The sequence below is a fragment of the Enterobacter cloacae complex sp. P27C genome, from assembly GCF_014895705.1.
Taxonomy (GTDB): domain Bacteria; phylum Pseudomonadota; class Gammaproteobacteria; order Enterobacterales; family Enterobacteriaceae; genus Enterobacter; species Enterobacter bugandensis.
In genome coordinates, this window is sequence record NZ_JADBQB010000009.1 from 57672 (window position 1) to 114516 (window position 56845).

Genomic DNA, 56845 nt, shown 5'->3' on the forward strand with positions numbered 1-56845 from the left:
ACTTTTTCCAGTAAGGCCCACTGTTCCAGCGTCGTCTTGTGCATAATTTATCTAAAATTTGGATGAATTTGATTAAAACATAGCGTTATTCATTCATTTTTTGAAGGCTTAAGATCGTCTCATCAAAACGAAGGAGACATCTTATGAACACATTCGACAAACACGACTTAAGCGGCTTCGTTGGCAAACATCTGGTTTATACCTATGACAACGGCTGGAATTACGAAATTTACGTCAAAAACGAGACTACTCTCGACTACCGTATTCACAGCGGTCTGGTGGCGAACCGTTGGGTTAAAGATCAGCAGGCTTACATCGTGCGGGTAGGGGAGAGCATCTATAAAATCTCCTGGACCGAGCCAACCGGTACGGACGTTAGCCTGATTGTGAACCTGGGCGACAAACTGTTCCACGGCACCATCTTCTTCCCGCGTTGGGTCATGAACAACCCGGAAAAAACCGTCTGCTTCCAGAACGACCATATTCCGCTGATGAACAGCTATCGCGATGCGGGGCCGGCATATCCAACAGAAGTGATTGACGAATTTGCCACCATCACCTTTGTACGCGACTGCGGTGCGAACAACGAAAGCGTGATTACCTGCGCGGCCAGTGAGTTACCAGAAAACTTTCCCGATAACTTAAAATAAGCGCGACAATTAACTAAAAAGAAAAGTTCCCGGTTATTTCTGCTTTTACAGAAATAACCGGGATTTTTTTTGTTTGTTTATGTTTGGTTTAAAATAACATTTTGTAAAAATTGAGTTCGATCACGAAATAAATAATTCATAATTACATAAGTTATTGTTTATAAATGGATTAATATTGATTTTGTTACATCTGAATTACGCATCTTAATTTTTCCCTAAGAAATGAACGATACCTTGATATGAGTTTATGGTTCGTTGAAATAAACGAAAAAGTAATTGGTTAATATCAAGTGCGTGCCATTCTTATTGCAAGGAAATTAATGATGAGTGATTTTTTGCCTTTTTCCCGCCCGTCGATGGGTAGTGAGGAATTAGCGGCGTTGCAGGAGGTTATAACCTCCGGCTGGATCACCACAGGGCCTAAAAATCAGGAACTTGAAGCGGCATTTTGTCAGCTGACGGGGAACCAGCACGCGATTGCCGTCTGCTCGGCGACGGCGGGCATGCACGTCACGCTGATGGCGCTGGATATTGGTCCGGGCGATGAGGTCATTACCCCCTCCCAAACCTGGGTCTCCACGCTGAATATGATCGTGCTGCTGGGCGCCACGCCGGTCATGATCGATGTGGACAACGAGACATTGATGGTGACGCCGGAAGCGGTTGAAGCCGCCATTACCCCGCGTACCAAAGCGATTATTCCCGTGCATTACGCCGGCGCGCCGTGTGATATCGACGCCATTCATGCCGTCGGTGAGCGTCACGGTATTACGGTGATTGAAGACGCGGCCCATGCCGCCGGAACGTACTACAAGAACCGTCACGTGGGCTGGAAAGGCACGGCGATTTTTTCCTTCCACGCCATCAAAAACATGACCTGCGCGGAAGGTGGTTTAGTCGTCACGGATAACGCCCGGCTTGCCGCGCGGATCCGCAGCCTTAAATTCCACGGCCTGGGCGTGGATGCCTATGACCGCCAGACGCACGGCCGCGCGCCGCAGGCCGAAGTGATCTCCCCGGGCTTTAAGTACAACCTCGCAGATATCAACGCCGCGCTGGCGCTGGTACAGCTGGGTAAGCTGAAAGAGGCCAACCTACGCCGCGAGGCAATCGCGCAACGCTACCTGCGCGAGCTTGCCGATACGCCGTTCCAGCCGCTGAGCATTCCGTCATGGCCGCACGTTCACGCCTGGCACCTGTTTATTATTCGCGTTGATGAAGCGCGCTGCGGGATCTCACGCGACAACCTGATGGCGGCGCTGAAGGAGCAAGGCATCGGCACCGGCCTTCATTTCCGCGCGGCGCACACCCAAAAATACTACCGCGAGCGTTTTCCTGATGTATCGCTTCCGAATTCGGAATGGAACAGCGCGCGTATTTGTTCTCTCCCTCTTTTCCCGGACATGACTCATGACGACACAACCCGCGTCATTACCGCGCTCCATCAGTTTGCAGGACATTGATATGTTCAGCGCACCGCCTGTTCAAAAAGTTTCTGTGGTCATCCCTGTTTATAACGAGCAGGAGAGCCTGCCCGAGCTGATCCGCCGCACCACGGCAGCCTGCGATACGCTGGGCAAAGCCTATGAAATTCTGCTGGTGGACGACGGCAGCAGTGATGATTCCGCGCTGATGCTGACCGAAGCCGCCCAGGCCGAAGGCAGCCATATTGTCGCCGTGCTGCTCAACCGTAACTATGGCCAGCACTCCGCCATTATGGCCGGGTTCAGCCACGTTACGGGCGATCTGATTATCACCCTGGACGCGGATCTGCAAAACCCGCCGGAGGAGATCCCGCGCCTGGTGGCGAAAGCCGATGAAGGCTATGACGTGGTGGGCACGGTGCGTCAGAACCGCCAGGACAGCCTGTTCCGCAAGCTGGCCTCGCGCACCATAAACCGCCTTATTCAGCGCACCACCGGTAAAGCAATGGGCGATTACGGCTGCATGCTGCGCGCCTACCGCCGCCATATAGTCGACGCCATGCTGCACTGCCATGAGCGCAGCACCTTTATTCCGATCCTCGCCAACACCTTTGCCCGCAAGGCAACGGAAATTCCGGTCCTGCACGCCGAGCGCGAGCACGGGGAATCGAAGTACAGCTTTATGCGTCTCATCAACCTGATGTACGACCTCGTCACCTGCCTGACCACCACGCCGCTGCGCCTGCTGAGCGTGTTCGGCAGCATCATCGCCCTGGCCGGCTTTACGCTGTCCGTCCTGCTGGTGGTGCTGCGGCTGGTCTTTGGCCCGCAGTGGGCGGCGGAAGGGGTCTTCATGCTTTTTGCCGTGCTGTTTATGTTCATCGGCGCCCAGTTCGTCGGAATGGGCCTGCTCGGTGAATACATAGGCCGTATCTATAACGATGTTCGCGCACGTCCGCGCTACTTTATTCAACGTGTTGTCCGTCAGGAACACAAAGCATCTCAAGAGGAAAACCACCCATGAAAGCCGTTGTATTTGCCTATCACGATATGGGGTGCGCGGGCACGCTGGCCCTGCTGGAAGCGGGCTATGACATTGCTGCAATCTTTACCCATCCGGACGTGGCGGGAGAGAATCACTTCTTCGGCTCCGTGGCGCGTATCGCCGCCGAGCGCGGTATTCCGGTGTATGCTCCGGACGACGTCAACCACCCGCTGTGGGTGGATCGCATCCGCGCGCTCGCACCTGATGTCATCTTCTCGTTCTACTATCGCAACCTGATCTGCGACGAGATCTTAGGCCTGGCCGCAAAAGGGGCGTTTAACCTTCACGGCTCTCTGCTGCCCGCCTACCGTGGCCGCGCGCCGCTGAACTGGGTGCTGGTCAACGGCGAAACGGAAACGGGCGTGACGCTGCACCGCATGGTACGCCGCGCAGATGCCGGGGCCATCGTCGCCCAGCAGCGCGTGGCAATCGACGCGGATGAAACCGCGCTTGAGCTGCATCATAAACTCTGCACCGCGGCGCAAAGCCTGCTGCGTGACGCGCTGCCAGCCATCCTCAACGGCACCTTCAGCGAGACCGAGCAGGACGAAAGCAAGGCCTGCTGCTTTGGCCGCCGCGCGCCGGAAGATGGTCGCCTGGACTGGAATAAACCCGCCCGCCAGCTGCACAACCTGGTGCGCGCCGTGACCGACCCGTGGCCGGGCGCGTACAGCTTTGCGGGCGTAAGCAAATTTATCGTCTGGAAATCCCGCGTGCGTGACGATATCCCGGCCGCTAAGCCGGGCACCGTCGTCTCCGTCTCCCCGCTGATTGTGAGCTGCGGCGAGCAGGCGCTGGAGATCGTCACCGGGCAGACCGACAACGGCCTGTACGTTCAGGGCACGCAGCTGGCGCAGTCTCTGGGGCTGGTGGCTGGGGCGCTGATCACCAGCGCGCCGGTGGTTGCCATCAAGCGCCGCACGCGCGTGCTGATCCTCGGCGTGAACGGCTTTATCGGGAACCACCTGACCGAACGTCTGCTCAAAGACGATAACTACGAGATTTACGGTCTGGATATCGGCTCTGACGCCATCAGCCGTTTCCTCAACAACCCGCGCTTCCACTTTGTGGAAGGGGATATCAGCATTCACTCCGAGTGGATCGAATATCACATTAAAAAATGCGACGTGGTGCTGCCGCTGGTCGCCATCGCCACGCCAATCGAGTACACCCGTAACCCGCTGCGCGTGTTCGAGCTGGATTTCGAAGAGAACCTGAAGATCATCCGCGACTGCGTGAAATACGACAAACGCATCATCTTCCCGTCCACCTCTGAAGTGTACGGCATGTGTACCGACAAAAACTTCGATGAGGATGCCTCCAGCCTGGTGGTCGGGCCGATCAACAAGCAGCGCTGGATCTACTCTGTCTCCAAGCAGCTGCTGGACCGCGTAATTTGGGCCTACGGCGAGAAAGAGGGTCTGCGCTTTACCCTGTTCCGTCCGTTTAACTGGATGGGTCCGCGTCTGGATAACCTGAACGCGGCGCGAATCGGCAGCTCCCGCGCGATCACTCAGCTGATCCTGAACCTGGTCGAAGGCTCGCCTATCAAGCTGATTGAAGGTGGGAGCCAGAAACGCTGCTTTACGGACATCAGCGACGGTATCGAAGCCCTGTTCCGCATCATTGAGAACAAAGATAACCGCTGCAACGGTGAGATCATTAACATCGGTAACCCGGAAAACGAGGCGAGCATTCGCGAGCTGGCAGAGATGCTGCTGGCCAGCTTTGAGCGCCACCCGCTGCGCGATCGCTTCCCGCCGTTTGCCGGTTTCCGCGAAGTGGAAAGCAGCAGCTACTACGGTAAGGGCTACCAGGACGTCGAGCACCGTAAGCCAAGCATCCGCAACGCGAAGCGCTGCCTGAACTGGACGCCGACGGTGAAGATGGAGCAGACCATTGATGAAACGCTCGACTTCTTCCTGCGCACCGTGGAGCTATCGGAACAGGCCTCATGAAAAAAGTCGGTTTACGCATTGATGTCGACACCTTCAGGGGAACGCGTGACGGCGTGCCCAGACTGCTGGAACTGCTGAGCAGGCACGGCGTGCGTGCCAGCATTTTCTTCAGCGTGGGGCCTGACAACATGGGACGCCATTTATGGCGTCTGGTTAAACCGGCATTTCTGTTCAAAATGCTGCGCTCGCGCGCGGCATCCCTCTACGGCTGGGATATTTTGCTGGCCGGCACCGCCTGGCCCGGCAGACGCATCGGCGCGGGTAATGAAGCGGTTATCCGCGCGGCGGCGCAGCAACACGAGGTCGGCCTGCATGCCTGGGATCATCACGCCTGGCAGGCGTGGGCGGGCGTCTGGGATATCCCGCGCCTGTCCCGTGAGGTCGAGCGTGGAATGCTGGAGCTTGAGGCCATCATCGGTCAGCCCGTGCGCTGCTCCGCCGTGGCGGGATGGCGTGCCGACCAGCGGGTGGTCAAAGCCAAAGAGCATTTCGCGTTTCGCTACAATAGCGACTGTCGTGGAACCGGGCCGTTTTTGCCGCTGTTGGGCGAAAATCGCTACGGTACGGTGCAGATTCCGGTCACGCTTCCTACGTGGGATGAAGTGGTGGGGCGCGAGGTGAAGGCGGAAGCATTTAATCGCTACATTCTGGACCGCATCCATCGTGACGCCGGAACGCCGGTCTATACCATCCATGCCGAAGTGGAAGGGATTGCCTGGCAGCATGATTTCGATGAACTGCTGACGATGGCCGCTCAGGAAGGCATTGCGTTCTGTCCGATGAGCGAGCTGCTGCCGGACAACCTCAGCACCCTGCCCGTGGGTAAAGTCGTCCGTAATGAACTGGCTGGCCGGGAAGGCTGGCTTGGCTATCAACAAACTGTGAGTCCGGTCCCATGAAAACAGCCCGTTATGGCGTAGCGCTTTTCGCACTGTTTATCGTTTATTACTTCATTCCGGTCGATATTCGCCTGCTGTGGCAGCCTGATGAAACGCGCTATGCGGAAATCAGCCGCGAAATGCTGGCATCGGGTGACTGGGTTGTCCCGCATTTCCTGGGGCTGCGCTACTTTGAAAAGCCGATTGCCGGCTACTGGATCAACACTATCGGACAATGGTTGTTCGGGCACACGAACTTTGCCGTACGCGCCGGGTCGATCTTCTCCACCGGGCTCGCGGCGCTGCTGGTGATCTGGATGGCCTGGCGTCTCTGGCGGGATAAGCGTACGGCCATTTTCTCCGGCCTGATCTTCCTGACCCTGTTCCTGGTGTATGGCATCGGCACCTATGCGGTGCTGGACCCCATCGTCACCCTGTGGCTGGTGGCGGCGATGTGCAGCTTCTGGCTCGCCTCACAGGCGCGCACCGTGGTCGGAAAAGCGGGCGGCTATGTGCTGCTTGGGCTGGCCTGCGGCATGGGGGTGATGACCAAAGGCTTCCTGGCGCTGGCGGTACCGGTGATCGGCGTGCTGCCGTGGGTGATTGCCCAAAAGCGCTGGAAAGAGGTGCTGATTTTTGGCTGGCTCGCGGTCCTGAGCTGCGTGCTGATTGTTCTGCCGTGGGGGCTGGCCATTGCGCACCGCGAGCCTGATTTCTGGCGCTACTTCTTCTGGGTTGAGCATATTCAGCGTTTTGCCCAGAGCGACGCGCAGCATAAAGCTCCGTTCTGGTATTACCTGCCGTTCCTGCTCGCGGGCAGCCTGCCGTGGCTGGCGCTGCTGCCAGGCGCGCTGCGTCTTGGCTGGAATGACAGACAAAACGCGGGCGGCGGGTTCTACCTGCTGGGGTGGGTGGTGATGCCGCTGCTGTTTTTCAGCATCGCTAAAGGCAAGCTGCCGACCTATATCCTGCCCTGTTTTGCCCCGCTGGCTATCCTGATGGCGCGCTATGCCTGCCTCGCGGCGGAAAAAGGGGCCAGAGCGTTGCGCATTAACGGCGGCATTAACCTGGCTTTTGGCGCTATCGGCGTGGTGGCGGCGCTGGCGGTCTCGCCGTGGGGGCTGGCTAAGCATCCGGTCTGGACGTCGGTCGAACTGTATAAAGTCTTCTGCGCGGTGGTGGCGTTCCTCATCTGGGGCGCGGTAGGCTGGTTTACGCTGCGGCAGAGCCAGCGGCGCTGGTGGCTGGCGGCGCTGTGTCCTGCGGGTCTGGCGTTGTTGATTGGTTTTGCCATTCCGAACCTGGTGGTGGATTCCAAACAGCCGCAGTCGCTGGTGGATACCGTGCGCGAGCCGCTACAGGGCAGCCGCTTTGTGCTGACCAATAACGTTGGCGTGGCCGCGGGCCTGGCGTGGGAGCTGAAGCGCAGTGACATCACGCTGTTTGCTCAGAGCGGCGAGCTGCGCTACGGGCTGGATTATCCCGATGCGAAAGATCGCTTTGTCAGTGAAGACGACTTCGCGCAGTGGCTGGCAACGCATCGTAAGCAGGGAAGCGTGTCGCTGGTGATGCTGCTGTCTAAACGTGACGATATTGCAGAGGCGAATTTACCGCAGCCGGACAATCTCTATATCCAGGGGCGTCTGGCCCTGCTGGAGTATCTGCCGAAGTGATGACCTGGACCTGGCTCATACTGGCAAGCCTGCTGAGCTGCGCGGGACAGCTGTGCCAGAAACAGGCTACCCGTCCGGCGAAAGGCGGACGGCGTGGCGCGCACATCATGCTGTGGCTTGGCCTGGCGATGCTGGCACTGGGCTGCGGAATGCTGGTCTGGCTGGTGGTGCTGCAGAGCCTGCCCGTCGGCGTAGCTTACCCTATGCTGAGCCTCAATTTTGTCTGGGTGACGCTGGCGGCGAAGGTCTTCTGGCGCGAGCCCGTTGCTGTGCACCACTGGCTGGGGGTCGGGTTCATTATCATGGGGATTATCGTGCTGGGAGGAAGCCTGTGAAAGGCGCGTTCTGGGCGTTATGCAGCGTGCTGTTAGTCAGCGCCGCACAGCTGTTGCTGCGCGATGCCATGCAGGCTCTGCCGCCGGTCAGCGATTTTCTGACGTTTATCTCCGCGCTGTGGCACGTTTCGTCCGGCACGGGCGCGCTGCTGCTGGGGTTAACGGGATACGTTGCCTCCATGGGCTGCTGGTATCTGGCGCTGCATCGCATGGCGCTCAGCAAAGCGTATGCCTTGCTGAGCCTCAGCTATATCCTGGTGTGGGGCGCGGCAATCCTGCTGCCCGGCTGGGGGGAGCACTTCTCCTGGCATGGGCTGCTGGGCGTCGCGTTGATTATGCTGGGTGTACTGGTGATTTTCCTGCCCCGACGTGAATAATCGACTCGGTGGTCAGGGTGTAAGGGGTCGAGGTACAGACGGCAAGGCTCAGAGAACCGAGCTGCAGCTGGCTGACCGAGTGCGACTGCGCCGTGCTGTCGATGCTGACAATCTGCCAGGCGCTGCCGCCGCGCTGTTTCACAATCGCTTCTTTGCGCGTCCAGATACGCCAGAAGGCAGAAAGCTGTTCCTCGGGCGCTTCACGCTCCAGCTCGTCATGCTCTGTCAGGCTGAAAACGGCGTTGGCCAGCGCCTGCCAGTTCTTGCGGGGGCGAATCACTTCGATATCGCAGCCCACTTCGCCTTCATCGCTCATCAGCAGGGCGATATCATCACCGCTATGGCTCAGGTTGAACCACAGCGGATCCCCCTTCGCAAAAGCCGGCTTCCCCTGCTCGCCGTAAATGATGTCGGGGAGCGGGTGAGGGGATAATGTTCTGGCGAGCAGCGTCCGGCCAGCCAGCCAGGAGGCCTGTCGTGCACCCTGAGGTGCCTTATCTGCAAGCGTTGACGCCAGCGGGTCCGCGCACAGGGTGGAAATTTTTCCCAGTACAAACCGGTACATAGTTACGCCCAGCGTTTAATGATAATCGAGGTATTGATGCCGCCAAACGCGAAGTTATTGCTCTGCAGATACTCGCAGTCAATCTGACGGGCTTCTCCCATAATATAATCTAAAGCCCCGCATTGCTCATCCGGCTGCGTTAAATTGAGCGTCGGGGCAAACCAGCCTTCGCGCATCATCTGCAGGCTCATCCACGCTTCCAGCGCGCCGCAGGCCCCCAGCGTGTGGCCAAAATAGCTCTTCAGCGAAGAAACCGGCACGCTGTCACCGTAGATGGCGGCCGTGGCCTGGCTTTCGGCGATATCGCCGCGGTCGGTGGCGGTACCGTGCGCGGAGATATACCCCATATCCCGGGCGCTTAACCCCGCCATCGCCAGCGACTGCTCCATGCATATCTGCATGGTGTCACGCTGCGGCTGGGTGATATGGGCCGCGTCACAGTTGGTGGCAAAGCCCACGATCTCACCGTAGATGGTGGCCCCGCGCGCTCTGGCGTGCTCCAGCTCCTCCAGAATCAGGGTGCCTGCGCCTTCCCCAATCACCAGACCATCGCGCTGCGTATCGAACGGCGAGGGGGTGGTTTTGGGTTCGTCGTTGCGCTGGCTGGTGGCAAACAGCGTGTCAAACACCGCCGCTTCAGACGGACAAAGCTCTTCCGCGCCCCCCGCGACCATCACGGTTTGATACCCGTGGCGAATTGCCTCCCAGGCGTAGCCAATCGCCTGGCTGCCGGAGGTACAGGCACTCGACGTTGGGATCACGCGGCCACGTAGTCCAAAGAACAGGCCGGTATTCACCGCGGTGGTGTGCGGCATCATCTGGACGTAGGTTGTCCCGGTGATGTTATTGGTGTGCTTTTCGGTAAGCATGGTCGCGAATTCGCTGACCGGGCCGGTGCTGCCTGTCGAAGAACCGTAGGCGATGCCGGTTTGCCCGTTGGTAAGCACCGCTTCGCCAATCAGCCCCGCCTGCTCCAGCGCCAGCTCTGTGGCGCGGGTAGACATCAGCGACACGCGGCCCATGGCGCGAATACGCTTGCGGGTATAGTGTTCCGGCAGCGCGAAATCGTCGATCGGCGCGCCCAGCAGGGTGTGCAGGCCATCATAAACCTGCCATTCCGGCATTTTACGCACGGCGTTTTCATACGCCAGCAGTCGGCTGGAAACGGACTGCCAGTTCTCGCCAAAGGCGGTGACGCCGCCCATGCCCGTAATCACCACGCGACGCGTCATAGCATTCCTCCGTTAATCGAAATGACCTGGCGGGTGACGTAGCCCGCGATATCCGACATCAGATAGCTTGCCAGCCCGGCGACCTCCTCAGCCTGGCCCATACGTTTCATTGGGATGATGGACATCGCTTCCTTCAGCGCGGCCTCCTCCATCTCAATCATGCCGGTATCAATCAGCCCTGGCGCAATGCAGTTCACGGTGATTTTGCGTTTTGCCAGCTCGATCGCCAGCGCTTTGGTGGCGCCGATAATGCCCGCTTTGGCCGCGCTGTAGTTCACCTGGCCGCGGTTGCCCATCACACCGGAGACGGAGGATAAGGTAATAATGCGCCCGCCCTGACGGGTGCCGATCATGGGCATAATGCAGGGGTGTATGACGTTATAAAAACTGTCGAGATTGGTGTGGATCACGCTGTCCCAGTCGTCTTCACTCAGTGCCGGAAAAGCGCCATCGCGGGTAATTCCGGCGTTGCTGACCACGCCATACCATGCGCCATGGGCATCAATTTCCTGCTCAAGCACTTCACGGCACTGCTCGCGGTTGCCTACGTCAAACGAGAGTAAACGGCCGCTGCCGCCCGCCTGCGTGATGGCGTCCAGCGTCTCCTGCGCGCCTGCGGCATCACGATGGTAATGCACGCCGACGGTAAACCCGTCAGCGGCAAGCTGGCGGGCGATGGCGCGACCAATGCCTTTGCTGGCCCCTGTGACCAGTACGGAACGACTCATGCGTGGGATCCCTGATTAAAAAGCGATGTTAATTCTTCTGCACTCGGCTGGAAGGTATTGACCCGGCCCGTGGCCAGCGTCTCTTCACCTGCGCAAATCGTGCATTCAAAACTGCCGAAGCGTTCGTCCTGCATCAGCAGCTTAACGGTAATGTCCAGCGTTAAGCCTTTGGCGAAACGCCCGCTGGCGCAGACCAGCTCGCGCGCGCCGAGCACCATGCCCAGCGCGATATGTTCCTGCCCCTGCTGCTGACGATGCCAGCCCGACCAGACGCCAACGGTCTGCGCCATTAGCTCGAGCGCGTACCAGCCCGGCAGGTCGCCATCGGCATTGAGAAACGGCGCCAGCACGCTTTGCCTGTCAACCGCCACGCGGCAGACCGCCATGTCATCCGTCACATTTTCAACGGACCCCAGCAGCATCATGGGCGCATCGTGCGGCAAATAGGCTTCGGGTGATAGATAGCTCATGACGCTCTCCCCAGCAGAATGCTGGCGTTATTGCCGCCAAACGCGAACGAGTTAGACAAAATCACCGGCTTTTTCAGGGCGGTGCTCTGGTGCAGCAGGCCGCACGGCGCCAGCGTCTCGTCCGGAGCGTAGCGGGAAAAATCCTGCGGCGGCAAGGGCAGATCGCGCGTCAGGATAAGCCAGCTCAAAGCCGCTTCGGTAATGCCGGCAGCGCCCAGCGTGTGGCCGGTAAGGTGTTTGGTTGAACTGCACGGCACGCTTTCTCCGAAGAGATCGTGAACCACCTGTGATTCAATCTGATCGTTGAGCGGCGTGGCCGTGCCGTGCAGGTTGATGTAGCCGATGTCGTCCGGCTGCATGCCCGCTTCGCTGAGCGCCTGAGTGATAGCCCTTATCGCCCCGTCGCCCTGCGGATGCGGGGCGGAAATATGGTACGCATCGCTGGATTCGCCCGTGCCGAGCAGCGCCACGTCCGCGGGCTCCCGGCTTAATACCATCAGCGCCGCCGCTTCACCGATGGTGATCCCCCGGCGGTCCCGGCCAAACGGCTCGCAGAGCGTGGGGGAGAAGGATTCAAGACTGTTAAAGCCGTTCACGGGCATCCGGCTCAGGGTGTCTGCTCCGCCGACAATGGCGATATCCACCAGCCCGGCTTCGATCAGGCGTTTGCCGCCGATCATCGCCCGCGCGCTGGAGGAGCAGGCGGTGGAGATCGTATAGGCCGGGCCTTCAAGCTGCAGCCAGTTGGCGAGAAAGCGGGAAGGATCGCCCAGCTCCTGCTGCGGATACTGCCAGCGCGTGCTGGTCTCGCCGTCGGTCATGAGACGCACGTGCTCATCGCCTTCATCCAGCCCGGAGGTGCTGGTTCCCAGCACCACGGCCACGCGGTCGCGACCAACGCGGGCGATGGCCTCGTCAACGGCGGGCTGAATCTGCGCCAGCGCGGCCAGCAGCAGCTGGTTGTTGCGGGTGCGGTGTGCAGAGAAGGTGTCCGGGATGAGCGGCAGTTCGCCTTCCACCCCGCCCAGTACCGCTTCGGGCATTCCCTGCAGCCAGCCGGTCCGGGCGTGCATGCCCGGCGCCACGCCCGCAGCCAGGTTGGCGGCAATTTCATCAGGCGAGTTGCCCAGCGCGTTGACCATGCCAACAGCGGATATATAAATCATCTCAGTCACCCAGATATTGAATGGTGATGTGGTATTTGAATACGTGTTGCTCGATGCTGATCGGCTCGCGCTTGCCTTTGCGCTGGAGGTAGACAATCTCCGTCACCAGCTTGCCGCTGGCGTTGCGCAGCTCGCGCCGATCGCCATTGTCCGTTAACGTCCAGCCCTTCGGCAACTGCGGCTGCCAGGCGCTAATCGGCCAGTGGCTGAGCATTACGTCGGCCAGCACCTGGCTGGCGGGCGGCAGCTGCGGCACGACGATAGACTGCTCGGTATGAATACCGCTCTCGTCGTACGTTGCCAGGAACAGGCGAATGCCCACGGAAGAGAGGCCGGCCAGCGTGACCTTATGCGCATCCGCGTTGAGCATCACCAGCAGGGACTGCGTTTGCCCGTTAAAGCTGCCGGTCAGCAGCTGCTGGGAGCTTACTGCCGGGCTGATGCCGGGCGGCGGCAGAGTGACTTTGGTGCCAGGCTGAAGCCAGGCCTGAGGCCGCGTCTCTTTGGTATCGGTCGAATGGCTGCAGCCTGCCAGCAGCAGCGCCGCGGCCAGCGCGACGGCGCGATAAACAGCGTTCATTTACGTTTTCTCTCTTTCTTATCCGGCATCGCCAGCGGTGCCAGCAGGAAGGCGGTGAAAATACCGCTCACCAGCACAATACCAAAGCTGCTGATAGCCTGGGTGGCGCTGAAGACGAGCATGCCCAGCGTCAGCAGGGTGGCCATCATGGCCAGGGTAATCGCCAGCATCGAAGTCAGCGGCGTACCGCGCGGGTTGCTGAAGAACAGCGTGTAGTTAATGCCAATGCCGAGCACCAGTACCAGCGCCAGCAGTGAAAACAGATTTACCGGGTGGCCCGTTGCGGCCAGCGCGGCCAGCCCGCAGCTTAGCGACAGTGCGGACGGCACCAGGCTTATCAGCCCTTTGCGCCAGCCGAGGCGCAGTATCGCCCCGCAGGCTATCACCGCCAGCGCCGCAAACAGTAGCCCCGTCAGCAGCGTGCGGTAGAGGGCAAACAGGCTGTCAAAGCTGGCCTTGCGGTCCACCCAGACGACGCCGTCATAGCGCGCGGCCAGCTCACCGAGAGCCGCGCTGTTTTTTGCGCCGTCCACCGGCACGAGCACGCCGCTTTCCCCGCCCGGCAGTGTCAGCCAGAGCAGACGCCAGCCCTCGCTGGCCGGACTTTCAAGCCACGCGTCCACGCTGACCGGCATGGCGTCCAGATTGGGGGAAACGGCGTTGAGCCCTGCGCTTTTCAGCACGTTCGTCACCGCAGGCGCGGCGTCCCGCAGCAGCGCAAGGTCGCTTTTCTGGCGGGCCAGCGAGTTCAGCGGCAGGGTGCGCCAACGGGTGAGATCCCCCGCCTTTTGCGCCTCGGCCAGCGCGGGAGTAAAGGCTTCCAGCCGCTCCAGCGTTTGCTGGGGCGAAGCGCCATGCACCACAAACCATTTCTGATCGACGCTTTGGCCGGTCAGGGCGGTAATGGTTTTCTCCTGCGCCAGAATATCTTTCGGCAGCGCCTGCAGCTGGGCGATGTCGTCGTCCACCTTCAGGGTGCTCATTCCCACGGCGGAGAGCAGCGCCAGCGCGACGGGCAGACCAACGGACAGTTTTTTACTGCGTCGCCAGGCGGCCAGCCAGCGCAACATCAGGACCATAAAGGGAACCGGGCGCACCGGCAAACCCCGGCACAGCCACGGATGCCAGAAAATCACCGTCAGGCAGGAGGCGCTCAGCCCCGTCGCGGCAAATACCGCCATCTGGCGGATCCCGGGGAAGGGGGCCAGCATCATAATCAGGTAGGCGGCGACGGTCGTCAGCAGCGCCAGCAGCAGCGCATTGCGCACTTTGGCCAGGCTTTGCCAGGGAGAGAGCTCCGCGCCGTGCACCATCCGTTCGGTCAGGTAGTAAAGGGTATAGTCGGCCGAAATACCGATGATGCTCATGCTCATCACCAGCGTCATCAGGTGCAGTTCGCCAAAGAGCAGCAGCGTCACCACCGTGCCCGCCAGCGCGCCGATGGCAATGGAGAGCACGCTCAGCAGCAGCGGGCGCAGAGAGCGGAACACCGCCACGATCAGCAGGAACACCCCAAGTAGGGTGGCGATGCCCAGCGTTGAGACGTCGCGTTTAGCCTGCTGGCTGGCATAATCGCTGTAGAACACCGTCCCGCGCGAAAGCAGCTGCGCCTGCGGGTAACGCGCTTTCAGCGTCTGTTGCAGCGCATTAAGCGTCGTCACGAGCCGGTGGGTCTGCTGCATATCAAATGATGAGCCCGCCAGTTCGCCGTGCAGCAGATACCAGTAGTTTCCCGCTTCATCTTGCGTGACCAGCCAGCCGTCCATCAGCCGCAGCTTCTGGCCGTTTTGCGCCAGGGCGAGCTGCGAGCCGCGCATCAGCATCAGCGGATCGTTTTGCAGCTCTTTACCGCTGACGCCGGAGAAGGCGGAGTAGAGCTGGGATAAAATCCACTGCGCCTGCGCTTCTCCGCCGTTTTGCAGGCGGGCGCGGGTGGCCGGATCAATCAGCCCGTTGCGGTGCTGCCAGAAGAATTCTCCCCAGGCCTTTTGCCCGGCGGCGTCCATCGGGCCTTTGACCTCGCTGAGCGCGTCGCTGCCGTGCAGCAGTTCAAGCCACTGCTGCGCCACGCGCGGATCGGGTTCTTTGCCGGGGCTGACCAGCCAGACCAGCTGGCGGTCGAGACGCTGCATAAACCCGTCGTTGAGCGCCGGAGGGATCGCCCCCAGCGTCTGCTTCGGCAGCATGGCCAGCACGCTGCTGTTCAGCCGCGCGCCGGGCAGCAGCGACAGCAGCACGCCCAGCATAACCAGACATACCGTGGCCCACAGCAGCGCCGGGCGCAGGGATTTACGGTGCGGCAAAGCGTTGGCGTTCGTCATCGGTCAGGCTGGCGGGCGTCAATTGGTGGTTTGAAAGGGCGATATCGGTACGGTCGCCCTGCCTGTCGTTCAGGCGGATCGTCTCAAGATAGGTCGCGCCGCCCAGATCGAGGGTGGCGAAAATCTTGTCCAGCGGCGTCGTTTTTGGGGTAAGCACCAGCGACCAGCGGCCCGCGCCCAGGTCTTTAAAATCGATGCGGAAGTTCTCTTCCAGCACCTTGCGGTCGGCCTGGAACAGGGCCCGCAGCAGGTGGTTGAACTGGAACATCTGCGGATTATTGTCGGCGGTGATGGTCTGCGGCGGCTGGCCGTTGATCGCCTGTACCATCCGCTTGTCGTCCAGCAGCAGCGTCATCGGAAACGGCGCTTTTTGATCCCACAGCAGGCCGCTGTCGCGGGCGATCAGCATCTCGCCCTGCGAGCGCAGCGGCTGCGGCATATCTTTTATCGTGCGGACCTGTTCGAAGTGCGCGCGCACCACGGACTGCTCGGTGAAACGCTGCTGCAGTTCATCCAGCGTCACGGCGCTGACCAGCGGGCTGACGAGCAGCGTCAGCAAAGGCAACCATTTCATGGCGTGACTCCCATACGTTCAAACAGTACTGCCGGACTGACAAAGCACATTTCGCGGGTGGCTTCTTCTACCGCTACCTGGATGGTGTAGCCGGTGGTGGTGCGTTTGCCGGTTTGCGCATCGAAAATTTGATAGGCAATGCGCAGGCGGTTTTCATACTCTTCAATCTGCGCGCGAACGCGAATACGCTGCTCAAAGGTCACCGCATCGCGGTATTTCACCCGCGTGTCGACAACGGGCCAGACGTAGCCGGAGGCTTTCATCTGGCGATAGCCATAGTCAAACTGATTGAGCAGCGCCTCGCGGGCGATCTCAAAGTAGCGGAAATAGTTGCCGTGCCAGACCACGCCCATCATATCGACGTCGTGGAACGGAACGGTGATCTCAACTTCAGTCGTAAAGCGGGGATCGGTCAGCACCCTTTACTCCTTCTCTCTGGACTCTGGCAGATGCCAGAAATCGAAAAAATTAAACCAGTCGAGCGGCGACATCAGGGCGTAATGCTCCAGCCGCTGCGCGTAGCGATCGACGGTAGCCTGCAGCGCCTGCTGGCGTTCCCCGCGCGGCAGGATCAGCGGGTCGGCAAACGGCTCGCTGTGCAGGACGAGCTTACCCTGCTGGCGCAGGGCGAAAATCAACACCACCGGACAGCGCAGGATGGAGGCCAGGATAAACGGCCCCTGAGGGAACGGTGCGGGCTGGCCCATGAACGGGCTCCAGATCACCCGCCACTCGCCGCCACGCTGCGGGTTGACGGCGATGCGATCGCCCACGATCGCGACCCATTCTCCGCGCTCAAGCTTCTCTTTGATGGCAATGGCGGTGTCCGGGCCGATGTCGGTGACCGACATCAAATTCACGCCGGCCTGGGGCGCCATTTCGTTCATAATTTGCTTAAAACGCCGGGCGTTCTCGCTGAAGACCAGGGCGTTGATGGTTTTGCTGCCGTCCAGCTGGGCCAGCGCCCGGCAGGCTTCTACGTCGCCAAGATGCGAGGCCAGCAGCAGCTTGCCCTGCGGCGCGGCGATATTAAGCGTTTCGCTCGCGCCGGGAGCAAAGACCACGTCGCGCTTAAACTTCAGCTCGCCGCGCCAGCTGGCGACTTTGTCCAGCATCGCGTTGCCGAAGCGCATGAAATGGAAAAAGCTGTTGAGCTGTTCTGGAACAGGCATGTTCCGCTGCATCAGCACCTGCTTCACGCGTGCAATCCACTGCCGCGAAGCCTGCCGCGCCGGACGCGCGATCAGCCAGTAGACGCCGATAACCGGCCACAGCAGCACGGTAAACGCCCGCCGCCCCAGCAGCTGCCAGACACGCAGCATCAGGCGCATGCCCCACAGGCCTTTAACCTCGTCCTGCTGCGCCCAGTGCTGGCCGCGTCGACGGAAGAGCAGGCCGGGAATGCGGGGCAGCATGCCGAAGAACAGCCGGGTATGCATCAGGGAGATCCGCACGTTATCTTTCAACGCGTCGAAGTGGGACAACCCGTCCTGCGGATAGGTCACGCGGGTGGGCAGAAAGACGCTGGTGTTGCCCTGCCAGTAGAGACGGACCATCACTTCGGTATCAAAGTCCATCCGTTTACCGAGCGTTTCACGCGCGGCGAGCCGCAGCGTGGGCGAGACCGGGTAGACCCGAAAGCCGCACATACTGTCTTTAAGCTGCAGGGATAAGGTCTCAATCCATACCCAGACGTGGGTGACCCAGCGCCCGTAGAGCCGCGAGCGCGGGATAGAATCATCGTAAACGGGCTGGCCGGAAATCAGCGCGTCCGGGTGACGCTCCGCCAGCGCCAGCATTTTGGGAATATCTTCGATGGCGTGCTGGCCGTCCGCGTCCACCTGCAGGGCGTGGGTATAGCCCGCACGCGCGCACTCCTCCAGCCCCCTGATGACCGCGGCACCTTTGCCGGCGTTTTGCGCCAGACGGACCAGCGTCATCTGCGGCTGTTCCGCCGCCAGCCGCTCAAGCTCCTGGCGGGTGGCGGCTTCGCTGCCGTCATCCACCACCAGGCACGGCAGGCCAAACGGCGAGAGGCGCGACAGCACGCTGGCCATCGTGGCGCCGTGGTTGTAGCACGGGATCAGCACGCAGGGGCGGAAGGTTACTGACATAGACGAATTTTCCCGCTGCTGGCGGTATGGCGTTCAGCCCCGTCATGACGCAGGTAGCTGAAGGTCAGCAGTTTGCGCCCGGCATGCCACTCAAGCACCAGCGTCACCGTGGTTTCCGGCAGCAGAGGCGCCTGGAACTTCACGTTTTGAATGCTGTGAAAGCGGTAGCCCGGTGCCAGTAAGGTCGTTGCGTAGTGCATCACCCAGTCAAGCTGCGCAACGCCGGGCAGCAGCGGCTGTACGGCAAAATGGCCCCGAAACCAGAACAGAGAGGCGTCGAGATGCAACACGATCTCCAGCTTCTCCGGCTGTGCCTGATGGCGCTCGATTTCATGAATTTTCATGAAATAACTCCTCTAACTGCGCATAGACACGCTTGTTCATACTGTTTACCGGCATCTCATCGACAATGCGCCAGTAGCGTGGAACGGCGACCGGCTCAAGCCACGGCAGCAGGGCGCGTCGCCAGGCGAACTCCTGCGCTTTTTTATCCTGCAGATGCCAGCGCTGACGAACCGCCTCATCCAGCACCAGCAGGACGCCAATCCCCTGACGGCCCCCGCGCGTAACCGGCAGCGCAGCCGCCTCGCAAACGCCGTCAAGCTCCAGCAGGCGACGCTCAATCTCGTTAAGCGAGATGCGCTTTTCTTCAATTTTGACCACCCGCCCGCGGCGACCGGCGATGCTAAACAGCCCCGCACTGTCGAAGTGGAGGATATCGTCCAGCTGGAGTCCTTCAGCCTCATGGATAAGCGGCGAAGTGACGCGGCAGGCGTCATCTTCCTGATGGAAGTTTACGCCGGGGAAGGGTAGCCACGGCAGGTTATCTTCCACGCGATGGCGCCAGGCGAGGATCCCGGTTTCGGTGCTGCCATAAATTTCGTCCGGCCAGATGTTAAGCCAGCCAACCGTGGTGGAGACGTCACGCCAGGGCAGCATTCCGCCCGCGGAAATCAGCATCCTGACGGGCGGCGCGGCCAGTTCGGTATCCAGGCGCTTCAGGAACGCCGGGCTGCTGATGAACAGGTAATGCCGGTCATGAGGAAGGGCGGCCAGCTGCTCTGCGTAGTAGAGCATCGCGGCATGCAGCGGCAGGCCCATCGCCATCGGCAGTACGATGCGAAATGTCAGGCCGTAGAGATGTTGCGGGACGACGGAGGCCACAACGCTACAGCCAGCCAGGCGTTCGCCGAAGCGGTCAGCCAGCAGGCGGGCTTCGCGATCCAGGCTGACGATGTGCTTAACCACCCGGCGCGGCGTTCCCGTGGAGCCGGAGGTGAACAGCTCGACGAAGCGGTTTTCGTTAATCTCCGGCAGGGGTACCCAGCGGGCGATCGTCTGGTGGCGGGAGGCTACCACAATCAGCTGCCCGTCAATATCGAGGGACCGATCGCTCAGGACGCCGCTAAACAGCGGCTGCTGCTCCTCAAGCAGCGAAACGCGGCTATGGCCGGGAATGACCGGCGTTTTACCAGCATGCAGCGAGGCCAGCAGCGCAACGATAAACAGGTAGCTGTTTTCAAAGCACAGCGCCCAGCGCTCGCCTTCCTGCTGACGCAGGGTGTCGACCAGTAACGTCACGTCGTGGCGCAGCTGGCCCAGCGTCCAGGTACGATCGTCGAGCCAGGCGACGGGCGTGTCGTCAGGGCGGGGCGCGTTTAACCACTGGCCCAGCGGAAGGGGGTTATTCATTGTGCATCTCTTTTTTTATCACCCGCTGGCGCACCAGCCACTCTGCCGCCATCAGCGTCCCCATCAGGATGTAAGCCACCATACCGTTCCACAGCGTCCACAGATGCATGTCGCCGTGCAGGACGGTATACAGCGCCATCGCCCCGTTGCCGATGAAAAATCCGCACCAGACGAGGGTCACCCTGCGGGTATAGCGCACGCCCTCCGGCGGCAAATTTGGCTCACGTAAGCGCGCCAGGCGTTCGACCAGCGGCATCGCTGTCCAGAGCGAACCGCCGAACACGGCGAGCATCACAAGATTAACGACCACAGGGTAAAACAGCAGCCACTGGTGGGTTTTCAGCAGGTAGCTTGCCGCGCAGAGCGCGATCCCCGCCAGCGCCACGCACTGCACCACATACCGCATCGGGCCGGTGTTACGCCGCGCCTGACGCAGCCGCAGCAGCAACAGCAGCGCCAACACCGGCAGCAGCCACGGCAGGCTGTTATGCGTCAGCCCAAATCCAATCAGGAAGGGCCACGCCAGCAGCATCAGCCCCGTCAGAAGTGGGATGACCGGGAACGTCCGTCCATCACGCACGGTGTCTTACTCTTCGCGCAGCAGCTGTTCGACGGCGTCTACCACATCCTGAACGGTACGAACCGATTTGAAGGTTTCCGGCTTGATTTTCTTACCGGTTTTCTTCTGCAGATGGACAATCATGTCCACCGCGTCAATGCTGTCCAGCTCCAGGTCTTCGTAAAGACGGGCTTCGGGCGTAATGTCCTGCGGGTCGATTTCAAAGAGTTTGGTCAGAAGGCCGCAGACTTCCTGATAAATGGTTTCTTGTTCGGTCATAGTTCACATCTCAGGCGCGTTGGGCGTGGATAAAGGACGCCAGGGTGGCGACGGAAAAGAAGTGCTGGCGCATCTCTTCGCTTTCGGCAGAAAGCACCACGCCATACTGGTTTTTCACCGCCAGACCCAGCTCCAGCGCGTCGATAGAGTCGAGACCCAGCCCGTCGCCAAACAGCGCGGCATCGGTATCAATATCCTCTGCGGTAAGCTCGTCCAGATTCAGCGTGGTGATAATGAGATTCTTAATTTCAAGATAAAGCGCTTGCATCATTAATTCCTGACAAAGATTGAAGGCCTGATGTTAATCGATGCTGCAGGTGCCGGTTTAACTGCCTTGCCGCCAGTGCCGGTTCTTGTTGCCTTGCATCGTAAAATTCGTCGATGTTCACGCGATCGCGCACATCGACGGTAAAGACAGGTTTTGCGGGCGGTACATCATACCAGCGGCTTTTTTTATCCAGCAGGTGCTCGCTGCAGTGGATGAGTACGATCCGCAGATCGCTGCGGCAGCGCACGGCGATATTTGCCGCGCCGCGCTGGAGGGACATTGCCTCACCTGGGCGGGTACGCGTCCCTTCCGGGAAGATTAACAGCGTGTCGCCCTGGGCCAGACGCTGCTGGCTGGCGGTGAGTAGAGGCTCGGCCTCGCTGTTAATCAGATAATCCGCCGCGCGGATAACGCCGCTGACAAACGGATTGCGCAGTAACGCGCTTTTCACCAGACAGTCGGTTTCGGGCATTACCGACGCCAGAATCACGTAGTCAATTAACGTAGGGTGGTTAGCCACTACCAGGCAGCCCCGATCGCCGCGCAGAGCATCAAGATTGTGGATGCGATAGTCGAGCACCCCGGTGCCGCGGGCAACGGTTAAGAAGAAGCGGAAGCTGGCCGCGATGCTGCGGCGCGCCAGGCGACGGCGTTTGGCGCGATCGCGCTGGGCAATCAGCAGCAGGTTGAACCAGACCAGCGACAACAGCAGCCCGCCCGCGCCAAACAGCACGAAGCAGAATCCGGTCATGGCCAGACGCCATAGCCAGTTGATCCGGGCGGTCAGGCGGTTCATTGGCGCGCCCACTGCCACAGCAAACGTTCGCCGGGCACCACAAACTGCCGTTCCTCGCGGAGATAGCGTTGCAGGAACATCAGGCTTTGCGGCAGGGCGGCTTCCTCGCCTGTGCTGCCGCTGCGGGTTTCGCACTGCCATTCGCTGCCGGCTTCAACCACCAGCGCCACCGCGTACGGCCAGGTAGGCATCTGCGGCGGTAACGCCGGATGGTAAAATTCCGGCAGCGCGCCGTCAAAATCCACCAGCAGGACGCGGGAGTAGCCCGCATGCAGCAGGCTCAGCACTTCACACAGGGCCTGCTGGAAGGTGTCCAGCCCGGCGGAAATGGATGATGAGACAACAGGCTGACGAGCGGCGATCGTGAGATTGCCCACCGCGGAATTGTGCACGGACATGGCGAAGTCGGTAGGCGAGACGGCCTGCCCGGTCGCCAGCGTATGCAGAATACGGTAATTGCGCTCCAGCTCGCCGTGGCGGCTGGAATAGACGACGGCGTCTATGGCGTGGCTTTGCAGCATGGCAAGACCAATATCCACCGCCAGCTTACTGCCTGAGTTAAGGCGGCGCGCGGTCATCATGGGTAACGCGGTCAGGCGGGGTAGAGGAGCCGTCGGGTCGATGGTCGACTGCAGGCGCGACCACGCCTGCCACTCTGCGGCATCGCTTAGTCCTGGCGCTCTTGCCTGCCAGTCAATAATGTTCAGTGAAAATTTCATCTACGCGCGTCCGCGGAATACCGTATTCAAAGGGCAGCCAGGCTGCGCTATTGTTCACGTTTGGTGCAAATTAACAGGGTATGACCTACCCCAAGGTTATCCAGCCGCTGTGCTATGCTGAAGCCCGCCCTTTCCAGGTAGTGATAAAACTTCTCTACGCTGTAAAACCGGCTATTGCCATTCGCCATACAGGTGAAATAGAGCGAGGTGGCATTCAGGCTGAAAGCCGCCGCTTCATATTTCTGGGCATCCCAGAAAAGCTCCATGATGCACAACCGTGCGCCAGGCTTCATGACCTCTGCGACGCGCGTCAGCATGGCGACAATCTGATCCGGAGAGAAACAGTCGAGGAACTGGCTCATCCACCAGACGTCGGCATCTCCCGGCAATGCCGACGGACTAAGCATATCGACAGCATGGAATCCAATACGATGAGAAAAACCTGCTTTTTCGATGTTTTCCTGCGCCAGCGCTATCTGCTGCGGGAGATCGAGGATCGTCACGGCAACATTGTCGTCATAGCGGCAGCAGCGTAACGACCATTTACCTGTATTTCCGCCCACATCGTACAATTTTGTCGGCGAGCTTGCGAATATATATGGCAACGCAGCGTCAAAAGCGGCGTCGGAATAGTAATGATCGAAGGCAAACCAGCTCTCTTTTGCCGGGGCAGGAAGCTGGGATAAAGCCGGATAGATGGTTGGCCAGTCGCCAAATACGGATAATCCAGCCGGTTTTTCTTTCTGCAGGGCATCGGCCAGATGAAATAACCCCTGGTAACAGACGTCCTGCGTGAAATCCATATTAACGCGGGTCATGGGATCGTGGAGTAAGAAATGGCCCACTTTCGCCAGGAAATAACGACCTTCTTTATAAGTAATTATCCGCCCGCTTAATCCCATGTCTAACAATACGCTGACGGCATAACTGCTCAGTGTACTGTTTTCGGTTATTTCGTCGAGGCTCGCCCCCTTATTACCCTGTTTATCGAGCCAGGCGAGAACGCCCGAGTTACGCAGACAAAGCGCGGTCTGAAATAACATCGGCGCAAAAGCGATGCGTTGCGCTTCGGTAATGGCATCCAGCGCGCTGAGCGTGTCCTTTTCGTACATTGTTGCGTAACCTTTCAGGGTAAGAAATGAGGTTATCGGGCCATGTCCGGCCCGACTTTAGAAAAATATTACAGCGCGGCACCCGCAGAAAGGTTCAGCTGAATATCATGGTCGAGGTTGTTCACCCAGCGGTTATAATTTTTGTGAATTTTACCGTCTGCCGCTTTCAGGTTCAGGCTGCTTTCGTAATTAATTGAATAACTTGTCGCAGAGTAGGGAATACGCACCTGGACCGAGTGATCGCGTGCCTGCAGACGGCCCTTAATCACGCCCGGGCCCGCTTCCGTCATGATCCAGTCACGCTTCTGGCCTGCTTTCAAAATGGCTGTTTTCACCTGATCGGCAGTATGACCCGCGCTCACGACAGAGTGAACCTGAGCGATAGGGGCGGTACGCGCACAGCCAGCCAGTGCGCCAACGAATACGGCGGCAGTGCACCATTTAACGAGCTTTTTCATCAACAACTCCATATCAATAATAACAATTAAAGGTAGTGTTTTTTACAAATAAGCATCACCAGGCTTAGGGATTAAGTCAGGTGTGTTTTTAATCAATATTAATGTTTACATTACGTCGTCGCTAAGGCGGGGTATAATATCACGCAAAATAATTAATCATTCCGTTTTTTTTAATTTGATTTAAGGGGTGTTGCATTTAAGCGAAATCTGGATGAGTTGATAAAAAACGGAAGGAATAAGCCTTAACGCAAATAAAAATACCGCGACGGTGAGCGTCGCGGTATTTGACGGTATAAACCCGTTTATACAGACAGATACGTTACCCCGGCAACCGGCTTTTCGGCCGCCCCGGCCCAAGCAGGATCGCCAGCTTGCTGCCCCCTTTGGTGGTTTCCATCCAGATTTTACATACGCTGGTCAGCGGGACCGACAGCAGCATGCCGACAGGGCCCAGCAGCCATCCCCAAATCAGCAAGGATAAAAACACCACCAGCGTCGACATGCCCAGCCGGTGCCCCATCATGCGCGGTTCAAGAATGTTGCCCAGCACCATATGCACGACGAGGAACAGCGCTCCGACCAGCATACATTCGTAGAAACCGTTAAACAGAAACGCCTGAATCATCGGCGGCACGGCGGAAAGCACCGCGCCAATATTCGGCACGTAGTTCAGCAGAAACGCCAGCACCCCCCACATCAGCGCGAACTGAACATCCATCAGCATCAGCCCCAGCCAGACAATAATCCCAGTCCAGACGCTCAGCAGCGTTTTCAGCGCCAGATATTTGGAGACGCCCTTTAAGGCGCGGTGTAGGCCGGCAATGTGTATTTGCGGGTTATTTAAAGCAAAGCGCAGCTTATACGGAACATGGCGCACTTCGAACAGCATAAACACCACCGTCATGACCAGCAGCAGTATGCTGGCCATCGCGCCGGAAAGACCGGTCATCAGCGTGGTGGCGTAGGTCATGACCTTCTCGGAATCCATCCTGCGCAGCATCCGCTCTGGTGAAATATGCAGGTTAAGAAAGGGCATCATCTCCTGCAGCGCGACGATTTTACGCGTCAGCTCTTTATTGTACTGCGGCAACATGGTGGAGAATTCGCTCAGCGATGCCGCCAGTACGCCGAAGAGCGCCGTCAGGCCAATCAGCATCACGATAACCACGATGGTGATGGCCACCGGGCGGCTCACGCCCCGGCGTAAAAACCAGGTCACCAGCGGATTGAGGACAATGGCAAAAAAGAGCGCCAGCAGGAGCTGGACGATAATGTCAGCGGCAGCATGTATACCCGCAAGGATAACCACCAGACAGGCGAGTTTTAATAAGATGTGGAGTCCTGCTTTATCGGGCTGGGGAGCTAACATGCGCGTTCCTTAATAAGATGACCCGATAAGTGTAGTGCCTTAGGGCCGCTTCGTCTGGCACCGATAATCTGAAAGTCGGGGCTGATTTTCTTATTGCTCCGTGGTAATAGTGAAACACTGTTGCAAAAAATTCAGGTAGAACCCCATGCCAGAACCTGCCGCCGAACCGGCGCTGAGCGGATTGCGCCTCAATCTGCGCATTGTTTCCGTCGTTATCTTCAACTTTGCCAGCTATTTAACGATCGGCCTGCCGCTGGCGGTTCTGCCGGGCTACGTCCATGACGTGATGGGTTTTAGCGCGTTCTGGGCGGGGCTGGTCATCAGCCTGCAGTATTTCGCCACGCTCCTTAGCCGCCCGCACGCCGGGCGCTACGCCGACCTGTTCGGTCCCAAAAGCATCGTGGTAGTGGGATTGTGCGGCTGTTTGCTCAGTGGTCTGAGCTACCTGCTGGCTGCCGCTACCAGCCACTGGCCGCTGGTCAGCCTGGCGCTGCTTTGCCTGGGCCGCGTCATTCTCGGGATTGGGCAAAGCCTGGCAGGAACCGGCTCGACGCTATGGGGTGTGGGGGTTGTCGGTGCACCACACATTGGCCGGGTTATCTCGTGGAACGGGATCGTCACCTACGGGGCGATGGCGCTCGGCGCGCCGCTTGGCGTGGCCTGTTACGCCTTTGGCGGTCTGTATGGACTGTCGCTGACCATAATAGCGGTCGCGCTTGTGGCGATACTGTTTGCGCTGCCGCGCCCGAAGGTGAAGGCCAGCAAGGGCAAGCCGCTGCCGTTTCGGGCCGTGCTGGGGCGCGTCTGGCCGTACGGCATGGCGCTGGCCCTGGCGACCACCGGCTTCGGCGTCATTGCGACCTTCATTACCCTGTTTTATGACGCCAAAGGCTGGGAGGGCGCGGCCTTTGCATTAACCCTCTTCAGCGGTGCGTTTGTTGGCGCACGCCTGCTTTTCCCGAACGGTATCAACCGTCTGGGCGGGCTGAACGTGGCGATGATCTGCTTTACGGTAGAGATTGTCGGGCTGCTGTTAACCGGCATCGCCAGCGCGCCCTGGATGGCGAAAATTGGCGTCTTCCTGGCGGGAGCCGGTTTCTCGCTGGTCTTCCCGGCACTGGGCGTGGTGGCGGTTAAAGCGGTGCCGCAGCAGAACCAGGGGGCGGCGCTGGCGACCTATACGGTATTTATGGATATGTCTTTAGGCATTACCGGGCCGCTGGCGGGGCTGGTGATGGCCTGGGCGGGGGTACCGGTGATCTATCTTGCCGCGGCGGGTCTGGTGATAATTGCCCTGCTGCTGACGTGGCGGCTAAAAAAATGGCCCCCGGTGCCGGCACCGGAGGCCACGTCATCGTCGTGAAGGGTTACTGGATCACGATGGTGTTAATGATGTTTTCAGCAGCCGTCTGCGCTTTCTGCTGATCTTCCGCTGGCAGGGTGATCTGCAGGGTCAGCAGTTTGTTATCAACCTTGCCCAGCACCACAGAAGACCAGGCGGTCTGGCCTTTCGCGGAGATGATGCTGTCCAGCTGCTGCAGCTTATGGCCTTTCAGCTCGATGGATTTATTGGTTACCACCTGCAGCTGCGGATCGCGGCCGCGCTGCTGATCTTCCAGACGTTTGGACAGGACGGCCAGGTCTTCGCTGGTGTCGTCGCCCACAATCACAATGACCGCTTTCTGGCCGGTTGCGTCGGAGTAAACGTGCATGTTATTCGCCTGGGTGCCCAGCTTGCCGCTCTGGTCAGTCATATCGGCTGGCAGAGAGAAACTGAGTTTGCCATCCATCAGATTCACCGGTTGACCGGTCGCGTTGCTTTCTGCGGATGCGCCCTGAGCAGGCGTTTTTGTGTCGCTGTTATCACAGGCTGCAAGACCCACAACCAGCAGGCCAATCCCGACATATTTAACCAGATTGCGCATTGACTTCTTCCTTTCGATAAACGGCCATAGCGGCTCATTCACCCATCTTATCACAACTGATAAAGCGAACCCTTAACCAGCCTGCAATGCCGTGATTTCAGATTTATCTGCCAGCCTTTTCAGCAGCATATTCAGCAGCACGCCGTACATCGGCAGGAAGAAAACAATGCTGATGAGCACCTTGAAGCAGTAGTCCACCAGCGCGATCTCCATCCAGTGCTCGGCCATAAAGGCATCCGGGCTGCGCCAGAAGGCGATGAAGAAGAAGGCCAGCGTATCGCTTACGTTGCCGAACAGCGTGGACGCGGTCGGCGCCATCCACCAGCGGTGATTCTGACGCAGGCGGTTAAACACGTGCACGTCGAGGATCTGCCCCAGCGCGTAGGCCATAAAGCTTGCCGCGGCGATACGGGCGACAAACAGGTTGAAGTGTGTCAGCGCCTCAAAGTCCTGCCAGCTTCCCATGTAAAACAGGGAGGAGATCACGTACGAGATGAACAGCGCCGGAAGCATGACCGCAAAGATAATGCGGCGCGCCAGCGGTGCGCCGAAGATACGCACGGTCAGATCGGTGGCGAGGAAAATAAACGGAAAGCTGAACGCGCCCCAGGTGGTATGAAAACCAAAAATGGAGATCGGGAGCTGCACCAGGTAGTTGCTGGAGGTGATCACCAGCAAATGGAAAAGCGAAAGCCAGAACAACGCTTTTACGCGCTGTGATTCAGAGAACTGCGTCATATTGTGACCTTTTTATACGTTGGGGTGAGGGAACCCAATAAAAACCGCAGCATGATACTGCTTTGGCTGGACATTGCAATGGTTGGTTTTTGCGCAATCGTTAACCTGGTTTGCATTGCCCGCGCCGGGGCGTAAACTACTGCCGTTTTTATCTGACCGAGAAGATCATGACCGACCTGTTTTCCAGCCCAGACCACACCCTTGATGCCCAGGGCCTTCGCTGCCCGGAGCCGGTAATGATGGTACGTAAGACCGTGCGTAACATGCAGACCGGTGAAACGCTGCTGATTATTGCTGACGATCCGGCCACCACGCGCGATATTCCCGGTTTTTGTACCTTTATGGAGCATGAACTGGTGGCGCAGCAGACCGAGGCGCTGCCGTACCGGTATTTGATTCGTAAGGGGTAGGTGGGCTGTCCTCTGCGGCCTGATGCCCTCACCCCGGCCCTCTCCCACGGGGAGAGGGAGAAAGTCATCCTTTCATCCACGCCCGGATGCCGTCCAGGAACATCTGCGTCGCCATCATTACCAGAATCAGCCCCATCAGACGCTCCAGCGCGTTCACCCCTTTCTCACCCAGCAGGCGCAGGAACAGCGACGACTGCAGCAGAATAATAAATGTTCCGCCCCAGGCAATCAGCAGGGCAATCACCAGATGGCTCATCTGATTCGGATACTGATGCGACAGCAGCATCAGCGTCGCCAGAATGGTTGGCCCCGCGACTAGGGGAATCGCCAGCGGCACGATAAACGGCTCTTCGCCTGCGGGCAGGCCGCTGCTGCTGCCTTCGGCGCTCGGGAAGATCATCTTAATGGCAATCAGGAAGAGAATAATCCCGCCGGAAATGGAAACCGTTTCGGCGCGCAGGTTCAGGAACGCGAGAATTTTTTCACCGGCAAACAGGAAGATAAACATCACCAGCAGGGCGATAAGCAGCTCGCGGATCATGATCGCCCGGCGGCGCTTCGGCTCGGTGTGCTTCAGCACCGACATGAAGATGGGCAGGTTGCCCAGTGGATCCATTATCAGGATCAATAAAACCGCTGCTGAAATGATTTCACTCATGTAAATTATCCCTGAAACTCTCTATGGTTATTATGATAATTAGCTGTATTTCTGATTGCCGGGCAATCATCGATTAATTTCGCTTGCGACTTTGGCAGCATTTTGTAATGTGAAGCATATCCCAGTTCAATACTGGCTTGCACAATCAGCACACACCCTCAGCAGGAAAAAAATGCTATGAAAAACGTTGGTTTCATCGGCTGGCGCGGTATGGTCGGCTCTGTACTCATGCAACGCATGGTTGAAGAGCGCGATTTCGACGCTATCCGCCCGGTCTTCTTCTCCACTTCCCAGCTCGGCCAGGCTGCTCCGTCCTTTGGTAGTACCACAGGCACGTTGCAGGACGCTTACGATCTGGAAGCGCTGAAGGCACTCGACATTATTGTGACCTGCCAGGGCGGCGATTATACCAACGAAATCTATCCAAAGCTGCGTGAAAGCGGCTGGCAGGGCTACTGGATTGACGCGGCCTCTTCACTGCGCATGAAAGACGATGCCATCATTATTCTCGACCCGGTTAACCAGGACGTCATCACCGACGGCCTGAACAACGGCGTGAAAACCTTTGTTGGCGGCAACTGCACCGTCAGCCTGATGCTGATGTCACTCGGCGGCCTGTTCGCGCAGGACCTGGTGGAGTGGGTCTCCGTGGCGACCTACCAGGCCGCGTCCGGCGGCGGCGCGCGCCACATGCGCGAGCTGCTGACCCAGATGGGCCAGCTGCACCAAAGCGTCGCGACTGAGCTGGCAAACCCGGCGTCCGCCATCCTCGACATCGAGCGCAAAGTCACTCAGCTGACCCGCAGCGGCGAGCTGCCGGTGGATAACTTTGGCGTACCGCTGGCCGGTGGCCTGATCCCGTGGATCGACAAACAGCTGGATAACGGCCAGACCCGCGAAGAGTGGAAGGGCCAGGCGGAGACCAACAAAATCCTCGCCACCGCGAATACCATTCCGGTTGACGGTCTGTGCGTGCGTATCGGCGCGCTGCGCTGCCACAGCCAGGCCTTCACCATTAAACTTAAAAAAGATGTGTCTATTCCGACCGTGGAAGAGCTGCTGGCCGCGCACAACCCGTGGGCGAAAGTGGTACCAAACGATCGCGATATCACCATGCGTGAACTGACCCCGGCTGCCGTTACCGGCACGCTGACCACGCCGGTTGGCCGCCTGCGCAAGCTGAACATGGGGCCGGAGTATCTCTCCGCGTTCACCGTCGGCGACCAGCTGTTGTGGGGGGCCGCCGAGCCGCTGCGCCGCATGCTGCGCCAGCTGGCGTAATAATTTGTTAAACACAGGGGGTGATTGTCACCCCCTTTTTTTGCGTACTACATGGAGTAAAACGCAGATGTCTTATTTTTTATCAGGAGGAACCACGACGTTGGCTATGCTTTAAGGAAGATTTATTTCTCACCTGAGGGTAGGGCGGAGCAGAGAGGATCAACTGCACCGTTTAGGTCACATTAAAAGTCGTCCCGGAGCGCGTAAAAAGGGCGACATAAAAAAACAGGATGAATACCATGTCCGATCGTATTTCGAGAGACGTGATTAATGCGCTTATTGCGGGTCATTTTGCCGACCCCTTTTCTGTGCTAGGGATGCACCGTACAGAGGCCGGACTGGAAGTTCGGGCGCTGTTGCCGGATGCGACAGAAGTGTGGGTTATCGAACCCAAAACCGGCCGCAAGGTGGGTAATCTGGAATGCCTCGACTCGCGCGGCTTCTTCTCGGGCGTCATGCCCCGCCGTAAAAACCCCTTTCGCTATCAGCTTGCCGTTATCTGGCACGGCCAGCAAAACCTGATTGACGATCCCTACAGCTTTGGGCCGCTCTTAAAAGAGATGGATGCCTGGCTGCTGTCCGAAGGGACCCATTTACGCCCCTACGAAACGCTGGGTGCCCATGCGGATACCATGGACGGTATCACCGGCACGCGCTTTGCCGTATGGGCGCCAAACGCCCAGCGCGTTTCCGTCGTTGGGCAGTTCAACTACTGGGACGGTCGCCGCCACCCGATGCGCCTGCGCCGTGAGACGGGCATCTGGGAGCTGTTTATCCCCGGGGCGCATAATGGCCAGCTCTACAAATTTGAGATGATCGACGCGCACGGCAAGCTACGCATTAAAGCCGACCCGTACGCCTTTGAGGCGCAGATGCGCCCGGATACCGCATCGCTGATCTGCGGCCTGCCGGAGAAGGTCGTCCAGACCGAGGAGCGCAAGCAGGCCAACCGCTTTGATGCGCCGATCTCCGTTTACGAAGTGCATCTCGGCTCCTGGCGCCGCCACACGGACAACAACTTCTGGCTCAGCTACCGGGAGCTCGCCGACCAGCTGGTGCCGTACGCCAAATGGATGGGCTTTACCCACCTCGAACTGCTGCCGGTTAACGAGCACCCGTTCGACGGCAGCTGGGGCTATCAGCCCACCGGGCTGTATGCGCCCACGCGGCGCTTCGGCACGCGCGATGATTTCCGTTATTTCATTGATGCTGCGCACGCCGCCGGGCTGAACGTGATCCTCGACTGGGTGCCGGGCCATTTCCCGTCGGACGATTTTGCGCTGGCAGAGTTCGACGGCACGAAGCTGTACGAGCACAGCGACCCGCGCGAAGGCTATCACCAGGACTGGAACACGCTGATCTACAACTACGGTCGCCGTGAAGTGTCAAACTACCTGGTGGGGAATGCGCTGTACTGGATCGAACGCTTCGGTATTGATGCCCTGCGCGTGGATGCGGTGGCCTCGATGATCTACCGCGACTACAGCCGCAAAGAGGGGGAGTGGATCCCGAACGAGTATGGCGGCCGTGAAAACCTCGAAGCGATTGAATTTCTGCGCAACACCAACCGCATCATCGGCGAGCAGGTGGAAGGCGCCGTGACCATGGCGGAAGAGTCGACGGACTTTGCGGGCGTCTCCCGCCCTCCGTCATCAGGCGGCCTGGGGTTCTGGTACAAGTGGAACCTGGGCTGGATGCACGACACGCTCGACTACATGAAGCTCGACCCGGTTTATCGTCAGTATCACCACGATAAGCTCACCTTCGGGCTGCTCTACAACTACACCGAAAACTTCATGCTGCCGCTGTCGCACGATGAAGTGGTGCACGGCAAAAAATCCATTCTCGACCGCATGCCGGGCGACGCGTGGCAGAAGTTTGCCAACCTGCGCGCCTACTACGGCTGGATGTTTGCCTTCCCGGGCAAAAAGCTGCTGTTTATGGGCAATGAGTTCGCCCAGGGTCGCGAGTGGAACCACGACACCAGCCTCGACTGGCATCTGCTGGAGGGCGGCGACAACTGGCACCACGGCGTACAGCGTCTGGTGCGCGACCTGAACCTGACCTACCGCCACCACAAAGCGCTACACGAGCTGGACTTTGATCCGTACGGCTTTGAGTGGCTGGTGGTGGACGACCACGAGCGCTCGGTGTTTGTCTTTGTACGTCGTGACAAAGCGGGCAACGAGATTATCGTCGCCAGCAACTTCACGCCGGTGCCGCGCGAACACTACCGCTTCGGCATTAACCAGCCGGGCAAATGGCGCGAGATCCTGAATACCGATTCCATGCATTACCATGGCAGTAACGCCGGTAACGGCGGGCTGGTGCAGAGCGATGCGATTGAAAGCCACGGGCGTCCAAACTCCCTGAGCCTGACGCTGCCGCCGCTTGGCACCATCTGGCTGATGCGGGAGGGAGAATGACGCAGCTTACGGCAGGTAAACCCGAACCGCTCGGCGCGAGTTTTGATGGAAAGGGGGTGAACTTCACGCTCTTTTCTGCTCACGCGGAGCGGGTGGAGCTCTGCGTGTTTGACGGGGAGGGTAACGAGCACCGTTACGATTTACCGTCCCGCACGGGAGACATCTGGCACGGTTACCTGTCCGGCGGGCGTCCGGGAATGCACTACGGTTTCCGCGTACACGGCCCGTGGGAGCCATCTCAGGGGCACTGGTTTAACCCGGCGAAGCTGCTGATTGACCCGTGCGCGCGCCGCGTGGACGGCGAGTTTAAAGACGACCCGCTGTTCCACGTCGGCTACGGCGAACCGGACCACCGCGATAGCGCGCCCGTCGCGCCGAAAAGCGCGGTGGTGCACGATCTCTACGACTGGGAAGACGATGCCCCGCCGCGCACGCCGTGGGGTAACACCGTCATCTATGAAGCGCACGTCAAAGGGCTGACCTACCTGCACCCGTCGATCCCCAAAGAGATGCGCGGCACCTACAAAGCGCTGGGGCATCCGACCATGGTCGCTTACCTGAAGCATTTGGGCATCACCGCGCTGGAGCTGCTTCCGGTGGCGCATTTCGCCAGCGAGCCGCGTCTTCAGCGTCTTGGGTTAAGCAACTACTGGGGCTACAACCCGCTGGCGATGTTCGCTCTCGACCCGCGCTACGCGGTGCATCCGGAGAAAGCGCGGGACGAGTTTCGCGACGCGGTGAAGGCACTCCACGCCGCGGGCATTGAGGTCATTCTGGACGTGGTGCTGAACCACAGTGCGGAAAGCGATCTTGACGGCCCGACGCTCTCACAGCGCGGAATCGATAACCGTAGCTATTATTGGATCAGGGAAGATGGCGATTACGAGAACTGGACCGGGTGCGGTAACACCCTCAACCTCAGCCATCCGGCCGTTACGCATTACGCGTATGAATGCCTGAAATACTGGGTTGAAACGTTCCACGTGGACGGTTTTCGTTTCGACCTGGCGCCGGTGATGGGGCGCACCCCAGCATTTAGCCAGCAGGCGCCGCTGTTTGAGGCGATAAAAAACTGCCCGGTGCTCTCAACGGTGAAGCTCATCGCAGAGCCGTGGGACATCGGTGAAGGCGGTTATCAGGTGGGGAACTTCCCGCCGCTGTTTGCCGAGTGGAACGACCACTACCGCGATGCCATCCGCCGCTTCTGGCTGGCGCGCGATTTGTCGCTGGGCGAGTTCGCCGGACGCTTTGCCGGCTCCAGCGATCTCTTTAAGCGCGACGGAAAACGTCCGTCGGCCACCATCAACCTGGTGACGGCGCATGACGGTTTTACGCTGCGCGACTGCGTTTGTTTCAATCAGAAACACAATGAGGCCAACGGCGAAGAGAATCGCGATGGCACTAACAATAACCATAGCTTCAATCATGGTATAGAAGGGTTAGGCGGAAGTCTGGATGTGATCGAGCGGCGACGCGCCAGCGTTCATGCGCTGCTGACGACGCTTTTGCTGTCTCAGGGCACGCCGATGCTGCTGGCGGGCGACGAGCACGGCCACAGCCAGCACGGCAATAACAACGCCTATTGCCAGGACAATACCTTAACCTGGCTCGACTGGGGGGAGGCGAACAGCGGGTTGACCCATTTCACCGCGGCGCTGATCCACCTTCGCCAGCAGATCCCCGCCCTTACCGCCGACAGCTGGTGGGAAGAGGGCGACGGCAACGTTAGCTGGCTGAATAAAGACGCGCAGCCGTTGAGCGCGCAAGAGTGGCAACACGGCATCACCTGCCTGCAAATCCTGCTTTCGGATAAGTGGCTGGTGACGCTGAACGCGACGGACGACGTCGCAGAGATTGTTTTACCTGACGGGGAGTGGCGAGCTGTTCCCCCCTTTGCCGGAGCGGATAATCCGGTAGTAATGGCTGTCTGGCACGGGCCTGCGCACGGAGTGTGCGTATTCCAAAGATGATAAAAAAGGAGTTAGTCATGGTTAGATTAGAGAAGAACGATCCGTTAATGTTGGCGCGCCAGCTACCATTAAAAACCGTTGCCCTAATACTTGCGGGCGGGCGTGGTACCCGTCTGAAAGATTTGACCATCAAGCGCGCCAAGCCGGCCGTTCACTTTGGTGGTAAGTTCCGCATTATCGACTTTGCGCTCTCAAACTGCCTGAACTCGGGCATTCGCCGCATTGGCGTCATTACGCAGTATCAGTCGCACACCCTGGTGCAGCACATTCAGCGCGGCTGGTCATTCTTCAGCGAAGAGATGAACGAGTTTGTCGATCTGCTCCCAGCGCAGCAGCGCGTACACGGGGAAAACTGGTACCGCGGCACGGCGGATGCGGTGACCCAAAACCTCGACATTATTCGCCGCTACAGCGCGGAATACATCGTGATCCTCGCGGGTGACCACATCTACAAGCAGGATTACTCGCACATGCTGATCGACCACGTCGAAAAAGGGGCGCGCTGCACCGTGGCGTGTCTGCCGGTGCCCGTTGCCGAGGCGACGGCGTTTGGCGTGATGCACGTGGATGCGGACGACAAGATTATCGACTTCGTTGAAAAACCGGCGAACCCGCCAACCATGCCGGGCGATGACACCAAATCGCTCGCCAGCATGGGGATCTATGTCTTTGATGCAGATTATCTTTATGAGCTGCTCGAAGAAGACGACAAAGACGAAAGCTCCAGCCACGACTTCGGTAAAGACATCATCCCGAAAATTACCAAAGCTGGCATGGCCTATGCACATCCCTTCCCATTGTCCTGCGTGCAGTCCGATCCGAATGCGGAGCCATACTGGCGTGATGTGGGAACCCTGGAAGCGTACTGGAAAGCCAACCTCGATCTGGCGTCCGTGACGCCTGAGCTGGATATGTACGACCAGAACTGGCCGATTCGTACCCACATGGAATCCCTGCCGCCGGCGAAGTTCGTGCAGGACCGATCCGGCAGCCACGGCATGACCCTGAACTCGCTGGTCTCCGGCGGGTGCATCATCTCCGGTTCGGTGGTGGTGCAGTCCGTGCTGTTCCCGCGCGTGCGTATAAACTCATTCTGTAATATCGATTCGGCGGTTCTGCTGCCGGATGTCTGGGTAGGGCGTTCGTGTCGTCTGCGTCGCTGCGTGATCGACCGTGCCTGCGTCATTCCTGAGGGAATGGTGATTGGTGAAAACGCGGAAGAAGATGCGCGTCGCTTCTACCGTTCTGAAGAGGGGATCGTGTTAGTCACACGGGAAATGTTGCGGAAGCTGCAGATCAAACAGGAGCGATGATGCAGGTTTTACACGTATGTTCTGAGATGTTCCCGTTGTTAAAAACGGGCGGCCTGGCGGATGTTCTTGGTGCATTACCGGCGGCGCAAATCGCCGGTGGAGTCGATACCCGCGTCCTGCTGCCCGCCTTCCCGGATATCCGGCGCGGCATACCTGATGCAAAGGTCGTGACCCGCCGTGAAACGTTTGCCGGACGCATCACCCTGCTGTTTGGGCATTACAACGGCGTAGGGATCTACCTGATCGACGCGCCGCATCTGTACGACCGTCCGGGCAGCCCGTATCACGATACCAACCTGTTCGCCTATACCGATAACGTGCTGCGCTTTGCACTGCTCGGCTGGGCGGGGGCGGAGATGGCCGTCGGGCTGGATCCGTTCTGGCGTCCGGATGTGGTCCACGCGCACGACTGGCACGCCGGGCTGACGCCAGCGTATCTGGCGGCAAAAGGGCATCCGGCAAAATCGGTGTTTACGGTGCACAACCTGGCGTATCAGGGCATGTACTATGCGCATCATATGAATGACATCGATCTGCCATGGTCGTTCTATAACATGCACGGGCTGGAGTTCAACGGGCAAATTTCGTTCCTGAAGGCCGGGCTGTACTACGCCGACCACATCACGGCGGTGAGCCCCACCTACGCGCGTGAAATTACCCAGCCGGAGTTTGGCTACGGTCTGGAAGGGCTGCTGCAGCAGCGCCATCGTGAAGGCCGCCTGTCGGGCATTCTGAACGGCGTGGATGAGCAGATCTGGAGCCCTGAAACCGATCTCCTGCTTGCCGCGCGCTATGGCCGCGACTCGGTGGAAGATAAAGCTGAAAACAAACGCCAGCTGCAAATTGCGATGGGGCTGAAGGTCAACGACAAGGTGCCGCTGTTTGCGGTGGTCAGCCGCCTGACCAGCCAGAAAGGGCTGGATCTGGTGCTGGAGGCGCTGCCCGGTTTACTGGAGCAGGGCGGACAGCTGGCGCTGCTCGGCGCGGGCGACCCGGTGCTGCAGGAAGGTTTCCTCGCCGCCGCCGCGGAACATCCGGGGCAGGTGGGCGTGCAGATTGGCTATCACGAAGCATTCTCGCACCGCATTATGGGCGGCGCGGACGTGATTCTGGTGCCGAGCCGTTTCGAACCCTGCGGCCTGACGCAGCTCTACGGTCTGAAATACGGCACGCTGCCGCTGGTGCGCCGCACGGGCGGGCTGGCGGATACGGTGTCGGATAGTTCTCTGGAAAACCTGGCGGACGGTATCGCCAGCGGGTTTGTCTTTGAAGACAGTAATGCCTGGTCGCTGCTTCGGGCGATTCGGCGTGCGTTCGTCTTGTGGTCCCGTCCATCCCTGTGGCGTTACGTTCAGCGTCAGGCGATGTCCATGGACTTTAGCTGGCACGTTGCGGCGCAGTCGTACCGCGACCTTTATCAACGCTTGATGTAACGAGGCGAAGTTACTGATATGAACGCTCCATTTAGCTACTCTTCCCCCACGCTCAGCGTTGAGGCGTTAAAGCACTCCATCGCCTACAAGCTGATGTTTACCATCGGGAAAGATCCGGTCATCGCCAACAAGCACGAGTGGCTGAACGCCACCCTTTTTGCGGTGCGTGACCGCATGGTCGAACGCTGGCTGCGCTCTAACCGCGCCCAGCTTTCGCAGGAGACGCGGCAGGTTTACTACCTGTCGATGGAATTTTTGATTGGCCGCACCCTCTCCAACGCGCTGCTGTCGCTCGGTATCTACGACGACGTCAAAACCGCGCTGGAAGAGATGGGGCTGGATTTAGAAGAGCTGATTGACGAAGAGAACGACCCGGGGCTGGGTAACGGTGGTCTCGGGCGTCTTGCCGCCTGCTTCCTTGACTCGCTGGCAACGCTGGCGCTGCCGGGGCGCGGCTACGGTATTCGCTACGACTACGGCATGTTCAAGCAGAACATCGTTGACGGTCGCCAGAAAGAGTCCCCGGACTACTGGCTGGAATACGGCAACCCGTGGGAGTTCAAGCGCCACAACACGCGCTACAAGGTGCGCTTTGGCGGACGCATTCAGCAGGAAGGGAAAAAGTCCCGCTGGGTGGAAACCGAAGAGATCCTCGCCGTGGCCTATGATCAGATCATCCCCGGCTATGACACCGATGCGACCAATACGCTGCGCCTGTGGAATGCCCAGGCGAGCAGCGAAATCAACCTCGGTAAATTTAACCAGGGCGACTACTTTGCGGCGGTGGAAGATAAAAACCACTCCGAGAACGTCTCCCGCGTGCTGTATCCGGATGATTCAACCTACTCCGGGCGCGAGCTGCGCCTGCGTCAGGAGTATTTCCTCGTCTCCGCGACGATTCAGGACATCCTCAGCCGCCACCATCAGCTGCACAAAACCTACGCCAACCTGGCGGAGAAAACCGCGATTCACCTTAACGACACCCATCCGGTGCTCTCCATTCCCGAGCTGATGCGCCTGCTGATCGACGAGCACAAGTTCAGCTGGGACGACGCGTTTGAGGTGACGTGCCAGGTGTTCTCCTACACCAACCACACCCTGATGAGCGAAGCGCTGGAGACCTGGCCGGTGGACATGCTCGGCAAAATTCTGCCGCGCCACCTGCAAATCATCTTCGAGATCAACGACTACTTCCTCAAGACGCTGCAGGAGCAGTATCCGAACGATACCGGGCTGCTGAGCCGTGCCTCGATCATTGATGAATCCAACGGTCGTCGCGTGCGCATGGCCTGGCTGGCGGTGGTGATCAGCCACAAGGTGAACGGGGTGTCCGAGCTGCACTCGAACCTGATGGTGCAGTCCCTGTTTGCGGACTTCGCGAAGATCTTCCCGACGCGCTTCTGCAACGTCACCAACGGCGTTACGCCGCGCCGCTGGCTGGCGCTGGCCAACCAGCCGCTCTCTGACGTGCTGGATGAGAATATCGGCCGCACCTGGCGCACCGATTTGAGCCAGCTGAGCGAGCTTAAGCAGCATATTGATTTCCCGACGGTGAACAAGGCCGTGCGGGAAGCCAAGCTGCTGAACAAGAAACGTCTGGCGGTCTGGCTGGCGATGCACCTCAACGTGGTCGCAAACCCGAAAGCGCTGTTTGACGTGCAGATCAAGCGCATCCACGAGTACAAGCGTCAGCTGATGAACGTGCTGCACGTAATCACCCACTACAACCGCATTAAGGCCGATCCAACCGCAGAGTGGGTGCCGCGCGTGAAGATCTTCGCCGGTAAGGCGGCTTCCGCCTACTACATGGCGAAGCACATTATTCACCTGATCAACGACGTGGCGAAGGTGGTGAACCAGGATCCGGAGATTGGCGACAAGCTGAAGGTGGTATTCATCCCGAACTACAGCGTCAGCCTGGCGCAGCTGATCATCCCGGCGGCAGATCTCTCCGAGCAGATCTCCACGGCGGGGACGGAAGCGTCCGGCACCAGCAACATGAAGTTTGCCCTCAACGGCGCGCTGACCATCGGCACCCTGGACGGGGCGAACGTCGAGATGCTGGAGCACGTAGGGGAAGAGAATATCTTTATCTTCGGCAATACCACCGAAGAAGTGGAGGCGCTGCGCAGGAAAGGCTACTCCCCGCGTGAGTTCTATGAAGGGGATGAAGAGCTACGTCAGGTCCTGACGCAGATTGCGACCGGTGTGTTCAGCCCCGACGAGCCGGGCCGCTATCGCGATCTGGTGGATTCGCTGATTAACTTTGGCGACCACTATCAGGTGCTGGCGGATTATCGCAGCTACGTGGACTGCCAGGATAAAGTTGACGAGCTGTACCGTCAGCAGGAGAAGTGGACCAGCGCGGCGATGCACAACATCGCCAACATGGGGTATTTCTCGTCTGACAGGACCATCAAGGAGTATGCCGAGAACATCTGGCATATTGATCCGGTGCGGTTGTAAAAACAAAGCCCGGTGGCGCCACCGGGCTTTTTACATCACGACGCCAGCGACAGCTCACGCTTCCCCGCATGCTGCTGCAGCCACTGCGCCACGCGAGACTGCTGCTCGGCGTTAAGCCACATCCCTTCTTTGGTACGACGCCAGATGGCATCTTCAAGGCGGCGAACCCACTCGTGCTCAACCAGGTAGCGCAGCTCGGCCTCGTACAGCTCGTGGCCGAAATGTTCACCCAGATCGGCAAGCGATTTCGCGTCGCCCAGGAACAGCTCGGTATTGCTGCCGTAGGTGCGGGCGTAGTGGCGCGCCATCCCTTCGGTAATGAACGGGAAGCGACGGCGCAGCTTCGCGGCGTAATCGTCGCGGTTTCCGCCAATATCTCCGCCGGGCAGCACTGCCTCTTTGGTCCACGCCGGGCCAATACCTTTGTAGTACGGCGCCAGTTTTTCCAGCGCGTGCTCGGCCAGCTTGCGGTAGGTAGTCAGCTTGCCGCCAAACACCGACAGCAGCGGTGCCTGACCGTCAACGTCGTGAATATCGAGCGTATAGTCGCGGGTGATGGCCTGCGGTGAGTCGGATTCGTCATCACACAGCGGACGCACGCCGGAGTAGGTCCAGACCACGTCGTCGCGCGACAGCTGTTTCTTAAAGTGTGCGTTATACACTTTCAACAGGTAGTTCACTTCGCTCTCGTCGATCTCAACGTTTTTCGGATCGCCTTTGTACTCCACGTCGGTGGTCCCGATGATGGAGAATTCGTCCATCCACGGGATCACAAACACGATGCGTTTGTCTTCGTTCTGCAGAATGTAGGCCTGCTTCTGGGTATGTACGCGCGGCACCACAATGTGGCTGCCTTTGATCAGGCGGATGCCGTACGGCGAAGGCAGGTGCATGCCGTCGTCGAAGAACTGCTTCACCCACGGGCCGGTGGCGTTCACCAGGCCGCGTGCTTTCCAGCTGAACTTCTCGCCGGTATCCACGTCTTCTGCTTCCACAATCCACAGGCCGTTTTCACGACGGGCGGCGGTCGCGCGGGTCCGGGTTTTCACCTCGCCGCCTTTCTTCTCGACCATCTGCGCATTCGCCAGCACCAGACGCGCATCGTCAACCCAGCAGTCTGAATATTCGAAACCGCGCACGATTTCCGGCTTAAGGACCGATTCTGAGCCAAAACGCAAACCGTTCGAACCCGGCAGGCTGGTGCGTTTGCCCAGATGATCGTACATAAACAGGCCGATGCGGATCATCCACGCCGGACGCAGGTGCGGGCGGTGCGGCAGGCGGAAGCGCATCGGGATCGCCAGATGCGGGGCCATTTTCAGCAGCACTTCGCGTTCGGCCAGCGCTTCGCTGACCAGGCGGAATTCGTAGTGTTCCAGGTAGCGCAGGCCACCGTGGATCAGCTTGGAGCTGGCGGACGACGTCGCGCAGGCGAGATCGTTAGCTTCCAGCATCAGCACGGATAAACCGCGTCCTGCGGCATCAACCGCAATACCGGCACCGTTGATGCCACCGCCTATCACAATCAGATCTTTGGTTTCCATAACACCCTCATGCACTTTCGTTAAAGCTCAAAAATGTTCGATATCGCTCATAATAGCAAAGGAACGCGCTTTTGGTAACATCAAAAAAACAATTTAGAGTGATATGGATAACATAATGGCGTTTACCCGCCGCCAGGACGTACACTACGGGGTAAAATCTTGTCGTTGACCACTGTAAAGAGAACACCATGGATCAGTTTGAATGTATTAACGTAGAAGAAGCCCACCAGAAGATGCACCAGGGAAAAGCGGTGCTGGTGGACATCCGCGACCCGCAGAGTTTTGCCATGGGCCACACGCCGGGCGCGTTTCATCTGACCAACGACACGCTGGGCGCGTTTATGCGCGATAACGACTTCGAAACGCCCGTTATGGTCATGTGCTACCACGGTAACAGCAGCAAAGGCGCGGCGCAGTATCTGATTCAGCAAGGCTATGACGCGGTATACAGCGTCGACGGCGGCTTTGATGCCTGGCATCGTCATTTCCCGGCAGAAGTGGAATACGCGTTTGAGCGCTAATCCCGCTATACTGTCCCCTTTTGTGTGGAAATAAGCGACCGCTGCCCATGTTGATGATCACCTCTTTTACCAACCCGCGCGTCGCCCAGGCGTTTGTCGACTATATGGCGACGCAGGGCGTTATTCTGACCATTCAGCAACATACTCAGACCGACGTCTGGCTGGCCGACGAGAGCCAGGCTGCGCGGGTCAACGAGGAGCTGGCGCGTTTCCTTGAAAACCCTGGCGACCCGCGCTATCTGGCGGCCAGCTGGCAATCCGGACAGACCGGCAGCGGACTGCATTACAGCCGCTTTCCCTTCCTTGCCACGATACGCGAGCGCGCGGGCCCGTTTACGCTGCTGCTGATGGCAGCCTGCATTATCGTCTTCATTATTATGAACGTGGTGGGCGACCAGAGCGTGATGATCGCGCTGGCGTGGCCGTATGATCCGTCGCTGGATTTTGACGTCTGGCGCTACTTTACCCACGCGCTGATGCATTTCTCGGTGATGCATATCCTCTTTAACCTGCTGTGGTGGTGGTATCTCGGCGGTATCGTTGAGAAGCGGCTCGGCAGCGGCAAGCTGATTGTCATCACCGTAATCAGCGCCCTGCTGAGCGGCTATGTACAGCATAAATTCAGCGGCCCGTGGTTCGGCGGGCTGTCGGGTGTCGTCTACGCTTTGATGGGCTACGTCTGGCTTCGCGGGGAGCGCGACCCGGAAAGCGGCATCTATTTACAACGCGGATTAATAGCCTTTGCGTTAATATGGCTAATTGCCGGATGGTTTGATCTGTTTGGTATGTCTATCGCCAATGGTGCGCACGTCACCGGCCTCGCCGTCGGTCTTGCAATGGCGCTTGCCGACACGCTCCATGCGCGAAAACGAACATAATTCTCAGGGATAATTGATGAAACAAACACAACGTCATGACGCCATTATCGAACTGGTCAAAAAACAGGGATACGTCAGCACCGAAGAGCTGGTCGAGCAGTTTGCCGTCAGCCCGCAAACCATCCGTCGTGACCTGAACGATCTGGCCGATCAGAACCGTATTTTGCGCCACCACGGCGGCGCGGCGCTGCCTTCCAGCTCGGTCAACACCTCCTGGCACGACCGTAAAGCCACGCAGACGGCAGAAAAAGAGCGCATTGCGCGTAAAGTGGCGAGCCAAATCCCGAACGGTGCGACGCTGTTTATTGACATCGGCACCACGCCGGAAGCGGTCGCTCATGCGCTGCTGGATCACGAGAACCTGCGCGTGGTGACCAACAACCTGAACGTCGCCAACACGTTGATGCAGAAAGATGATTTCCGCATCATCCTCGCGGGTGGCGAACTGCGCAGCCGCGACGGCGGGATTATCGGCGAAGCGACCCTCGACTTCATCTCTCAATTCCGCCTCGACTTCGGCATCCTGGGGATCAGCGGCATCGACACCGACGGCTCGCTGCTGGAGTTTGATTACCACGAGGTGCGCACCAAGCGCGCAATCATTGAAAACTCGCGCCACGTGATGCTGGTGGTGGATCACTCGAAGTTTGGCCGTAACGCGATGGTGAACATGGGCAGCATCAGCATGGTGGATGCGGTCTATACCGACGTGATGCCGCCGGCGGGCGTGATGCAGGTGATTAAGGATAATAATTTGCAGTTAGAGTTGTGTTGAAAAGCCGTTCTCCCTCTCCCTGTGGGAGAGGGCCGGGGTGAGGGCATCAGGCCGCACAAAACTAAACTCCGTACCCCATCATCTTCAACAGCTGCTGCGCATGCTGCACCGCGTCCTGACGGTGCGCCACGCCCAGCTTCTGATACAGATTGCGAATGTGCGTTTTGATGGTGGTTGCCGCCACCGCCAGCTCACCGGCAATCTGCTCGTTGCTATAACCTGAATAGATCAGTCCCAGCACCTGCCATTCGCGCTGGGTGAGCGGGCTGGTGCGAATAAGCTCCGGCACTTCCGGGTGGTTCAGCAGACGTTCAACAAAGTTCTCGTCGAAATGCGCAAACTTGTGGCGATGGTGCTGATTAATTTCGCGCAGAATGCGCTGGGCGCGATGCTGATCCAGCTCCGGCAGCGTGTTGAGCTGAATCAACTGGCGCAGCTGCTGCGCCATCACTTCACCTTCAATCACGAAGTGGCTAATAAACCCGGTGCGGTTCGCCAGCTGCAAGGCTTCCAGCAGCACGCGCTGGGCGTCATTTTTGCGGCCCGCCTGCCAGTAAAGCTGGTTGAGCAGCAGCAGGTTGCGGTTCAGATCGCTCATCAGACGCAGGCTGCGGGCGTTTTCGTTTAACTCTTCCAGCACAATTTCGGCAGGCTCAAAGTCACCCAGCAGGATCTGCACGCGGGCGATGTTGCGCCACTGGCTTTGCAGGAAGTGGTTATTGGCAAATTCCGGTTTAGGCGTCTGGCGCAGCCAGTTGGCGGCGGATTTTTTGTCCCCCGTCATCTGCCAGTAAATCACCCGAACCTTGTCGGCGTTCGATACCCAGTCGCTGTGGTACTGACCGTTGCCGAGCAGGTTTTCCAGACGGTTAAGGTGATTGCGGGCGTTATCCAGATCGCCACGCGCCAGCGAGCACTGCACCAGCAGGGCCAGACACTGCAATTGCTGCTGAGGCTGGAAGCCAGAGAGTACGTTCACACCCTGACGGGCGCAGCTTTCTGCTTCATCCAGACGCGACCATGCCCACAGCAGTTGAGCGCGAATACGCAACAGGAACTCGTGCATCGGCAGTTGTTCCAGGTGCTGTTCACGAATCAGCTGGAATGCTTTTTCCTGATTTTCCCAGGCGGCCTGCAGGAACCCCTGTGCGAATAAAATCTCGCTTTGCTGGATCAGGCTCCACAGGGCGTAGTGCCACACATCATGGCGGCGCGCCATCTGCTCGGTTTGCTGCATCAGCGAAAGGGAGCGCGTCAGTTCGCCCTTGCAGTGCAGCACTTCGCCGTGCACCGAGGTAGCCACAATCCGGCTGTAGAAATTCGCCAGCGGCAGTTCATCCAGCGCGACCATCGCCAGCCGTTCCGCTTCATCCGCATCGCCGTCGTTAATCGCGACCTGCGCCCGCAGGGCGTTAAATTCGCCGTGCAGGGTGATATCCATTTCGCTTTCCATCTCCTGCTCGGCGCGCGCCAGCAGGGTATTCACTTCGCTGTAGCGGTGCTGGCTCTGCATCAGCCAGGCCTGGAGCAGCACCAGGCGCGGGTTCTCCAGCAGGCTCTCCCACGGCAGGGCTTTCAACGACTCTTCCAGCAGCGTCAGTTCGCTGTGGTTAAACAGCCCCCACGCGTGGTTAAGCAGGATATCGCGCAGCATGCTGGCGTCACCGGCGGCAAGCGCGTGGTGAATGGCCTCGCTCGGGAAGCCTTGCGCCATCCAGCTTTCAGCGGCGGCGCGGTGGATTTCCGGCAATTCCGTTGCCAGCTCCCACTGGCAGCGCTGGCGCAGGAAGCTGCCAAACAGCGGGTGATAGCTGAACCACTCGCCGGGGTCGTCCATGCGCGTCAGGAACAGGCCCTGACGTTCAATCTCTTCCAGCTGCAGCTGACCGTTCTCACAGCCTGTTACGCGCACAATCAGCGCATCGTTCATGGAGCGCAGCAGGGAGCTTTTCAGCAGGAAATTGCGGGTGGAGGGATCAACGCTGTTCAGCACCTCATCCACCAGGTAATCCGAAAGATGGCTGGCATTGATGCCGGCCAGACGGCGCGCAGACTGGTGCGTCGGGCTGTTGTTTTGCCGGGCAGAAAGGGCAATCAGCTGCAGCGCCGTGGCCCAGCCCGCGACATCATCACACAAGCGGCTGCTTTCGGAGGCCTCAATGGGCGAGGTCAGGCGGCAGTCAAAGAACTGTTTCGCTTCCTGGTGGGTAAAGGCCAGCTGCTGGCTGCCCACTTCCAGAAGCTGATCGCGCACGCGCAGGTTGGCAATACCGAGCTGCGGCAGGTTGCGTGACAGCACGACCAGGGTCAGGTTTTCCGGCTGGTGGCGCAGGAAGAAGCGCATCGACTCATGGATAACCGGGTTCGTGATCAGATGATAGTCATCAATCACCACGTACAGCGGGCGATGCCATTCGGCCAGTTCGATAAACAGCTGAGAGAAAAGGGAGGACAGACTGGCGTACTGGCGCTTTTGCACCATTGCCTCGCTGGCGACGCAGTGTCCGTTGGTTGCCTGTTGAATAGCGGCAATCAGATAGCTGGCAAAACGCTCTTGCTGGTTATCGCCTTCGTCGAGGGAGTACCAGCCAAGATCGCTCTTACCTGCGGCCCATTGTGAAATGAGCGTTGTTTTTCCATAACCTGCAGGGCTCGTAACCAGCGCCAGTCGGAAATTATGCGCGCCGGAAAGTTTAGCCAGCAGACGCTCGCGGACCACTGTATGGTCAAGACGAACCGGGCGACTTAATTTTGACGGAATCAACATAGGTTTCACTTCACTGTGGGGAACGAGAGAATTTATTTTTTTTGCGCTTCGTAATTAATAGCTATAAGGTCGGTCAGAAAGAGAACTATTGCAAGTTATGTCTGGCTTTTGTGGCTCTGAATTTGCACTCTGTCACAAAACATTCCGGCCAGTACTGGAACTTTTTTGAAAAGGCTTTGATGCCGCGTCAATGCTGGCTTGTATGGATGTCACGAGGCTGGGCTGAAACTGGTTTCAGAAAGGTATAATGACGTCGAATTTAATAAACTTCGGGTAAAGTTGAGTGAGATTAATAATCTCCTTAGGCAGGACCCGATTGCTGAAATATTATTCTCCGTAAGCAATCATTTCCGCGTGGATTAATTTCATCCAAAACCGCATTTCATTTCTTTGACATTCTCCCCGGATACTTTTTTATCTTCCGGGCACACTCCAGCTATGCTCTCAGAGTGGCCTCGATCACACTTTTACGCTCATCCCCGCTACTCCTCCCTGCCTAATCCCCCACGGGAGGAGGAAGAGGTGAAATGAGCTAGGCACACTAGCGCCAACTTGTGTTTTCTTTCTAAAGGATGCCGATCCCCTATGTCACAGCCTACCTTCAACAAAGCTCAATTCCAGGCTGCCCTGACGCGTCAGTGGCAGCGTTTTGGCCTTCATGCTGCAAACGAGATGACGCCTCACCAGTGGTGGCAGGCGGTGAGCGGGGCGCTCGCAGAGCAGCTGGATGCTCAGCCCGTGGCGAAGCCCGTCAAAGGCCAGCGTCACGTTAACTATATCTCGATGGAGTTCCTGATTGGCCGCCTGACCGGCAACAATCTGCTGAACCTCGGCTGGTATCAGGAGGTGGGTGATGTGCTGAAAGAGCACGACATTAACCTGACCGACCTGCTGGAAGAAGAGATCGACCCGGCGCTGGGCAACGGCGGACTGGGGCGTCTGGCGGCCTGTTTCCTTGACTCTATGGCAACGGTCGGCCAGTCGGCGATTGGCTATGGCCTGAACTACCAGTACGGCCTGTTCCGTCAGTCGTTTGCCGACGGCCACCAGATGGAAGCGCCGGACGACTGGCATCGCAATACCTACCCGTGGTTCCGCCACAACGCGCAGCTGGACGTGCAGGTCGGCATCGGCGGGAAAGTGACGAAGCAGGGGCTCTGGGAACCGGCGTTCACTATTACCGGTGAAGCCTGGGATCTGCCGGTGCTCGGCTACCGTAACGGCGTGGCGCAGCCGCTGCGCCTGTGGCAGGCGAAGCACGCGCATCCGTTCAACCTGACCAAATTCAACGACGGCGATTTCCTGCGCGCCGAGCAGCAGGGCATCGACGCCGAGAAGCTGACCAAAGTCCTCTACCCGAACGACAACCACCTGGCCGGTAAAAAGCTGCGCCTGATGCAGCAGTACTTCCAGTGCGCCTGCTCCGTGGCGGACATTCTGCGTCGCCATCACCTGGCGGGCCGCAAGCTGGCGCAGCTGGCGGACTTCGAAGTCATTCAGCTTAACGATACGCACCCGACTATTGCCATCCCGGAACTGCTGCGCGTGCTGATTGACGAGCATCAGCTGAGCTGGGACGACGCCTGGGCCATCACCAGCCGCACCTTCGCCTATACCAACCATACCCTGATGCCGGAAGCGCTGGAGTGCTGGGATGAGAAGCTGGTGAAAACGCTGCTGCCGCGCCACATGCAGATCATCAACAAGATTAACGACCAGTTCAAAACGCTGGTGGAGAAAACCTGGCCGGCCGACAAAGCCGTCTGGGCGAAGCTGGCGGTGGTGCACGACAAACAGGTGCGTATGGCGAACATGTGCGTGGTGAGCGGCTTTGCCGTTAACGGCGTGGCGGCGCTGCACTCCGATCTGGTGGTGAAAGATCTATTCCCGGAATATCACCAGCTGTGGCCGACCAAGTTCCATAACGTGACCAACGGCATCACGCCGCGTCGCTGGATCAAGCAGTGCAATCCGCTGCTGGCCGGCCTGCTGGATAAGACCCTGAAGAAAGAGTGGGCCAACGATCTGGACCAGCTGATTAACCTGGAAAAATACGCCGACGATGCGAAATTCCGCGAGCAGTACCGCGCGATCAAGCTGGAGAACAAGGTTCGCCTGGCGGAGTTTGTGAAAATGCGTACCGGGATTGAGATCAACCCGAACGCGATTTTCGATATCCAGATCAAACGCCTGCACGAGTACAAGCGTCAGCACCTGAACCTGCTGCACATTCTGGCGCTGTACAAAGAGATCCGCGAGAACCCGCAGGCCGACCGCGTGCCGCGCGTGTTCCTGTTCGGTGCGAAGGCGGCGCCGGGCTACTACCTGGCGAAAAACATTATCCTCGCCATCAATAAAGTGGCGGCGGCGATCAACAGCGATCCGAAAGTGGGCGACAAGCTGAAGGTCGTGTTCCTGCCGGATTACTGCGTCTCGGCGGCGGAAATGCTGATCCCGGCGGCGGATATCTCCGAGCAGATCTCGACCGCAGGGAAAGAAGCGTCCGGTACCGGCAACATGAAGCTGGCGCTCAACGGCGCGCTGACCGTCGGCACGCTGGACGGTGCGAACGTCGAAATCGCCGAGAAGGTCGGTGAAGAGAACATCTTTATCTTCGGCCATACTGTTGAAGAAGTGAAAGCCATCAAGGCCAAAGGCTACGACCCGGTGAAATGGCGTAAAAAAGACAAAGTGCTGGATGCGGTGTTGAAGGAGCTGGAAAGCGGCAAATACAGCGATGGCGACAAGCACGCGTTTGACCAGATGCTGCACAGCATGGACAAACACGGCGGCGACCCGTACCTGGTGATGGCGGACTTCACGGCCTACGTTGAAGCGCAGAAACAGGTCGACGTGCTGTACCGCGACCAGGAGGCGTGGACCCGGGCGTGCATTCTGAACACCGCGCGCTGCGGCATGTTCAGCTCTGACCGCTCAATCCGTGATTATCAGGCCCGTATCTGGCAGGCAAAACGCTAAGGAAGCGCGATGGAGAGTAAACGTCTGGACAGTGCCGCGCAGGCGGCGGGAATTAGCCTCAGTTACATCAATGCGCACGGCAAACCGCAGTCTATTGGTGCGGACACCAAAAGACGTTTGCTGGATGCCATGCACAAAACCGACGCGAACGCGTCGGCTGCTCCGGTGCCAAACGTGAAGGTCTTTACCGCAGGCAAAAAGATGCCGCTGGCGGTGGAGGGGCGCGGCGAGTATAGCTGGCTGCTCACCACCGAAGAGGGGCATCAGCATAAAGGCCACGCCACCGGCGGCAAAACGTTAAACCTTCCGGCAAAGCTGCCGGAGGGCTATCACAGCCTGACGCTCACCCAGGACGAACAGCGTTTTCACTGCCGGGTGATCGTCGCGCCAAAACGCTGCTATGAGCCGCAGGCGCTGCTCGAAGGCAAAAAGCTGTGGGGCGCCTGCGTGCAGCTCTATACGCTGCGTTCCGACAGCAACTGGGGGATCGGCGATTTTGGCGATCTGAAAAAGATGCTGGCATCTGTTGGTGAGCGCGGCGGCGCGTTTATTGGCCTCAACCCGATCCACGCTCTCTATCCGGCCAACCCGGAGAGCGCCAGCCCGTACAGCCCGTCTTCCCGACGCTGGCTAAACGTGATTTACATCGACGTTAACGCGTTAGACGATTTCAAAAACAGCAAAGAGGCACAGGCGTGGTGGAAGCTTGAGACCACCCAGCAGCTGCTGAAGCAGGCCCGCGATGCGGACTGGGTAGATTATGCCTCCGTGACCGCGCTGAAAATGGCGGCTCTGCGCCTGGCGTGGAAAGGCTTTGCGAAGCGCGACGACGAGCAGATGGCGGCCTTCCGCCAGTTCGTGATGCAGGAAGGTGAAAGCCTTTACTGGCAGGCGGCATTTGATGCGCTGCACGCGTATCAGGTGAAAGAGGACGAAATGCGCTGGGGCTGGCCGGTCTGGCCGGAAGCGTATCAGACCGTGGATACCCCTGAAGTCAAAGCCTTCTGTAAAAATCATGCCGACGAGGTGGACTTCTACCTGTGGCTGCAGTGGCTGGCGTACAGCCAGTTTGCCGCCTGCTGGCAGGTGAGCCAGGGCTATAAGATGCCGATCGGCCTGTATCGCGATCTGGCCGTGGGCGTGGCGGAAGGCGGCGCGGAAACCTGGTGTGACCGTGAGCTTTACTGCCTGAAAGCATCCGTCGGCGCGCCGCCGGATATCCTCGGCCCGCTCGGTCAGAACTGGGGCCTGCCGCCGATGGATCCGCACGTGATGGCGGCGCGCGCCTACGAGCCGTTTATCGACCTGCTGCGCGCGAACATGCAGAACTGCGGGGCGCTGCGCATTGACCACGTGATGTCCGTGCTGCGCCTGTGGTGGATCCCGTACGGTGAAACGGCCGATCACGGGGCGTACGTGCAGTATCCGGTGGACGATCTGCTGTCGATCCTGGCCCTGGAGAGTAAACGTCATCAGTGCATGGTGATCGGTGAAGATCTCGGTACCGTACCGGTGGAAATTGTCAGCAAGCTCCGCGACAGCGGGGTTTATTCCTACAAAGTGCTCTATTTTGAAAACGACCATGAGAAAACCTTCCGCGCGCCGAAAGCGTACCCTGAACAGTCAATGGCAGTCGCGACGACGCATGATCTTCCTACGCTCAGAGGCTACTGGGAAAGCGGCGATCTGACCCTCGGCAAAACGCTGGGCCTCTATCCAGATGAAGAGGTTCTGCGCGGGCTGTATCAGGACCGCGAGCTGGCGAAGCAGGGGCTGCTGGATGCGCTGCACAAGCATGGCTGTCTGCCGAAGCGTGCCGGACATAAGGCGTCGCTGATGGCAATGACCCCAACACTCAACCGTGGCCTGCAACGCTATATTGCCGACAGCAACAGCGCTTTGCTCGGCCTGCAGCCGGAAGACTGGATTGATATGGCGGAGCCGGTGAACGTTCCGGGCACCAGCTATCAGTACAAGAACTGGCGCCGCAAGCTGTCCACAACGCTTGAGACGATGTTTGCCGATGACGGGGTGAACAGGCTGATTAAAGATTTGGATAAGCGCAGAAGGGCGGTGGGTAAGAAGTCGTAATTTGCCCCTCACCCTAGCCCTCTCCCCAAAGGGGAGAGGGAACCGATCGAGCAGGAGAGTCAGAGAGCCATATTCAACAGCAGACACCCTACCAGGCCGCAGACCGAAATAATGGTTTCCAGCATTGACCAGGACTTGATGGTTTCACCGATGGTCAGGTTGAAGTACTCCTTGAACAGCCAGAAGCCCGGATCGTTCACGTGAGAGAAAATCACGCTGCCGGAGCCTACCGCAATAACCATCAGCTCAGGGCTGACGCCCGTGGTAGCAATCAGCGGCGCAACGATACCGCCCGCTGTAATCGCCGCAACGGTTGCAGAACCCAGCGCGATACGCAGCACGGCAGCAATAGACCACGCCATCAGGATTGGAGAGATATTGGTTTCATGCATCATGGAAGCGATGTATTTGTCCACGCCGCTGTCGACCAGCACCTGCTTGAACGCACCGCCACCGCCGATAATCAGCAGCATCATGGCAATGATTTTGATGGACGAGGTCAGCGTGTCGTTGATCTGATCCATGGAGCGGCCACGGTTCAGGCCGAAGGTGAACATCGCAATCAATACCGCAATCAGCGTTGCCATCACCGGGTCGCCGAGGAACTCGGCAACGGCCAGGAAAGCGTGGCCTTTCGGCAGGATCATCTCCGCCACGGCGCGCATTGCCATCAGGATCACCGGTACCAGCGAGGTCCAGACGCTGACGCCAAAGCCTGGCATCTCTTCTTCAGTGAAGGTTTTGGCGCTGTACAGACCTTCCGGAATAGGCTTATCAATGCCTTTCAGGAAACGGGCATACACCGGGCCTGCCAGAATTACGGTCGGGATCGCCAGAATCGTACCGAACAGCAGGGTTTTACCCATATCGGCGTGGAAGATGGTGGCGATGGCGGTTGGACCCGGGTGCGGTGGCAGGAAGCCGTGGGTCACGGACAGCGCAGCAGCCATTGGCACACCCACGAACAGCAGCGGAATGTTGGCCGCGGCGGCGATGGTGAACACCAACGGCAGCATCAGCACGAAGCCCACTTCATAGAACAGCGCGAAACCGACGGTAAAACCGGTTAACACCACCGCCCACTGGATGTGCTGTTTACCGAATTTGGCAATCAGGGTGGTGGCAATACGCTGCGCGCCCCCGCAGTCCGCCAGCATTTTACCGAGCATGGCGCCGAAGCCCATGATCAGCGCCAGGCTGCCGAGCGTGCCGCCGACACCGGCTTTGATAGAGCTGATAACTTTAACCAGCGGCATCCCCTGCATCAGACCGACTGCAAGTGCCACCAGAACCAGAGCGATAAATCCGTTCATTTTGAAGCGGATCATCAAGAGCAGTAATAACACAACACCGATAGCAACGATGACTAATGGCATGATTTACCTGGCCTTTGAATTGTTATGGGTAACGTCATTGTTTCAACGACAAATTCCGGTTGTCCCAACTGGGAACAGAGTGGTTAACGGCACTCATACTGATGCCTGCGAAACAGTTAAGTTTAGTCGGCTGTTATAAGGGTGTTGAGTGCCCACGAGAATGATACGGGTAACATGTCGTGGTTGAGAATCACCCGGTGAGGCAAAATTTGAATTATGAGACGCAGGTCAACATATAGAGGGGAAGGCAAGGGAGTCAGGCCCGGTAAGCGCAGCGCCACCGGGCAATACAGATGGGTACTGAATTAGTAGTAAGAGTGCTCGCCGCGCTGGTGCTCTGTCAGGTCGCGCACGCCTTTCAGTTCCGGGAATTCGTTCAGCAGCTGCTTCTCGATCCCTTCTTTCAGGGTCACGTCGACCATGGAGCAACCGTTACAGCCGCCGCCGAACTGCAGGATCGCCAGGCCGTCTTCCGTGATTTCCATCAGGGAAACGCGACCACCGTGGCCGGCCAGTTGTGGGTTGATCTGGGACTGCAGCAGATACTCAACGCGCTCCATCAGCGGCGCATCATCAGAGACTTTACGCATTTTGGCGTTTGGCGCTTTCAGGGTCAGCTGAGAACCCAGCTGGTCGGTGACAAAGTCGATTTCCGCATCTTCAAGATACGGCGCGCTCAGTTCATCGACGTAAGCGGTGAGCTGTTCAAATTTAAGGGCAGTGTCAGTTGCTTCCACAGCGTCCGGAGGACAATAAGAGACACCACATTCTGCATTCGGAGTGCCTGGATTGATCACAAACACGCGGATCTGCGTCCCTTCTTCCTGATTTGCCAGCAGTTTGGCAAAGTGCGCTTGTGCAGAATCGGAAATACGGATCATAGCTTTGGCCTAATAGTTGACTAAATTACCTGGGTATAATCATACGCCCATTGGAGAAGGGCTACAAGGTACGGCACAGACACCATACCTGAACCGACGCGGCGCCGCTTTGCAAAAGCAGTCGGGAAAGTTCAGCAACGGTACTGCCTGTGGTGACGACGTCATCTACGATGGCGATATGGAGGCCGTGGACCGGCAATTCAAGGCGAAAGGCGTTTTTCAGGTTCCTTTTGCGAAGCCGGGCGTTGAGCTGATGCTGGATGGCGGTGGCATGAACGCGGGTAAGCGCGCTGGCATCGTAGCGACAACCCAGCCACCGGGCGAGCGGGCGGCAGAGCAGGTCGCTTTGATTATAGCCGCGCCGCCAGTGTCGGCGTCGGTATAAGGGGACATTCACCACCATGTCGATTTTCGGCAAAGCGCGGGTTCGTCGCGCCTGTAAAACGGCCAGCAAAAGCAGGCGGGCAAGGGGCTGCGCCAGCGAACTCTGGCCGGAAAACTTCAGGGCGTGAATAAGCCCGCTCAGCGGCGGAACATAATCATCCACGGTCACCAGCGCGCTCCACGGCGGGGATTTTTTCAGGCAACGGCCGCAGGGCAAATCGCGGTTCGCCGCCGGTAAACCACATTGCGGGCAGGTTGTGATACGCCTTTCCAGCGAACGCGTGCAGACGGAACAGACGCCCCACCCGCTGAGGGCAAGCGGCATTTTGCATAGCCAGCACAAGCCAGGCACTGTTAGCATGTGCAACCTCCATGTGAAAAAAGAGAACAGTAACTGATGAAGACGCTGTGGTGGCAGACCGTAGGGACAGGAAATTGCCATCTTGTGCTGCTGCACGGATGGGGCCTGAATGCGGAAGTGTGGCATTGCATAAGCGAGGAACTTGCCTCGCAATTTACGTTACATCTGGTTGATCTGCCGGGCTATGGTCGCAGCCGTGGCTTTGGCGCGATGTCGCTTGATCAAATGGCGCAGCACGTTGTAGACGCCGCGCCGCAAAATGCCATCTGGCTGGGCTGGAGTCTGGGCGGGCTGGTGGCAAGCCAGATTGCGCTCTCCTGGCCCGAGCGCGTTAGGGCGCTGGTCACCGTGGCCTCGTCGCCATGCTTTAGCGCGCAAGAGGCGTGGCCCGGCATCAAACCTGACGTTCTGGCGGGCTTCCAGCAGCAGCTGAGCGACGATTTCCAGCGGACCGTCGAGCGATTCCTCGCCTTGCAGACGATGGGCACCGAAACCGCGCGTCAGGATGCCAGAGCGTTAAAGCAGGTGGTGCTCTCCCTGCCGATGCCGGACGTCGAGGTGCTTAACGGCGGTCTTGAGATCCTGAAAACGGCCGATCTGCGCGAGCCGCTGGCCGGGCTGAGCATGCCGCACCTGCGCATCTATGGCTATCTCGACGGGCTGGTGCCGCGCAAAGTGGTCCCACTTCTGGATTCCCTCTGGCCGGAAAGCGAATCACAGGTCATAGCAAAAGCCGCGCATGCGCCGTTTATCTCTCATCCGACGGAATTTTGTTCAGCGTTGGTTGTGTTAAGTCAACGTTTAGACTGATTATTTTCTATCCTGCCTGGAAAAAGTTACACACCGCAACCATACTCCAGATGTCGTTGCGGTTGTTTTGCCTACGATAATCAAAACAACAATCCTATGGAGAGTCAGGCTATGAAACTTGTTACGGGTATTGTCACTTCTCTGGTTATTGGGTCATTGTCATTTGGCGCCTTTGCGGCAAAAGAGCTGGAAAAAGATAAGGTTGCCGGGATGAATCTGACGAAAATTGGTGAGATTTCTACGTCTGACACCACTGCGCCGATGGACGCGAAACGTGAGCTGTCTAAGAAAGCGGATGAGCTTGGCGGCACTTACTACGTGATTACCAGCGCTGAGAAATATACCAAAAACGTACGCGCTACTGCGGACGTCTATAAGTAATACGATAAAGCCGGGCACCAATGCCCGGCTTTATTAGCGCAGTGCCCACCACTCCCTGAGACAGGCCTTTCCTTCCGGACAGCTTTTACAACTGCCGGAGAGGCAACCCTCTGCTTCTTCCTGAATCCGCACGGCTTTACCCATGGCTTCCAGACGCTCCAGCATGGCATCGATCATCGGCTGCGGCGTATGCAGGCTAAGGCTGAGCTGTTTTGCCTCCATGCGTCCCTGCAATGCCAGTAAGTCACGAACCTGAATCAACGATGCCATCTGTTTTTCCCCTTAGTGACAGTCGCCAGCCGGGCTGTTGCAGCAGGTGGCCGGGGTTTTACGCGTCGCCAGCAGGTTGATATCAACGCGGCTTCGCGCCCGGCGCAGCAGGCCAATCACAATCACGTTAAACAGGATGACCGCCAGGATGCTGACCAGGCTGTAGCGCGGATGCTGGCTGAAGTTAACGGTCTGGTAAAACAGCGTCGCCAGCGAGTAGGCGATATTCAGCCCCCACAGAATGGAGAAGCCCATCCAGCCGCGGCTGGACTCACGGGCAATCGCCCCCATCACCGAGATGCACGGAATATAGAGCAGAACGAAGATCAGGTAGCTGTAGGCTGCGGACGCGCTGCCAAACTTCTCGCCCATCACGCCCATGGCACCGGTCGCCATTTCGCCGTCGCCTTTGCTGGCCTCAATCGGGTTAGCCAGCACGCTCAGGCTGAAGGTGTCTTTCAGGCTCTGCCAGGTCTCCTCTACGGCACCCAGCAGTTCGTCACCGAGGTGAAACTCCGCCGGGTTAAATTCCTGCTCCTGAATGTTCTCTGCGGTGTAGAGCGTGTTCAGGGTCCCGACGACCACCTCTTTCGCCATCGCACCGGTGAACAGGCCCACGGTCGCCTGCCAGTTATCCTCCTGTACGCCAATCGGTTTGAAGACCGGCGTGATGACGCGGCTGACGGAGGCGAGGGCAGAGTCGTTGATGTTATCTGCCGCCTGACCGGTGAGGGTGAAGCTGTTCAGCGCGCTCAGGAAAATACTGACAATAACAATCACCTTACCGGCGCGCAGCACAAAGCCTTTCAGGCGCTGCCAGGTCTGGATCGCCAGGCTTTTCAGATGCGGGACGTGATAGACCGGA

The 56845-nt window shown here is 58.6% G+C and carries 54 protein-coding genes (2 of these 54 only partly in view); 23 read left to right on the forward strand and 31 right to left on the reverse strand.

Annotation, left to right across the window (positions count from 1 at the left end; all coding sequences use genetic code 11):
• Positions 1-44: the beginning of a LysR family transcriptional regulator gene (locus IM291_RS18150; protein WP_045259394.1), read on the reverse strand. It extends 838 nt beyond the left edge of the window; 44 of the gene's 882 nt are visible here — the first part of the coding sequence; its start codon is at positions 42-44; its stop codon lies beyond the left edge, outside the window.
• Positions 45-143: 99 nt separating this feature from the next.
• On the opposite strand from IM291_RS18150, the gene IM291_RS18155 reads away from it, so the two are divergent.
• From IM291_RS18155 to arnF, 8 genes are all read left to right on the forward strand, one after another.
• Positions 144-650 carry a phenolic acid decarboxylase gene (locus tag IM291_RS18155; RefSeq protein WP_192987434.1) on the forward strand — a complete coding sequence of 169 codons (507 nt, stop codon included), beginning with the start codon at positions 144-146 and terminating at the stop codon, positions 648-650.
• Between the two features lie 323 nt (positions 651-973).
• On the forward strand, positions 974-2113 hold the full coding sequence (arnB, locus tag IM291_RS18160; RefSeq protein WP_192987454.1) for a UDP-4-amino-4-deoxy-L-arabinose aminotransferase: 1140 nt from the start codon (positions 974-976) through the stop codon (positions 2111-2113).
• Position 2114: 1 nt separating this feature from the next.
• Positions 2115-3098 carry an undecaprenyl-phosphate 4-deoxy-4-formamido-L-arabinose transferase gene (arnC, locus tag IM291_RS18165; protein WP_041911876.1) on the forward strand — a complete coding sequence of 328 codons (984 nt, stop codon included), beginning with the start codon at positions 2115-2117 and terminating at the stop codon, positions 3096-3098.
• Positions 3095-5077, forward strand: coding sequence for a bifunctional UDP-4-amino-4-deoxy-L-arabinose formyltransferase/UDP-glucuronic acid oxidase ArnA (gene arnA / locus IM291_RS18170; RefSeq protein WP_192971955.1), 1983 nt, complete (start codon positions 3095-3097; stop codon positions 5075-5077). Before arnC ends, arnA begins: the two co-directional genes overlap by 4 nt.
• Positions 5074-5976, forward strand: a complete 903-nt coding sequence (gene arnD / locus IM291_RS18175) for a 4-deoxy-4-formamido-L-arabinose-phosphoundecaprenol deformylase (protein ID WP_192987436.1) — start codon at positions 5074-5076, stop codon at positions 5974-5976. Before arnA ends, arnD begins: the two co-directional genes overlap by 4 nt.
• Positions 5973-7628, forward strand: a complete 1656-nt coding sequence (gene arnT / locus IM291_RS18180) for a lipid IV(A) 4-amino-4-deoxy-L-arabinosyltransferase (protein WP_192987438.1) — start codon at positions 5973-5975, stop codon at positions 7626-7628. Before arnD ends, arnT begins: the two co-directional genes overlap by 4 nt.
• Positions 7628-7963 carry a 4-amino-4-deoxy-L-arabinose-phosphoundecaprenol flippase subunit ArnE gene (gene arnE, locus IM291_RS18185; RefSeq protein WP_192987455.1) on the forward strand — a complete coding sequence of 112 codons (336 nt, stop codon included), beginning with the start codon at positions 7628-7630 and terminating at the stop codon, positions 7961-7963. Before arnT ends, arnE begins: the two co-directional genes overlap by 1 nt.
• Positions 7960-8340: a 4-amino-4-deoxy-L-arabinose-phosphoundecaprenol flippase subunit ArnF gene (arnF, locus tag IM291_RS18190; RefSeq protein ID WP_028014715.1), complete on the forward strand. Its 381-nt coding sequence runs from the start codon at positions 7960-7962 to the stop codon at positions 8338-8340. The genes arnE and arnF overlap by 4 nt, the downstream gene beginning before the upstream one ends.
• Here the strand turns inward: arnF and acpT are convergent.
• The 20 genes from acpT to IM291_RS18290 form a co-directional block, all read right to left on the reverse strand.
• Positions 8297-8905, reverse strand: coding sequence for a 4'-phosphopantetheinyl transferase AcpT (gene acpT, locus IM291_RS18195; protein WP_028014714.1), 609 nt, complete (start codon positions 8903-8905; stop codon positions 8297-8299). The two genes, arnF and acpT, sit on opposite strands and share 44 nt — an antisense overlap.
• A 2-nt stretch (positions 8906-8907) precedes the next feature.
• Complete coding sequence (locus tag IM291_RS18200; protein WP_028014713.1) at positions 8908-10137, reverse strand: beta-ketoacyl-ACP synthase; 1230 nt, start codon at positions 10135-10137, stop codon at positions 8908-8910.
• The gene (locus IM291_RS18205) at positions 10134-10865 is read right to left on the reverse strand and encodes a 3-ketoacyl-ACP reductase FabG2 (protein WP_028014712.1); all 732 of its coding nucleotides are present in this window, start codon (positions 10863-10865) and stop codon (positions 10134-10136) included. Before IM291_RS18205 ends, IM291_RS18200 begins: the two co-directional genes overlap by 4 nt.
• Entirely contained in the window at positions 10862-11335 is a 474-nt protein-coding gene (locus tag IM291_RS18210; RefSeq protein ID WP_047362581.1) for a 3-hydroxy-fatty acyl-ACP dehydratase, read from the reverse strand. The genes IM291_RS18205 and IM291_RS18210 overlap by 4 nt, the downstream gene beginning before the upstream one ends.
• A complete protein-coding gene (locus IM291_RS18215; protein WP_041911882.1) occupies positions 11332-12501 on the reverse strand; it encodes a beta-ketoacyl-[acyl-carrier-protein] synthase family protein in 1170 nt (389 codons plus the stop codon). Before IM291_RS18215 ends, IM291_RS18210 begins: the two co-directional genes overlap by 4 nt.
• A 1-nt stretch (position 12502) precedes the next feature.
• Positions 12503-13081, reverse strand: coding sequence for a DUF3261 domain-containing protein (locus IM291_RS18220; RefSeq protein ID WP_028014709.1), 579 nt, complete (start codon positions 13079-13081; stop codon positions 12503-12505).
• The gene (locus IM291_RS18225) at positions 13078-15402 is read right to left on the reverse strand and encodes an MMPL family transporter (protein WP_192971951.1); all 2325 of its coding nucleotides are present in this window, start codon (positions 15400-15402) and stop codon (positions 13078-13080) included. The genes IM291_RS18220 and IM291_RS18225 overlap by 4 nt, the downstream gene beginning before the upstream one ends.
• A complete protein-coding gene (locus IM291_RS18230; protein ID WP_192971950.1) occupies positions 15371-15976 on the reverse strand; it encodes an outer membrane lipoprotein carrier protein LolA in 606 nt (201 codons plus the stop codon). Before IM291_RS18230 ends, IM291_RS18225 begins: the two co-directional genes overlap by 32 nt.
• Positions 15973-16395, reverse strand: coding sequence for a thioesterase family protein (locus IM291_RS18235; protein WP_028014706.1), 423 nt, complete (start codon positions 16393-16395; stop codon positions 15973-15975). Before IM291_RS18235 ends, IM291_RS18230 begins: the two co-directional genes overlap by 4 nt.
• A gap of 3 nt (positions 16396-16398) precedes the next feature.
• A complete protein-coding gene (locus IM291_RS18240) occupies positions 16399-18090 on the reverse strand; it encodes a glycosyltransferase (protein WP_192987440.1) in 1692 nt (563 codons plus the stop codon).
• Positions 18081-18434: a hydroxymyristoyl-ACP dehydratase gene (locus IM291_RS18245; protein WP_192987442.1), complete on the reverse strand. Its 354-nt coding sequence runs from the start codon at positions 18432-18434 to the stop codon at positions 18081-18083. The genes IM291_RS18240 and IM291_RS18245 overlap by 10 nt, the downstream gene beginning before the upstream one ends.
• Positions 18421-19782, reverse strand: a complete 1362-nt coding sequence (locus IM291_RS18250; protein WP_049138144.1) for an acyl-CoA synthetase — start codon at positions 19780-19782, stop codon at positions 18421-18423. Before IM291_RS18250 ends, IM291_RS18245 begins: the two co-directional genes overlap by 14 nt.
• Positions 19775-20314, reverse strand: coding sequence for a hypothetical protein (locus tag IM291_RS18255; protein ID WP_226840425.1), 540 nt, complete (start codon positions 20312-20314; stop codon positions 19775-19777). The genes IM291_RS18250 and IM291_RS18255 overlap by 8 nt, the downstream gene beginning before the upstream one ends.
• Positions 20315-20368: 54 nt before the next feature.
• Positions 20369-20620, reverse strand: a complete 252-nt coding sequence (locus IM291_RS18260; protein WP_024908875.1) for an acyl carrier protein — start codon at positions 20618-20620, stop codon at positions 20369-20371.
• Positions 20621-20630: 10 nt separating this feature from the next.
• Positions 20631-20888, reverse strand: coding sequence for a phosphopantetheine-binding protein (locus IM291_RS18265; protein WP_028014701.1), 258 nt, complete (start codon positions 20886-20888; stop codon positions 20631-20633).
• On the reverse strand, positions 20869-21684 hold the full coding sequence (locus tag IM291_RS18270; protein WP_063155494.1) for a 1-acyl-sn-glycerol-3-phosphate acyltransferase: 816 nt from the start codon (positions 21682-21684) through the stop codon (positions 20869-20871). Before IM291_RS18270 ends, IM291_RS18265 begins: the two co-directional genes overlap by 20 nt.
• Positions 21681-22403 carry a beta-ketoacyl synthase chain length factor gene (locus IM291_RS18275; RefSeq protein WP_045259378.1) on the reverse strand — a complete coding sequence of 241 codons (723 nt, stop codon included), beginning with the start codon at positions 22401-22403 and terminating at the stop codon, positions 21681-21683. Before IM291_RS18275 ends, IM291_RS18270 begins: the two co-directional genes overlap by 4 nt.
• Positions 22404-22450: 47 nt before the next feature.
• Entirely contained in the window at positions 22451-23515 is a 1065-nt protein-coding gene (locus IM291_RS18280) for a class I SAM-dependent methyltransferase (RefSeq protein ID WP_150145209.1), read from the reverse strand.
• 68 nt (positions 23516-23583) lie between these two features.
• A complete protein-coding gene (locus tag IM291_RS18285; protein ID WP_028014697.1) occupies positions 23584-23973 on the reverse strand; it encodes a hypothetical protein in 390 nt (129 codons plus the stop codon).
• 319 nt (positions 23974-24292) lie between these two features.
• Complete coding sequence (locus tag IM291_RS18290; RefSeq protein ID WP_041911893.1) at positions 24293-25342, reverse strand: AI-2E family transporter; 1050 nt, start codon at positions 25340-25342, stop codon at positions 24293-24295.
• Between the two features lie 145 nt (positions 25343-25487).
• Here IM291_RS18290 and IM291_RS18295 point away from each other — a divergent pair, with 145 nt between their 5' ends.
• The gene (locus tag IM291_RS18295; protein WP_192987446.1) at positions 25488-26705 is read left to right on the forward strand and encodes an MFS transporter; all 1218 of its coding nucleotides are present in this window, start codon (positions 25488-25490) and stop codon (positions 26703-26705) included.
• Between the two features lie 4 nt (positions 26706-26709).
• Here IM291_RS18295 and IM291_RS18300 read toward each other — a convergent pair whose 3' ends face one another.
• Positions 26710-27267, reverse strand: a complete 558-nt coding sequence (locus IM291_RS18300; protein WP_028014694.1) for a DcrB family lipoprotein — start codon at positions 27265-27267, stop codon at positions 26710-26712.
• 72 nt (positions 27268-27339) lie between these two features.
• On the reverse strand, positions 27340-28005 hold the full coding sequence (locus IM291_RS18305; protein ID WP_192987448.1) for a 7-cyano-7-deazaguanine/7-aminomethyl-7-deazaguanine transporter: 666 nt from the start codon (positions 28003-28005) through the stop codon (positions 27340-27342).
• A gap of 167 nt (positions 28006-28172) precedes the next feature.
• On the opposite strand from IM291_RS18305, the gene tusA reads away from it, so the two are divergent.
• A complete protein-coding gene (gene tusA / locus IM291_RS18310) occupies positions 28173-28415 on the forward strand; it encodes a sulfurtransferase TusA (protein ID WP_008503071.1) in 243 nt (80 codons plus the stop codon).
• Positions 28416-28479: 64 nt separating this feature from the next.
• Here the strand turns inward: tusA and yhgN are convergent, their stop codons facing one another.
• Positions 28480-29073, reverse strand: a complete 594-nt coding sequence (gene yhgN, locus IM291_RS18315; RefSeq protein ID WP_003861574.1) for an NAAT family transporter YhgN — start codon at positions 29071-29073, stop codon at positions 28480-28482.
• A gap of 177 nt (positions 29074-29250) precedes the next feature.
• Here yhgN and asd point away from each other — a divergent pair, with 177 nt between their 5' ends.
• The 6 genes from asd to glgP all read left to right on the forward strand — a co-directional run bounded on the left by asd (position 29251) and on the right by glgP (position 39962).
• Positions 29251-30354, forward strand: a complete 1104-nt coding sequence (gene asd, locus IM291_RS18320) for an aspartate-semialdehyde dehydrogenase (RefSeq protein ID WP_192987449.1) — start codon at positions 29251-29253, stop codon at positions 30352-30354.
• 239 nt (positions 30355-30593) lie between these two features.
• Entirely contained in the window at positions 30594-32780 is a 2187-nt protein-coding gene (glgB, locus tag IM291_RS18325) for a 1,4-alpha-glucan branching enzyme (protein ID WP_045259374.1), read from the forward strand.
• On the forward strand, positions 32777-34750 hold the full coding sequence (glgX, locus tag IM291_RS18330; RefSeq protein WP_028014691.1) for a glycogen debranching protein GlgX: 1974 nt from the start codon (positions 32777-32779) through the stop codon (positions 34748-34750). The genes glgB and glgX overlap by 4 nt, the downstream gene beginning before the upstream one ends.
• Before the next feature lie 17 nt (positions 34751-34767).
• Entirely contained in the window at positions 34768-36063 is a 1296-nt protein-coding gene (glgC, locus tag IM291_RS18335; protein WP_028014690.1) for a glucose-1-phosphate adenylyltransferase, read from the forward strand.
• Positions 36063-37496: a glycogen synthase GlgA gene (gene glgA / locus IM291_RS18340; protein ID WP_192987456.1), complete on the forward strand. Its 1434-nt coding sequence runs from the start codon at positions 36063-36065 to the stop codon at positions 37494-37496. Before glgC ends, glgA begins: the two co-directional genes overlap by 1 nt.
• An 18-nt stretch (positions 37497-37514) precedes the next feature.
• Positions 37515-39962: a glycogen phosphorylase gene (gene glgP, locus IM291_RS18345; RefSeq protein WP_041911899.1), complete on the forward strand. Its 2448-nt coding sequence runs from the start codon at positions 37515-37517 to the stop codon at positions 39960-39962.
• A 35-nt stretch (positions 39963-39997) separates the two neighbouring features.
• On the opposite strand, the gene glpD is transcribed toward glgP, so the two are convergent.
• A complete protein-coding gene (gene glpD, locus IM291_RS18350) occupies positions 39998-41506 on the reverse strand; it encodes a glycerol-3-phosphate dehydrogenase (protein ID WP_041911900.1) in 1509 nt (502 codons plus the stop codon).
• Between the two features lie 188 nt (positions 41507-41694).
• Here glpD and glpE point away from each other — a divergent pair, with 188 nt between their 5' ends.
• From glpE to IM291_RS18365, 3 genes are read left to right on the forward strand one after another with little or no spacing between them, the layout of a single operon-like run.
• Positions 41695-42027: a thiosulfate sulfurtransferase GlpE gene (glpE, locus tag IM291_RS18355; protein WP_028014686.1), complete on the forward strand. Its 333-nt coding sequence runs from the start codon at positions 41695-41697 to the stop codon at positions 42025-42027.
• A 47-nt stretch (positions 42028-42074) separates the two neighbouring features.
• Entirely contained in the window at positions 42075-42905 is an 831-nt protein-coding gene (gene glpG, locus IM291_RS18360) for a rhomboid family intramembrane serine protease GlpG (RefSeq protein WP_028014685.1), read from the forward strand.
• A 16-nt stretch (positions 42906-42921) separates the two neighbouring features.
• A complete protein-coding gene (locus tag IM291_RS18365) occupies positions 42922-43680 on the forward strand; it encodes a DeoR/GlpR family transcriptional regulator (RefSeq protein WP_028014684.1) in 759 nt (252 codons plus the stop codon).
• 61 nt (positions 43681-43741) lie between these two features.
• Here the strand turns inward: IM291_RS18365 and malT are convergent, their stop codons facing one another.
• Positions 43742-46447 (reverse strand): HTH-type transcriptional regulator MalT, encoded by a 2706-nt coding sequence (gene malT, locus IM291_RS18370; RefSeq protein ID WP_047367202.1) that lies wholly within the window; start codon positions 46445-46447, stop codon positions 43742-43744.
• Positions 46448-47032: 585 nt separating this feature from the next.
• Here malT and malP point away from each other — a divergent pair.
• Both malP and malQ read left to right on the forward strand, forming a co-directional pair.
• The gene (malP, locus tag IM291_RS18375; RefSeq protein ID WP_192987451.1) at positions 47033-49426 is read left to right on the forward strand and encodes a maltodextrin phosphorylase; all 2394 of its coding nucleotides are present in this window, start codon (positions 47033-47035) and stop codon (positions 49424-49426) included.
• A 9-nt stretch (positions 49427-49435) separates the two neighbouring features.
• On the forward strand, positions 49436-51517 hold the full coding sequence (gene malQ / locus IM291_RS18380) for a 4-alpha-glucanotransferase (protein WP_069733638.1): 2082 nt from the start codon (positions 49436-49438) through the stop codon (positions 51515-51517).
• Between the two features lie 59 nt (positions 51518-51576).
• Here the strand turns inward: malQ and gntT are convergent, their stop codons facing one another.
• The 3 genes from gntT to gntX form a co-directional block, all read right to left on the reverse strand.
• Positions 51577-52893, reverse strand: coding sequence for a gluconate transporter (gene gntT / locus IM291_RS18385; protein WP_048960500.1), 1317 nt, complete (start codon positions 52891-52893; stop codon positions 51577-51579).
• Positions 52894-53198: 305 nt separating this feature from the next.
• Entirely contained in the window at positions 53199-53774 is a 576-nt protein-coding gene (gene nfuA, locus IM291_RS18390; RefSeq protein WP_003861601.1) for a Fe-S biogenesis protein NfuA, read from the reverse strand.
• 61 nt (positions 53775-53835) lie between these two features.
• Positions 53836-54519 carry a DNA utilization protein GntX gene (gene gntX, locus IM291_RS18395; protein ID WP_192987452.1) on the reverse strand — a complete coding sequence of 228 codons (684 nt, stop codon included), beginning with the start codon at positions 54517-54519 and terminating at the stop codon, positions 53836-53838.
• Between the two features lie 36 nt (positions 54520-54555).
• Between gntX and bioH the strand changes: the two genes are divergently transcribed.
• Positions 54556-55329 carry a pimeloyl-ACP methyl ester esterase BioH gene (gene bioH, locus IM291_RS18400; RefSeq protein WP_192971942.1) on the forward strand — a complete coding sequence of 258 codons (774 nt, stop codon included), beginning with the start codon at positions 54556-54558 and terminating at the stop codon, positions 55327-55329.
• Between the two features lie 111 nt (positions 55330-55440).
• Positions 55441-55710, forward strand: coding sequence for a YdgH/BhsA/McbA-like domain containing protein (locus IM291_RS18405; RefSeq protein ID WP_045259364.1), 270 nt, complete (start codon positions 55441-55443; stop codon positions 55708-55710).
• Between the two features lie 33 nt (positions 55711-55743).
• Here IM291_RS18405 and feoC read toward each other — a convergent pair whose 3' ends face one another.
• Both feoC and feoB read right to left on the reverse strand, forming a co-directional pair.
• A complete protein-coding gene (feoC, locus tag IM291_RS18410) occupies positions 55744-55980 on the reverse strand; it encodes a [Fe-S]-dependent transcriptional repressor FeoC (protein ID WP_041911908.1) in 237 nt (78 codons plus the stop codon).
• 12 nt (positions 55981-55992) lie between these two features.
• Positions 55993-56845 carry the final stretch of a Fe(2+) transporter permease subunit FeoB gene (feoB, locus tag IM291_RS18415; RefSeq protein WP_192987453.1) on the reverse strand. The gene runs 1466 nt beyond the window's last position, so the window shows 853 of its 2319 coding nt (coding positions 1467-2319); the start codon falls outside the window, past its right edge; it ends in the stop codon at positions 55993-55995.

What these genes read in the sequence shown, in the direction of transcription:
- IM291_RS18280 (WP_150145209.1), bottom strand. Translation starts at nt 23,515, where the DNA reads ATGTACGAAAAGGACACGCTCAGCGCGCTGGATGCCATTACCGAAGCG.
- IM291_RS18305 (WP_192987448.1), bottom strand. Translation starts at nt 28,005, where the DNA reads ATGACGCAGTTCTCTGAATCACAGCGCGTAAAAGCGTTGTTCTGGCTT.
- arnC (WP_041911876.1), top strand. Translation starts at nt 2,115, where the DNA reads ATGTTCAGCGCACCGCCTGTTCAAAAAGTTTCTGTGGTCATCCCTGTT.
- IM291_RS18240 (WP_192987440.1), bottom strand. Translation starts at nt 18,090, where the DNA reads ATGTCAGTAACCTTCCGCCCCTGCGTGCTGATCCCGTGCTACAACCAC.
- gntX (WP_192987452.1), bottom strand. Translation starts at nt 54,519, where the DNA reads ATGCTAACAGTGCCTGGCTTGTGCTGGCTATGCAAAATGCCGCTTGCC.
- glgA (WP_192987456.1), top strand. Translation starts at nt 36,063, where the DNA reads ATGCAGGTTTTACACGTATGTTCTGAGATGTTCCCGTTGTTAAAAACG.
- glgX (WP_028014691.1), top strand. Translation starts at nt 32,777, where the DNA reads ATGACGCAGCTTACGGCAGGTAAACCCGAACCGCTCGGCGCGAGTTTT.
- IM291_RS18275 (WP_045259378.1), bottom strand. Translation starts at nt 22,403, where the DNA reads ATGAAATTTTCACTGAACATTATTGACTGGCAGGCAAGAGCGCCAGGA.
- glgB (WP_045259374.1), top strand. Translation starts at nt 30,594, where the DNA reads ATGTCCGATCGTATTTCGAGAGACGTGATTAATGCGCTTATTGCGGGT.
- IM291_RS18295 (WP_192987446.1), top strand. Translation starts at nt 25,488, where the DNA reads ATGCCAGAACCTGCCGCCGAACCGGCGCTGAGCGGATTGCGCCTCAAT.
- feoC (WP_041911908.1), bottom strand. Translation starts at nt 55,980, where the DNA reads ATGGCATCGTTGATTCAGGTTCGTGACTTACTGGCATTGCAGGGACGC.
- glgC (WP_028014690.1), top strand. Translation starts at nt 34,768, where the DNA reads ATGGTTAGATTAGAGAAGAACGATCCGTTAATGTTGGCGCGCCAGCTA.
- bioH (WP_192971942.1), top strand. Translation starts at nt 54,556, where the DNA reads ATGAAGACGCTGTGGTGGCAGACCGTAGGGACAGGAAATTGCCATCTT.
- IM291_RS18245 (WP_192987442.1), bottom strand. Translation starts at nt 18,434, where the DNA reads ATGAAAATTCATGAAATCGAGCGCCATCAGGCACAGCCGGAGAAGCTG.
- malP (WP_192987451.1), top strand. Translation starts at nt 47,033, where the DNA reads ATGTCACAGCCTACCTTCAACAAAGCTCAATTCCAGGCTGCCCTGACG.
- glpG (WP_028014685.1), top strand. Translation starts at nt 42,075, where the DNA reads ATGTTGATGATCACCTCTTTTACCAACCCGCGCGTCGCCCAGGCGTTT.
- glpD (WP_041911900.1), bottom strand. Translation starts at nt 41,506, where the DNA reads ATGGAAACCAAAGATCTGATTGTGATAGGCGGTGGCATCAACGGTGCC.
- arnE (WP_192987455.1), top strand. Translation starts at nt 7,628, where the DNA reads ATGACCTGGACCTGGCTCATACTGGCAAGCCTGCTGAGCTGCGCGGGA.
- arnD (WP_192987436.1), top strand. Translation starts at nt 5,074, where the DNA reads ATGAAAAAAGTCGGTTTACGCATTGATGTCGACACCTTCAGGGGAACG.
- IM291_RS18300 (WP_028014694.1), bottom strand. Translation starts at nt 27,267, where the DNA reads ATGCGCAATCTGGTTAAATATGTCGGGATTGGCCTGCTGGTTGTGGGT.
- IM291_RS18250 (WP_049138144.1), bottom strand. Translation starts at nt 19,782, where the DNA reads ATGAATAACCCCCTTCCGCTGGGCCAGTGGTTAAACGCGCCCCGCCCT.
- IM291_RS18210 (WP_047362581.1), bottom strand. Translation starts at nt 11,335, where the DNA reads ATGAGCTATCTATCACCCGAAGCCTATTTGCCGCACGATGCGCCCATG.
- asd (WP_192987449.1), top strand. Translation starts at nt 29,251, where the DNA reads ATGAAAAACGTTGGTTTCATCGGCTGGCGCGGTATGGTCGGCTCTGTA.
- IM291_RS18200 (WP_028014713.1), bottom strand. Translation starts at nt 10,137, where the DNA reads ATGACGCGTCGCGTGGTGATTACGGGCATGGGCGGCGTCACCGCCTTT.
- arnA (WP_192971955.1), top strand. Translation starts at nt 3,095, where the DNA reads ATGAAAGCCGTTGTATTTGCCTATCACGATATGGGGTGCGCGGGCACG.
- IM291_RS18405 (WP_045259364.1), top strand. Translation starts at nt 55,441, where the DNA reads ATGAAACTTGTTACGGGTATTGTCACTTCTCTGGTTATTGGGTCATTG.
- glgP (WP_041911899.1), top strand. Translation starts at nt 37,515, where the DNA reads ATGAACGCTCCATTTAGCTACTCTTCCCCCACGCTCAGCGTTGAGGCG.
- yhgN (WP_003861574.1), bottom strand. Translation starts at nt 29,073, where the DNA reads ATGAGTGAAATCATTTCAGCAGCGGTTTTATTGATCCTGATAATGGAT.
- arnB (WP_192987454.1), top strand. Translation starts at nt 974, where the DNA reads ATGAGTGATTTTTTGCCTTTTTCCCGCCCGTCGATGGGTAGTGAGGAA.
- IM291_RS18285 (WP_028014697.1), bottom strand. Translation starts at nt 23,973, where the DNA reads ATGAAAAAGCTCGTTAAATGGTGCACTGCCGCCGTATTCGTTGGCGCA.
- IM291_RS18255 (WP_226840425.1), bottom strand. Translation starts at nt 20,314, where the DNA reads ATGCTGCTGGCGTGGCCCTTCCTGATTGGATTTGGGCTGACGCATAAC.
- IM291_RS18260 (WP_024908875.1), bottom strand. Translation starts at nt 20,620, where the DNA reads ATGACCGAACAAGAAACCATTTATCAGGAAGTCTGCGGCCTTCTGACC.
- IM291_RS18230 (WP_192971950.1), bottom strand. Translation starts at nt 15,976, where the DNA reads ATGAAATGGTTGCCTTTGCTGACGCTGCTCGTCAGCCCGCTGGTCAGC.
- IM291_RS18225 (WP_192971951.1), bottom strand. Translation starts at nt 15,402, where the DNA reads ATGACGAACGCCAACGCTTTGCCGCACCGTAAATCCCTGCGCCCGGCG.
- IM291_RS18215 (WP_041911882.1), bottom strand. Translation starts at nt 12,501, where the DNA reads ATGATTTATATATCCGCTGTTGGCATGGTCAACGCGCTGGGCAACTCG.
- IM291_RS18265 (WP_028014701.1), bottom strand. Translation starts at nt 20,888, where the DNA reads ATGCAAGCGCTTTATCTTGAAATTAAGAATCTCATTATCACCACGCTG.
- IM291_RS18290 (WP_041911893.1), bottom strand. Translation starts at nt 25,342, where the DNA reads ATGTTAGCTCCCCAGCCCGATAAAGCAGGACTCCACATCTTATTAAAA.
- nfuA (WP_003861601.1), bottom strand. Translation starts at nt 53,774, where the DNA reads ATGATCCGTATTTCCGATTCTGCACAAGCGCACTTTGCCAAACTGCTG.
- acpT (WP_028014714.1), bottom strand. Translation starts at nt 8,905, where the DNA reads ATGTACCGGTTTGTACTGGGAAAAATTTCCACCCTGTGCGCGGACCCG.
- glpE (WP_028014686.1), top strand. Translation starts at nt 41,695, where the DNA reads ATGGATCAGTTTGAATGTATTAACGTAGAAGAAGCCCACCAGAAGATG.
- gntT (WP_048960500.1), bottom strand. Translation starts at nt 52,893, where the DNA reads ATGCCATTAGTCATCGTTGCTATCGGTGTTGTGTTATTACTGCTCTTG.
- IM291_RS18220 (WP_028014709.1), bottom strand. Translation starts at nt 13,081, where the DNA reads ATGAACGCTGTTTATCGCGCCGTCGCGCTGGCCGCGGCGCTGCTGCTG.
- IM291_RS18365 (WP_028014684.1), top strand. Translation starts at nt 42,922, where the DNA reads ATGAAACAAACACAACGTCATGACGCCATTATCGAACTGGTCAAAAAA.
- IM291_RS18205 (WP_028014712.1), bottom strand. Translation starts at nt 10,865, where the DNA reads ATGAGTCGTTCCGTACTGGTCACAGGGGCCAGCAAAGGCATTGGTCGC.
- arnT (WP_192987438.1), top strand. Translation starts at nt 5,973, where the DNA reads ATGAAAACAGCCCGTTATGGCGTAGCGCTTTTCGCACTGTTTATCGTT.
- malT (WP_047367202.1), bottom strand. Translation starts at nt 46,447, where the DNA reads ATGTTGATTCCGTCAAAATTAAGTCGCCCGGTTCGTCTTGACCATACA.
- tusA (WP_008503071.1), top strand. Translation starts at nt 28,173, where the DNA reads ATGACCGACCTGTTTTCCAGCCCAGACCACACCCTTGATGCCCAGGGC.
- IM291_RS18155 (WP_192987434.1), top strand. Translation starts at nt 144, where the DNA reads ATGAACACATTCGACAAACACGACTTAAGCGGCTTCGTTGGCAAACAT.
- IM291_RS18270 (WP_063155494.1), bottom strand. Translation starts at nt 21,684, where the DNA reads ATGAACCGCCTGACCGCCCGGATCAACTGGCTATGGCGTCTGGCCATG.
- malQ (WP_069733638.1), top strand. Translation starts at nt 49,436, where the DNA reads ATGGAGAGTAAACGTCTGGACAGTGCCGCGCAGGCGGCGGGAATTAGC.